Consider the following 56,113-nt stretch of genomic DNA (forward strand, 5'->3'; position numbering starts at 1 on the left):
CGATCTCGGCCTGGAGTTCTGGGACGACCTGGAAGAGGTCGCCGACGAGGCCGTAATCGGCCACCTGGAAGATCGGCGCGTCCTCGTCCTTGTTGATGGCGACGATCACCTTCGAGTCCTTCATGCCCGCCAGATGCTGGATCGCGCCCGAGATGCCCACCGCCACGTACAGGTCCGGCGCCACCACCTTGCCGGTCTGCCCCACCTGCCAGTCGTTCGGCGCGTACCCGGCGTCCACCGCCGCCCGCGAGGCGCCCACCGCCGCGCCCAGCGTGTCGGCCAGCGGCTCGATCAGCGCGTGGAACTGGTCCGACGAGCCGAGCGAGCGCCCGCCCGACACGATGATCCGCGCCGAGGCCAGCTCCGGACGATCCGACTTGGCGATCTCCTCGCCCTTGAAGCGCGAGCCGCCCGCCTCCGGCGCGGCCGCCGCGACCGGCTCGATCGGCGCGCTCGCCCCGCCCTCGGCCGCCGCCTTGAACGCCGCCGTGCGCACCGTGATCACCCGCTTGCCCGACGGCACCTGCACGGTCTGGATCGCGTTGCCGGCGTAGATCGGACGCTCGAACGTGTCCGGCGAGACCACCTTGATGATGTCGGACACCTGCGCCACGTCCAAGAGCGCGGCCACCCGCGGCAGCACGTTCTTGCCCGTGGTCGAGGCCGAGGCGATGATCGTGTCGTAGGGCTCGGCGATCGCCGCCAGCAGCGCGCCGACCGGCTCGGCGAGGTCGTGGTCGTAGGCGCCGTCCTCGGCGTGCAGGACCTTCTCGACCCCCTCCAGCTTGGCCGCCGCCGCGGCCGCCGGCCCGGAGCCGGCGCCCAGCACCAGGGCGTGGACCGGCGCGCCGATCTCCCGGGCCGCGGAGAGCGCCTTGAGGGTGCCGTCCTTGATCTGGCCGTGGCCGTGCTCGACGAAGAGGAGTGTCGTCATGGTCGTGTGTGTCCTCGAAGGGGGGCGCGGGGCTCGACCGGGGCGGGAGCCGCGCGGAGCGGATCAGATGACGCCGGCCTCGACCTTGAGCTTCTGCACGAGCTCGGCGGCCGAGCCGACCTTGACGCCCGCCGAGCGGCCCGGCGGCTCGGCGGTCTTGAGCACGGTCAGCCGCGGCGTCACGTCGACGCCCAGCGCGTCCGGCGCCAGCTCGTCGAGCGGCTTCTTCTTGGCCTTCATGATGTTGGGCAGGCTCGCGTAGCGCGGCTCGTTGAGGCGCAGGTCGGTGGTGACGATCGCCGGCAGCGTCAGGCTGACCGTCTGCAGGCCGCCGTCGACCTCGCGGGTGACGTCGAGGCTGCCTTCGCCGGCCTCGACCTTGTAGGCGAAGGTGCCCTGCGGCCAGCCGAGCAGCGCGCCGAGCATCTGGCCGGTCTGGTTCGCGTCGTCGTCGATGGCCTGCTTGCCCAGGATGACCAGCTGCGGGCTCTCCTTCTCCACCACGGCCTTCAGCAGCTTGGCCACCGCCAGCGGCTCGCAAGGGACGTCGGTCTTGACCAGGATGGCGCGGTCGGCGCCCATGGCCAGCGCCGTGCGCAGCGTCTCCTGCGCCTGCTGCGGGCCGATCGACACCGCCACGATCTCGCTGACCGTGCCCTTCTCCTTCAGCCGGATCGCCTCCTCGACGGCGATCTCGTCGAACGGGTTCATCGACATCTTCACGTTGGCGAGCTCGACCCCGGAGCCGTCGGCCTTCACGCGGATCTTCACGTTGTAGTCCACCACCCGCTTCACGGGCACCAGAACCTTCATGGCGGCTTCGATCCTTCCCCGGAGGATTCTTGTCGTCGTGCACGCCACTTCCAAGGCCACCGGGACCGGGGCAGGCACGCAAGCTGCGCGGACCGTAGCGGCCACATTTCCGCCTTGTCAACGCGGCGCGGTGGAGGGTGCCTGAAAAGGCTGAGCCCGGATCAGCGGTTGGCGCCGGGTACCCAGAGGACGTCGTCGGCCCCGTCCGCATTCGCCGCGCGACTTGCGACGAAAAGGAAGTCCGACAGGCGGTTGAGATACTGGATGGCCTCGGGGGAGACGCTCTCGTCCTCGCGGGCAGCCAGACTGACTGCAAGCCGCTCGGCCCGTCGGCAGACGGTCCGGGCGAGGTGCAAAGCCGCGGAGGCCGGCGAGCCTCCAGGCAGGACGAAGGATTTCAGCGGCGGGATCGCCGCATTCAGGGAGTCGATGTCCCGCTCCAGCCGCTCGACCTGGCTCGCCACGATCCGCAACGGCTCATAGGGCAGCGGCTCCGGGGTGGGCGGCGTCGCGAGATCCGCGCCGAGGTCGAAGAGGTCGTTCTGGATCGCCCCGAGCATCCCGTCGAGGCGGCCCTGCGTGTGCAGGCGCGCCATACCGATGCAGGCGTTGGTCTCGTCGACTGTCCCGTAGGTCTCGACCCGCAGGTCCGCCTTTGAGCGGCGCTGCCCGTCCGCCAGCGCGGTCGTGCCGTTGTCGCCCGTGCGTGTGTAAATGCGGTTGAGCTTGACCACGGGGACAAGTGCCTCAGAAGGTGTAGCCGATCTTGCCGCCGTAATTGGTCAGGCCGCGGTTGTTCGCGCAGAGGCCGGCATTCGACATGTGCTCGATGGTGGCCATGATGCTCCAGTGCTCGGTGATGCGATAGCCCAGGGCGGCGGCCTCGCGGAACATGGGGGAGCAACCGAGTGTGTTGAAACCGTAGGGCGTGTCCGCCTTCGGGCCGGTATAGCCGTTGTGGGCCACGCCGCCGAAGAAACCGTCGAGGAAGATCCGTCGGTTGAAGGTCTCGGGGAAGACTTCGAGGGTCCAGGTGGCGCCGAGATACGCGTAGCTGGTCCGGCCGCCGGTATTGTAGCTGCCGCCGACCGTCGGCCGCGGAACGAAGGCCTGCCAGAACGGGTCGGCGCTGATCCGCGGCTTGGCGAAGAGGATCTCGCCGTTGATGTTGGCCTTGCTGAAGCCGGGGAGCTTGCCCTCGGCACTGCCCGGATCCTGAACCGATCCACCGATTCGGATTTCGGAGACGATGCTCAGCGGCTGAGCTGGCGCCGCGTAGGCGACCGGAAGCGGCGGCGCGTCGGCTGCAGAGACGGGCATGATCGCCACACCGGTGATGAGGCCGATGAAGCAGGTACGGAGGGGGGCAGTCATGCGGTCTCGGCCGTGGAGGCGTAGCAGTTCGTCACTACCGAGCGTAGCACGACGTCCGCGGCCGAATGCGGGCAATTCATCCGCCGCCGCGGCGAAAGGCATTCGGTGCGGCGGCGCAGTCACACTCGTCGGTGAACGCGCTCAGGCTGAGCGCCACCAGACGACGCCCATAATGATCAGGATCGCCACGAACTGCAGCAGGACGCGAAGGCGCATCAATTTCTGCGAGAGGTTCGCGCTCCCGCCCCGCATCATGTTGGCTAGGCCGAAGAACAGGACCGCGGCGACGGCCAGGCAGGCGAGAAGGACCAGGGTGTTGGACGACATGGCGGCGTGGATCCGGGCCGGACGGGCACCCTATTGCAGGCGCCGCGTCGCGTCTTGGGGTTGTCGGGGTTTCAGTTGCGGCGGAGGAGGCGCTCGAAATAGTCGAGTTCCTCGCGGGGCCGGGTCGGGTCACCCAGCTTGCGCCGCAACTCCTCCATGATGCGGCGGGCGCGCTGGACCGCCGACTCGTCGGCGGTGGGAACGCGCACCCGTCCGTCGCTCATATCGCGGCCGCGCGTGGGGCGGCCGAGCGGATCGTCGTCGCGGGCCCCGGCCTGACCCTGCTGCCCGGGCTGCTGGCCGCCGTCCTGCTGACCCTCGCCCTGGCCCTCGGCCATTTCCTGCATCTGCTGCGCCATGCCTTCGGCACCGCGCTTCAGGCCGTCGAGCGCCCGCCCCTGGGCATCCACTGCCTCGCCGGAATCACCCTGCTTGAGGGCGTTCTCGGCCTCGCGCATCGCATCCTCGGCATCGGAGAGACCCTGTTCGCCGCGCATGCCGTTCTCCTTCATGCGCTGCTCCAGTTCCTCAAGACGCTGTCGCAGCCCCTGCTGGCGCTCTCCGACGTTGCCCTGCTGTCCCTGGCCCTGCTGCCCTTGCTGTCCCTGCTGCCGCTGCCCTTGCTGGCCCTGGCTGCCCTGCTGTCCGCGCTGTCCCTGCTGCTGCTGCCCGCGGTTCTGCGGCCTCTGGCCGCCGCGCTGCTCCTGGCCGTCCTTGAAGGTCTCGTCGCGCAGCCCCTGCTGCTCCTTCGCCATGTTATCGAGGTCGCGCATCTGCTTCTGCATCTCGCGGGCCGCCTGATCCGAGCGGCTGCCGCGTTCGGCTGTTTGAAGGTTCTCCAGAATGTTGCGCAGCTGTTCCATGAGGCGCTGCGCCTCGGCGGTGTCGCCCCGCTTCATCGCCTCCGCCATGTCCTGGATCATCTTGTCGAGATCCTGCGGCGTGACGGTCTTCGATTGCTGATTGCCCTGGCTGCGCTCGCTCTCGTCCCGGGGGTCGCGGCCCTGCTTCTGGGCCATCTCGGACAGGAACTTGTCGAGGGCCTGCTTGAGATCCTGGGTCAGCCGCTTGATCTCGTCGTCGGGGGCGTTGCGCTCGATCGCCTCCTTGAGTCGGTCCTGCGCCTGACGCAGCTGCTTCTCGGCGTCCGAGAGGTCGCCGTCCTCGATCTTCAGGGCCATCGCCCAGAGGAGATCGGCGACTTCGACGAGTTCGGGATCGGTCTTGGCGCTGCGCAGCCGCTCCGTGGCCGTCCTGAGACCGAGGAAGATGGCGGGCTGGGGCGTGAAGGTGTCGGGCGCGACGAGGAGCGCGTCCAGCGCGCCTTGCACCCAGCGGCGATCGGTGTCTGGGGCGGTGACGAGGCGGCGGCGGTCCTCGGCGAGCGCCCGCGCAAGCGGCTCCCGGAATGGGCGCGCCGGCAGCGTGATCTCGGTGTCGGGCGTGCGGCCCTCCTGGCCAGCCTCGTCCTTGACGACGATGTGGTAGCGCACCCGCGCGCCGGACCACGGGCTCTCGGTCAGGTCTACGAGGGTCTTGGTGTCGCCCTCTCCAGAAGCGTCGGGCGGCAGGGCGAGGGCAATGCGCGGCACGGGAACGAGGGATCGGCCCGCCTTGAGTGGTTCGATCACGCCCTCGGCTGTGCTGATCCCATAATCGTCCTTTGCCCGGTAGGTCAGGTTGAAGGTGCCCCGTCCGTTCACCTCGGGCCCACCCACGGCAGTCACCTCCGGCGGACGGTCCGGAATCGCGTCCACGGTGAGGCGCTGCCGGCCCGCCGGCGTGACGATGACCAGCTCGGCCCCTCCGATGATGCGGTATCGTTCCTCGCGCAGATCCGGGCGCGCGTCCTGGCCGGGCACTGGGACCAGTCCCGCGTTGGGGGTCAGCATCGTGTCCGCTGCGGCCTTGCCTTGACCGGCAATGCGCACAATGAGCTGCGCGTTGACCGGTGCGCGCAGATGTTGGTCGCTCCCGTCCATAGCGATGAGCAGCGGCGGCAGGCGGGTGTAGAGGGGTGGGTCGATCCAGCCGTCCACGCGGAAGTTCGGGCCCGGCGCCGCGGGCTCCCGCCAGTCGAACGCCGCGCCGATACGCTCGCGCCACTCCGGACCCGCCGCGAACAGGCTGGCAGCGGCGGCGACGACGAGACCGGCACGCAGAGCATAGGGATCGCGGCGGGTCATGCCCGGGCGAGGCAGGCCGACGCGAAGGGCTGCAACGGCCTGAGCGGCGCGGCGCTGGTGGAGCTCCCAGAGCGTCCGGCTCCCCGCATCCGCCGCACCGACCGCCAAGCTATCCTGAGCCGCGGAGGCGGGACCGTGGCGCAGGGAGCTGTTGCGCGAAGCCGCCTCCCGGTCGATCCGGGCGAGCGCCGCGCGCCGATCCGGCCGGGCGATGTGAATGAGGGGCAGGACCGCGACGACCAGCGAGACCGCCAGAAAGGCCAACCCGATCTGGCGTCCGACGGGCGGCAGGTCGAGCCACAGCCCGGACCAAGACAGCGCGAGGAACAGCAGCCCGACGCCCAAGCCGCGCCACAGCACCGGCCACGCCTGTTCCCAGAGCGCAGCGGCGCGCGCCTGAGCCACCAAGCGATCGAGGTGCGCGGCCGCCGCGGATCGGGCCGGTTCCGAGCCGGTTTTGCTGCTGTCGCTGCCGAAGCCGTCCCTGCCGATCACGCCGCGCGTTCCGCCCCATGCCTGCGAGGTCCGGCACGATCCGGGCCCCATTCGAGTAGGCTATCATGGTGGGCTGTGGCAGTCGGCGGGTCAAATCGGCGCGACGTGAGGGGCTCGTCTGCCGCTCAGTTGTGCGACTGGATGAAATTGCGCACCTGCGGGTAGATCTGCTGCTCCCAGCGCCGGCCGGCGAAGACGCCGTAGTGACCGACCCCAGCCTGCAGATGGTGGGTTCGCATGTAAGGTGCGAGGCCCGTGCAGAGGTCGTGAGCTGCCATCGTCTGTCCGACGGCGCAGATGTCGTCCCGCTCGCCTTCGACTGTCATCAGGGCCGTCCGGCGGATCGCGCGAAGGTCGATCGGATCACCGCGGTAGCTGACCGCGTTCCGCGCCAGAGTGTGATCCTGGAACACAGTCTTGACCGTCCCCAGATAGAACTCAGCCGCCAGATCCAGTACGGCGAAATACTCGTCGTAGAAGGCCCCGATGGCTTCGGCCTTGGCGTGCTCGCCGTTCGCCATGTGCCAGAACAGGTCGGCGTGACCCTGGATGTGCCGCTTGGCGTTCATTGCCATGAAGGCGGAGACCTGGACGAAGCCCGGATAGACCCTGCGGCCCGCGCCCCTGTGACGGGTCGGCACGGTAGCGATGAGGTTCTGCTCGAACCACTCGATTGGCTTCGAAGTCGCGAGTTCGTTCACCCCCGTCGGATTGATTCGGCAATCCACCGGACCGGCCATCAGGGTCATGCTGCGCGGCGCGGCTGGGTCCTTCGTCTGCGCCATCACGGCGGCCGCCACCAGCGCCTGCACAGCCGGCTGGCAAACCGCCACCATATGAGCACCATCACCCATTGCCTGCAGAAAGTGAACGAGATGACCGACGTAATCGTCGAAGCCGAATTGTCCGTCCGCCAGCGGCACGTCGCGGGCGTTGTGCCAGTCGGTTATGTAGACGTCGTGGTCTGGCAGCATCGTGCGGACGGTGGCGCGCAGGAGCGTTGCGAAATGCCCAGACATCGGAGCCACCATCAGCACCTTCGGCTGGTCGGTATGAATGTCCTTCCTGAAATGCAGGAGAGTGCCGAAGGGCGTGACTTCGACGGGCTCCTCGACAACCGGAACAGTGCGGTTGCCGACCATCACAGCCTCGATCCCGTAGGCAGGGCGGGCGAAGGTCAGTCCGGCGCGCATCATCATTCGCGCCCCCGCGGACATCCAGGTGATCGGCTCACCCAGCCTCAGCCAGGGCGACCAGACATCGTTCAGGAGCTGCCCCCAAGCCCGGGTCTGGGCGGCGATGTCAGTCTGCAGGTCGAACGTGTCGTACATCATCGGGGCAGGAACTCGCAGGAACCATGCCCAGCACGGGGCCATCGGAGCGTCACCGTCGGCGGATGCAGGGGCCGGAGCCGCATCAGCGTGGCCGTGCAGGATGGGTTCGAGGGTTGTGACCCGCAACTGTCCTTTAGGCTCATCCCATTGGGAATGGTGCCGACGTGGCTTTGATGCACCATCCGGTCTCAACGCGCCGAATCAGGACAGGACGGCCGGATGGAAAACGCGTCGCGTTGGCGCCGCGGTCTCGTGCAGGACGTGGCAGGACGGGTCAGCCCGCAATCAGGACGCGCGGCGCACGATGGCGGCGGGCTCACCCGCTCCGCGGCGGTGCTCGCAGGCGATTTTCAGATATCGGTCGCTGCCGCCGGGAAGGCCGGCCTGCGCGGCCATGGCCTGAGCGTGCATCAAGCACTCCATGGGCGTGTGCGCCGGGGAGACGATGACGTCGAGGGCGGTGTCGCGGGAGCAATCCTGCGCGAGCAAAGTCCCGGCGCAGACCAAGGCAACAGAGAGCAATTCCGACATGACCGACCTCATCTTCGAGTGATGGAAAGGTCCGCGGGGTGCTCCGGCGTGCGAGCCACCGCGTTGTCGTTGCCTGGGTGCTTCCTCCGGTCTTCGAACGGTTGTGCACGTCACGTGCCAAGAGGCCGGCACGGGTGAAGGGGTGATGCAGCAGCTCAGTCGCGGGCGGCCAGCCAATGCGTTTCCGGCTCACTGACCGGGAGGAGTGCTGCGACGGCGTCGAGATCGACCACGTATTGATCCGTGAGCTTCTGCCACATCTCGACCGGCGAACTCACCTTCGGCTTCAAGCCGTCTAGGGCGCGGGCCAGCAGAGCGGCATTGATGAGCTTGGGGCGCGGCAGCAGCGGATCAGCGTTCAGCATCGGGCTTGACCTCTCGCGACCGCGGTACTGTCCGCTGCGTTTGGTTAATGATCAGTTACAGCCGGCCGCAACGTCGGAGGCGGGCAGCATCGAATACTCGAACATGCCTGCGCGTCGTCACCGGGAGCTTGCGAAATCGGCGCAGCTGCGGTCCCGGACGTGTCGTGCGGTCCACGGTGTCTTCGATGGATTCAAGCGAAGGTTCGGCGCCCCTCGTCCGCGCGCTTCCGGATCGCCTTCGGTTCACAACCCCGACCCATTCCCTTATCAGGCAGGCGGATTGAGGCTGTCCTGGCCGATGACGGCGTTCCTGAGCAGGAGTCCGCGCCGCTCCGGGCCGCCCGTGCGAATGGAACACCATGGACGCCACACCTGAAGCAGTCGGGCCGACGGAGAGGCCGAAGACCCGCCTCGTTCTGGCCTCCGCCTCGCCCCGCCGGCTCGCCCTCCTGCAGCAGATCGGGATCGAGCCGGATGCGCTGCTCCCTGCCGAAGTCGATGAAACGCCGCGCAAGGCCGAGCCTCCGCGCGAACTCGCCCGGCGGCTCGCCCGCACCAAGCTGGCGACCGCGGAAGCCGCGCTCCATCTGGACGACAGGGCGACGCCGACGTGGCTGGTCTCGGCCGACACAGTCGTCGCAGTCGGCCGCCGCGTGCTCCCGAAGGCCGAGGTACCGGATGAGGCGGCGGATTGCCTGCGTCTGCTGTCCGGGCGGCAGCACCGGGTATTCACAGCCGTCTGCGTGCTGTCGCCGCGCGGTCGCAGGGAGCGGGTCGTCGAGACTCGGGTGCGTTTCAAGCGGCTCTCGGGCCGTGACATCCAGGGTTATGTCGCCTCGGGCGAGTGGCGCGGAAAGGCTGGCGGCTACGCGATCCAGGGGCTTGCGGGCGCATTCGTGGTTAAACTCGTGGGTTCCTACAGCGCTGTGGTCGGCTTGCCGCTGTACGAGACCATGAGCCTCCTCGACGGCGAGGGATATCCGATCCGGTCCGGCTGGGGCGCCCTCGCATGAAACGGGATTTGCGCCCGGCTTGCCCAATCTGCCGAAGGCCGGCCGCACCGGAGTACCGGCCGTTCTGCTCCCAGCGCTGCGCCGACGTCGATCTCGGACGCTGGCTGAACGAGCGCTACGCCCTGCCGGAGGAGATCGACTCCGACGAGCCACCCCGCGATGAGGATTCCCAGCGCTGATTTTTTCCGGCAGTTCCGCATCATCGGCGGCTTGGCAGGCTGGACAGGCCGCGAAGCACTGACTATACCCCGCGGCGTCCGAGGCCGACACCGGCGCGGACGACGCCCAGGTAGCTCAGTTGGTAGAGCATGCGACTGAAAATCGCAGTGTCGGTGGTTCGATTCCGCCCCTGGGCACCATCAGTCTCCTAAGCATTTCGCTGACTGAGAGCGTCCGGTTTATCCGGATTGGCCGAAATAAGCACGAAAGATCCACGGGCCAATTATCCGGTCGATAAATCGGCGCACGATATGGGCCGAATCCACGAAGCAGCGATGCTTTACCGTGTCGAAAGTCTCGCTTTCGTGAGCGCGTGATAACGCTACATTGCGGGCGCCTGTCTTTGTGTCCGGCGATCGGCTAAGGGCCACGCTTCGCGATCTGACAGCAACTCAACACGCTCCCTGGCTTCGCAAGCGGCAAATGCCACAAGATTTGTCACCTGCGATTACCTCGGACGAATTGAGCTTAAAAAAATAATACTTATCATTGCTGCTTCCAGAATGTATTGATCAAGACGACAATATAATTTGCCATAATGAAGGATATGCATTAAAACAGGCTGTCGACGACACTCTGCCATGGGAGAACGCAGCGCGCGGATAGTCGTCAATCGCGTCCTGAGGAAACAGCCGCGCTGCACCGTCGCTCGTCGCAGTCCCTCGCGGCGACACGCGGACATGTCGCCCTATCGAACGTGAGAGAGCTACTCCGTCGAGCCCCTTGCGGGCGAACGGGTCCTCCGCGCCATCAAGCGACCGCTCGCCAAGCGCATCTCAGAAAGAGAATGCAATTGTGATGTCAGTCCTCAACGAGTTGATGGAGCTGCAGGACCGCGCAGCGGCACCCGTCTTCATGATCGATCAGTCCAACAATGTAACTGACCCGCTCGAGAGCCTGATCCGCACGCCCGGAAAAATCCGCCGCGCCTACGCCCAGGCCCTGCTGATCGCCCCGCCGCCCTCGCGGCCTATCAGCACGACATCGACGCTTTGATGGCGTCGGCGACGCTGAAGGCAGCGTTCCGCACGGATGTCGTGCTGATCCTGGCCAGGGCCCCCTGGAGGCCTGGGGCGCCGTCGGTCCCATCTCATCAACCGGGACAGCGGCTACCACGCGAATGTCGCGGCCAAGAGGTCGCCCGCGCGAACAACCGGCATCGCATGACAGGCCGGCGATGCACGCTCTGCTCCAGGAAGAGCGCAAGCAGGTCGGTGTTCCCGAGGTTGAAGCGCCTTTAAATCGGCATCCGTCGCTAATGGATCGTCAACCGTATCCCTGGCCGGGTCACCCCTCGTCCAATGATTGATCGTGACAGGCGGTCGCCCTGACTGACGCACCGGGCTCCGCTAGGTTTCGGATCGTGCGGCGAGCGGAGTCGCGTACGACAGGGCGGCATTGTGGAGACGCAACAGGTTGTCGCGATTTTGGGAGCCGGCATGGCCGGCGCCGTCGTTGCGCGGCGTCTCGCCGATGCCGGGCAGCCGGTTCGGGTCTTTGACAAAGGTCGCGGCATTGGCGGCCGGATGGCGCTGCGCCGCGTCGATGCGCTGCAGTTCGATCACGGTGCGCAGTTCATGCGGGCTCATGGTCCGGCTTTCGCATCCCGCCTGAAGAATTGGGAGCGGCGGGGCATCGTCGCGCCCTGGGCCGGTTCCAGGCGATGGGTCGGCGTTCCAGACATGACAGCGCCGGTGCGCGATCTCCTCCGCAACCTTTCCGTCGCGACCGCCACCACGATCAGGCGCATTCATCGGAACGCGGCCACTTGGCATCTGGAGGACGATAGGGGTGCAGTCCACGGTCCTTTCGCGGCCGTCGCGATCACCTTCCCGGCACCGCAGGTCGCGGCGCTGCTCGATGCCTCCGGCCTGGCGCTGCCGGGGGTCGAGCGCGCGATCTATGCGCCCTGCTGGTCGCTGATGATTGCGACCGAGATCGGCGTAGCGGCGAACCTGATAGAGCCTCGACGGGCGCCAATCAGCCTTATCGCCTGCGACTCTTCAAAGCCGGGCCGGCCGGGTGGCACCCGGCTCACCGTTCATACGACGCCGGCATGGTCCCGCCTCCATCTCGAGGAACCGCGCGAAGCGATCGTCTCCGCCCTCGTCCAAGCCACGGAGGAAGAACTTGGCGCCGATCTGAGGCCGGCCTATGCCGGGGCGCATCGTTGGCGCTACGCTGCGGTCGAAACCGCGCTCGGCCGTCCCTGTCTGTACGACGGCACCATGCGCCTCGGCGCCGCCGGCGATTGGTGCCTCGGCCCCCGTATCGAGGCCGCCCATGATAGTGGCTTGGCACTCGCCGAGGCGATACTGACCGATCGGGTCTTGGCAGCGTGATCCCGCCGATCGCCTTCCATCCGGCCTACGAGGCACCGCTTCCGTCCGGCCAACGGTTTCCGATGCGGAAATACGGTCTCCTCGCCGAGACCCTGATCGCCAGAGGGCTCGCACCGCTCGGCTTCGTGATGCCGGAGCCGGCCAGCGCGGACGTCCTCGTGCGCGCCCACGACGCGGCCTACGTCGCTGCAGTTCTCGACGGCGCCGTATCGATTGACATCGAAAAGGCGATCGGCCTGCCCGTCGATGACGCTTTGGTCCGACGCTCCCGTGCCTCGGTGGGCGGGACCCTTCTGGCCGCGCGACTCGCGCTCGCGGAAGGGCTGGCCGGCAGCGCCGCGGGAGGCAGCCACCATGCCCGGCGCCGGCAGGGCGCAGGGTTCTGTGTGCTGAACGACGTGGCGGTGGCCGCGCGCACATTGCAGGCCGAGCGGCTGATCCAGCGCGCCCTCGTGGTCGATCTCGACGTTCACCAGGGGGACGGTACGGCGGACTGCCTCGCCCTGTCGCCGGATCTGTTCACCCTCTCCGTTCATTGCGAGAACAACTACCCCGCTCAGAAAATCGCCGGCGATCTCGATATCGGGCTGCCGGATCGTCTGGAGGACAGCGGCTATCTCGAGGTTCTCCGCGCACGCTTGCCGGCCCTCCTCGACGCCCTCGCTCCGGACATCGTGTTCTACAATGCCGGGGTTGATCCCCACCGCGACGACCGCCTCGGCCGGCTCTGCCTCACCGATGGGGGGCTGTTGGCGCGGGACCGCTTGGTGGTGGCCCAGGCCCGTGCGCGCGGCATCCCGCTCGTGGCGGTGATCGGCGGCGGCTACACGACGGACGTGGACGCGTTGGCGCAACGACACGCGCTGGTCTTCGAGGCGCTGGCGGCCGAAGCGTCAATCGAACCGTCGGCCGTGTGAGGCGCGAATGCATCAGGTCCCGACGGACATCAATGTAGATGCCGGCGGGAAAGGTTTTGGGAAGGGCTGCCGCCGAGGATGACCGAACCGCTGAGCGTGGCAGATCCGCCGCTCGCGCTCCGTAAATCGGTGAGGCTCGGCCATGTTCGCGCGGCTCTGGAATGTGGTGAAGGCGACGCTGGCCGTCTCGGCCCTGATCGCCGCCGCGCTCGTCTCCGCCGACAAGGTCGACCGGCAGCGAGCGCAGCCGTCGATCGGCGCGGCCTTGACCGATCCGGTCGCCACGGGTGCCATCGCCCCGGTGACGCGTCCCTGAACCGTGCGCACCCTCGCAGCATCCCGGAGTATGCCCGCGGCAAATCACGCCTGCGAGCCGCGGAAATAATGGGCGTCGACGGCGTTCTCGCCCGGTGCCCAGACTTGGCCGCTCCATTCACTCGCATCTGTTTACGGGGGAACGCTTCGATGAAACCCGCCCTCTTTGCCCTGCTCACCATCGTTGGCGCGGCACCGGCCCTCGCCGAGACGCCGGATGAGCGCTCGGCCTGCACCCCGGATGTCCTGCGCCTCTGCGCGGCGCAGATTCCCAACGCCGGGGCGATCACGGCCTGTCTGCGCGAGCGGCGCGTTAGCCTGAGCACGGCCTGCCGCGTCGTCATGGACCAGAAGGGCGGGTCCGTCCGAAGCGTCGCCACCCGTCGATAAGACCGAAGGCCGCGCGTCACCATCCGTTGATGCGCGGCCAGATTTCGCCCTTGTGCCGGCCTCCGGCGACGACATGGTAGCGATCGTGCTGCGCCCCGGTGGCGCAGGCGTGGTTCGGCAGGATGCGCAGGCGCGTGCCGATCGGAAGATCCGGTAGCGCGGCCGACGCACCAGCCCGCAGGGCAAGGATGCCGTGTTCCTGATTGGCGTCCCGGACGATCAGATCCTCAAGGGGACGCCCGGCACGATCGCAGACGATGCCATACCCCTGATCGATCGCCTGTCTGGCCGTGCCCCGGTCGCGTGACAGGGCCATCCAGCCGGCATCCGTGATGATCCAACCTTTCTGGTTCTGATGGCCGATGACCGTTGTCAGCACGGTGAGCGCGATCTCCTCCACCGCACAGGAGCCGACCCCGGCTTGGAAAAGATCGCCGATCATGAACACCCCAGCCCGCACCTCGGTGATGCCTTCGAGGTGGGCGGCGTAGCGCGCGGTCGGGGTCGAGCCGATGCTCACCATGGGGCAGGGCAGGCCCGCGTCCCGGAGGATCGAGGCCGCCGCGACCGCGGCCGACCGCTCGGCCTCCGCGGCCGCGCGCAGCGCAACCGGGTCGCTGAGCCCGTAACTGTCGCCGGCATGGAGCAGGACGCCGCGCAGCTCGGCCCCTTCCGCGAGCGCATCGCCGATCGCCCGCAACTGCTCCGCATCCCGCGGGTCGACGCCCGACCGGTGACCATCGGCATCAACCTCGATCAGCACCGGGAGCGCATCGCCTGCGCGGCGGCTCCAGAGCGCGACCGCTTCGGCCTGCGCGCGTGAATCGAGGACGATTGCCAGATCGGCTGCCCAGCGCCTGCGGATGGCCCCGACCCGATCGAGCTTCTGGGGCGCGATGCCCACCGCGTAGATCATGTCCCGGACGCCGCCTTCGGCGAAATATTCGGCCTCGCGCAAGGTCGAGACCGTAGCGGGACCGTCCGGCCGCGACATGGCCATTCGCGCCACGGGAAGTGATTTCGCAGTCTTCAAATGAGGTCGTAACGCGACTCCCAACTTGTCGAGGCGCCGGCGCATCCCGTCGACATTGGCCTTGAGACGGTCCGCATCGAGGATCAGGCACGGCGTTTCGAGCCCGTCGAGACCGTCGTCCCCGGACGCCTGCGCGCGCTCATCGACCATGCCTCTGCTCCCGCCGCCCGAAACGATCCGGCCTGATAGGCCCGTGCGATCGCCGGTCCAACACCTGCGGCTGAAGATCGGTCGCAGATGCAACCGGGCCTCGAAGCTGTGCCTGATCGTGTCGCGATCGGGCACGGCTCCCGAGTCATGCTGAAATGCGTTCTCTTGCGCCGGAGCGGCATCCTCTTCAGGGGAAAGCGCCCTAGGCGGATCGCCGGAGGGCGGCGACGAATTCGGTTGCGTCCCGGGCGACTTCCGTCGCCGACTTCCCGGGGCGGTAAAGGTTCGAACCCAGTCCGAAGCCGTCGGCTCCGGCCTGACGCCAGGTCGCGATGCCGTCCGGCGTGACGCCGCCGACGGCGAGCACGCGGCTTCCCGCAGGGAGGACGGCACGGTGCGCCTTGAGGGCGGCGGGCGAGGCGACATCGGCGGGAAAAAGCTTCAGCGCGGTCGCGCCGGCCGCCAGCGCCGCGAAGGCTTCAGTCGGCGTCTGGTAGCCGGGCAGCGAGACCAGACCGGCCCCGACGCTGGCCCGGATCACGGCGGCATCGGTGTTGGGTGAAACCACGAGCGTCCCGCCGGCGGCGGCGACCGCCTCGACCTGAGCGGTCGTCAGCACCGTGCCGGCTCCCACCAGGGCGCGCCCGGCCAGACGTTCGGCGAGGATCGCGACGCTGCGCAGCGGATTGGGCGAGTTGAACGGAACCTCGATCAGGGTGAACCCGGCCTGAACCAGGGCCTCGCCCACCTCCGGCGCTTCCTCCGGCGTCAGACCGCGCAGGATCGCCACGAGGGGGCAGGCGGCGAAGGCCGCCTCGAATCGATCCAGGATGGTCATGCGCGGTGGCTCCAGATGGCGTGGATCCCGGCCGTGGTGAACCCGTCCGGCACGACGATCGGCGTGCCGCCTGCCTCGGCAATCGCGACGGCGTAGAGGGTGGCCAGCGGACCGCCGCCCAGCAGATGCACCGGCCGGCTGGCGAGATCCTCGCGGGTGGCCACGTCCGCCCCGATCAGGATGCCGCTGGCGTAGGCGGCGGCATCGGCCGGCGCAAGGCAGTCGAGGAGCACCCCGGCCCTCACCTCGAACAGGGTCGCGGCCAGATTCTGGGACGCGATCCCGCGGCGGAGCCCGCGGCGGAACGCGGCGCCGTCGGCAACCCGGGCGTCGAGCATTCCTGCCAGGACGCCATGAGCGCGGAGCAGCGCGAAAATCTCGCCCGTCATCACGGTCGTGAACGTCGCGATCGCGCCCTCGATGGTCGCGATCCACTTGTTGTGGGTGCCGGGTTGGCAGAACAGCGCGGTCGGGGGCGCCGCGCCGGTGCAGATCGCCCCGAGCACCTGGATCTCCTCGCCCCGCATGACATCGGGCCGCTTGCTGTCCGTCAGCGCGACACCCGGGATGATCCGGAATCCGGGCGCAACCTCCGGGCTGGCCGACGCCAGGTGCTCAAGGGTGGCCGGCGCGGTGACGTAGGGGACCTCTCGCCAGCCTCGGCTGGAGCCGATCATCCCGCTGGCGACGACCTCGTATGCACCGAGGCGCTGGCGCAGGTCTGCCACCGCGGCGGGGTAGTCATCGGGACCCAGAGCCAGGACGCCGCGATCATCCTGCAGGCTGTCCACAACTGCGCCGTCGGCCGCGACCCCGTAGGCGCGCCGGTTGGTCGTGCCCCAGTCGACGGCGAGATAGGCCGCTCGACCACCCATGCGACAGCTCCCGGTGGCAATTTGTCTGAGTTAAGCGCCTGCCCTCGGGCGGTCAAGCGCCGTTGCGGGGCGCCTCCGCGGGGAGGCGGAAGATATCAGTCACCGGGGATTGTCGCATCGCGTCGGGCGTTTGCGATGGACGGATCCCAGGTGGATCGGCGATATGGCCGGCAAGAATGTATGTCCGGGAGGGACGCGCTTGGCACGGGACGTGATCCTGGCGACCGATGGCCTGACGATGGAATTCCGCGGATTCCGGGCCGTCAACGATGTGGCCTTGCAGGTGGAGCGCGGGACGATCCACGCGTTGATCGGACCGAACGGGGCCGGCAAGACCACCTGCTTCAACCTGCTGACCAAGTTCTTGATCCCGACCGCGGGCAAGATCCGCTACAAGGATCGCGACATCACCGGCATGAAGGCGGCCGACGTGGCCCGGCTCGGCCTCGTTCGCTCCTTCCAGATCTCCGCCGTCTTCCCCCACCTCACGGTGATGGAGAACGTCCGCATCGCGCTCCAGCGGCGGCGGCGCGGCGATTCCTTCGATTTCTGGCGGCCCGAGCGCGTCCTGCGGGCGCTCAACGGCGAGGCGCTGGCGCTGGTCGAGGCGGTCGGCCTGTCCGACTTCGCCGACGTTCTCGCGGTCGAACTCTCCTACGGCCGCAAGCGCGCCCTCGAGATCGCCACGACGCTGGCCCTCGATCCCGAGATGCTGCTCCTCGACGAGCCCATGGCCGGCATGGGCCACGAGGACGTCGAGCGCACGGCGCAGCTCATCCGCCGCGTCTCCAAGGACCGCACCATCCTGATGGTGGAGCACAACCTCTCGGTGGTGGCGTCGCTGTCCGACCGCATCACCGTCCTGGCCCGCGGCCAGGTGCTGGCGGAGGGCGATTACGCCACCGTCTCGAAGGACCCGCGCGTGGTCGAAGCTTACATCGGGGCGGGACATGCCTGAGGCGGCGCTGAAGACGGTCACGCCGGCCTCCGCGACCGGTTCCCTCCTCACCGTCCGCGGGCTGGAGGGCTGGTACGGCGAGAGCCACGTCCTCCACGGCATCGACATCGACGTGCGCGCCGGTGAAGTGATCACACTGCTCGGCCGCAACGGCGCCGGCAAGACCACGACGCTCCGGGCGATCATCGGCATCCTCGGCAAGCGGGCCGGCTCGATCGTCTACGACGGCGTCGAGACGATCAGGATGGCCTCGCGCAACATCGCCCGCCTCGGGCTCGGCTACGTACCGGAGGAGCGCGGGATCTTCGCGAGCCTCACGGTCCACGAGAACCTGATGCTGCCGCCCCGGGTGAAGCCGGGCGGGATGTCGGTGGCCGACATCCATCAGCTCTTCCCGAACCTCAAGGAGCGCGCCGGCAGTCAGGGCACCAAGCTCTCCGGCGGCGAGCAGCAGATGCTGGCGATCGGCCGGATCCTGCGGACCGGCGCCAAGCTGATCCTGCTCGACGAGCCGACGGAAGGTCTCGCGCCGGTCATCGTCCAGCAGATCGGCCGGACCATCCAGCAATTGAAGGCTCAGGGCTACACGATCGTGCTGGTTGAGCAGAACTTCCGCTTCGCGCAGACGCTCGCGGACCGGCACTTCGTGATCGAGCAGGGTCGGGTTGTCGACATGATCCCCAATGCCGAGCTTGACGCCAATATCGACAAGCTTCACGCCTATCTCGGCGTCTGAGGTTAGCGCTAAAAGCCGCACACGCGCCAGCAAACGGTGCCCCGATACTTGGCCGGTGCAAATCCACCGTGCCGTTGGAGGATGGAAACGAAGATGTTCGGACGTATCGCCCGGCCCGCGACCCTCGCAGCCCTCGCCGGAGCCCTGATGATGGGCACCGCGGCCGCGCAGACCAACGTGAAGATCGGCATCCTCGGCGACCGCTCGGGCGCCTATTCCGACATCAGCGGCGAGGGCTCGGTGGTGGCCGCGAAGCTCGCGATCGAGGATTTCAAGCCGGAGCAGCACGGCCTGAAGGTCGAGATCGTCTCCGCCGATCACCAGAACAAGCCCGACGTCGGCGCCGCCATCGCCCGGCAATGGTACGACCGCGACGCCGTCGACATGATCACGGACGGCGTGACCTCCTCGGTGGCGCTGGCGATCAGCCAGGTCACCAAGGAGAAGAACAAGGTCTTCATCGACACCGGCGCCGGCACCGCCGACCTCACCGGCCCGCAATGCACGCCGAACACGATTCACTGGGTCTACGACACGGTGGCGCTCGCCAACGGCACCGGCGGCGCCATGGTGAAGCGCGGCGGCAACACGTGGTTCTTCCTCACCGCCGACTACGTGTTCGGCCAAACGCTTCAGCGCGACACCACCGCGGTGATCACCAAGAACGGCGGTAAGGTCGTGGGCTCGGTCAAGACGCCGTTCCCGACCTCGGACTTCTCATCCTTCCTGCTGCAGGCGCAGGGGTCGGGCGCGAAGGTGATCGGCCTCGCCAACGCCGGCACCGACACGATCAACTCGATCAAGCAGGCCGGCGAGTTCGGCATCACCGAGGGCGGGCAGGCGCTCGCCGGCCTCCTGGTCTTCTCCTCGGACGTGCACTCGCTGGGCACCAAGGTCGCGCAGGGTCTGGTCCTCACCGAGCCGTTCTACTGGGACCTGAACGACCAGACGCGCGCCTTCTCGGACCGGTTCGCCAAGCAGATGAAGGGCGGCTCGAAGCCGACCGCCAACCATGCCGGCGTCTACTCGGACGTGCTCCACTATCTGAAGGCGGTGGCCGAGCTGAAGTCGACCGCCGACGGCGCCGCCACGGTCGCCAAGATGAAGGCGATGCCGACCGACGACCCGCTGTTCGGCAAGGGCGTGATCCGCGCCGACGGGCGCAAGATCCACGACATGTACCTGTTCGAGGTCAAGAAGCCCGCGGAATCGAAGGGCGAGTGGGACCTCTACAAGAAGCTCGAGACCATCCCCGGCGATCAGGTCTTCCGCCCGCTCAACGAGGGCAACTGCCCCCTCGTGAAGGGTTGAGCGCCGGTCGCGGCACGGAGGGGAGCCCATGACGACGATCTTCGGTGTGCCGACGCAGGCCCTGTTCGGGCAATTGCTGCTCGGCCTGATCAACGGCTCGTTCTACGCGATCCTGTCGCTGGGGCTCGCCATCATCTTCGGGCTCCTGAACATCATCAACTTCGCCCACGGCGCGCTCTACATGATGGGCGCGTTCGTGGCCTGGATGCTGCTCACCTACGTGGGCCTCGGCTACTGGTGGGCCCTGGGACTGGCGCCCCTCGTGGTCGGTGCCTTCGGCATCCTGCTCGAACGGGTTCTGATCGCCCGGCTCTACAAGCTCGACCACCTCTACGGCCTGCTGCTGACCTTCGGATTGGCCCTGATCATCCAGGGCCTGTTCCGCAACCAGTACGGCGTCTCGGGCCTGCCCTACGCGATCCCGGCCGAGCTGTCCGGCGGCCAGCGCCTGCCGTTCATGTTCCTGCCGAACTACCGGGCCTGGGTGGTGGTAGCCTCGCTCACCGTCTGCATCGCCACCTGGCTCGTGATCGAGAAGACCAAGCTCGGCGCCTATCTCCGGGCGGCCACCGAGAACCCGACGCTCGTCCAGGCCTTCGGGGTGAACGTGCCGCTGTTCCTGACGCTGACCTACGGCTTCGGTGTCGCGCTGGCGGGCTTCGCCGGCGTACTGGCCGCGCCGATCTACTCGGTGAACCCAAACATGGGTGCCGACATCATCATCGTGGTCTTCGCCGTGGTGGTGATCGGCGGCATGGGCTCGATCATCGGCTCGGTGATCACGGGCTTCACCCTCGGCCTCGTCGAGGGTCTGACCAAGGTGTTCTATCCGGAGGCGTCGGCCACCGTGATCTTCGTGATCATGGTGCTGGTGCTGCTCGTCAAACCCGCCGGCCTGTTCGGGCGCACGGCCTGACCGCGAACTGAGGCACACCCCATGGCCGACACCGCCGCCCTCGACGCCGCCCCGATCGCCGCCGCGCTGCCGACGACCCGGGACGACAAGGCGCTCCACCGCCTGATCTTCGTCGGCATCGCCGTCCTGCTGATCGTGGCGCCCCTCGTCCTGTATCCCGTCTACCTGATGAAGGTGCTGTGCTTCGCGCTGTTCGCGCTCGCCTTCAACCTGCTTCTCGGCTACGGCGGCCTGCTCTCCTTCGGCCACGCCGCCTATTTCGGCATGGCGAGCTATCTCTGCGCCTACACGGCGAAAAGCCTCGGCTTCACGCCTGAACTGGCGATCCTCACCGGCACGGTGACGGCGGCCCTGCTGGGGCTCGTCTTCGGCGCGCTGGCGATCCGACGCCAGGGCATCTACTTCTCGATGATCACCCTGGCGCTGGCCCAGATGGTGTTCTTCTTCTCCCTCCAGGCGAAGTTCACCGGCGGCGAGGACGGCATCCAGGCGGTGCCGCGCGGCGCGCTGTTCGGCACGATCAGCCTCGCCGACGACCGGGCCATGTACGCCGTCGTGGCGGTCATCTTCATGGCCGGGATGCTGCTCATCTACCGGATCATCCACTCGCCCTTCGGGCAGGTGCTGAAGGCGATCCGCGACAACGAACCGAGGGCGATCTCGCTGGGCTACCGGGCGAGCCAGTACAAGCTCGCGGTCTTCGTCCTCTCGGCGACGCTCGCGGGGCTCGCCGGCTCGACGAAGGCGATCGTGTTCCAGCTGGCCTCGCTCACCGACGTGCACTGGTCGATGTCGGGCGAGGTGGTGCTGATGACCCTCGTCGGCGGCATGGGCACGGTGTTCGGACCGATCGTCGGCGCGCTGGTGATCGTCACGATGGAGACGTATCTCGCGCAGTTCGGCGCCTGGGTGACGATCATCCAGGGCTGCGTCTTCGTGCTCTGCGTGCTGCTGTTCCGCGAGGGCATCGTCGGCCTGATCGCCCGGCTGATCCGCAAGCCCCTCTGAGGCGGCCTTCTCGGCCGGGCCGCGCGCCCGGTCACCGTTCGTTAACCAAGGCCGTTCAACCTGGGATTTCAGAACGGTCAGGTGCCTCCATGACGAAGGCTCGCGCGCTCAGCATCGACGATCCCGCCCTCGACTGCCCGGTGCCGCCGGAGACGGTGGGCCGGCTGATGCGGTCCGATCCCGACGGCGCCGCCTACCTGCTGGACGGCATCCCGGAGGCGACGCGGGCGCGGCTCGCCGTCTGGCTCTACGGCCGCAGCCACACCCACGAAATCGGGATCCGCGTGGCCGCCACGTGCGAGGGCGCGACCCTGCGCCGGGCCGCAGGTCTCGTCGGCAACGTCCTCTACGACCTGTCGCGCCGCCCCTATGCGTCGCCCAGCCACGGCACCCGCGGCAGCGCGAGCCGGATCTCCCTCGGCGGTTCCGCAAGGCGCGCCTGAGCGCTCAACGGATCACCAGGAATAGAAGCTCCGGTCGAAGCCCGTTCGAGGCGGGGCGGGCTTGTACCGCGTCATTCCGGGACTGCGGAGCAGGGCCCGGAATCTAGACCCGCGCGGCGAACTCGAAACGGCTCGGTCGACGGTTCTGGATTCCGGGCTCGCCTGCGGCGTTCCGGAATGACGGCGCGGTTGTTCGACGCTCCATCCGTACCCGCAGATGGTGCAACACGTTAAACCGGCCTCTCGGCCCTGCCTGAGTCACCCGCAGCGATTGGAACGGCACGCCGCAGCCGCTATCGTCGCGGCCGATGTCCGTTTCCCTGACAGCGCCGCACGTCCGCCGCCTCGATCCCATCCTCGTCGACCGCATCGCGGCCGGGGAGGTCGTGGAGCGGCCCGCCTCGGCGGTGAAGGAACTCGTGGAGAACGCGATCGATGCCGGCGCCCGCACGGTCGAGGTCACCGTGGAGGCCGGCGGCCGCCGCCTGATCCGGGTGGTCGACGACGGTCGCGGCATGGCGCCGGAGGACCTCGAACTCGCGGTCGAGCGTCACGCGACCTCGAAGCTCCCCGGTGGCGACCTCTCGGCGATCGCGACGCTGGGCTTCCGCGGCGAGGCCCTGCCGTCGATCGGGGCCGTGTCGCGCCTTACCCTGGTTACCCGCACACACGACGCCGAGGCCGGTGCCAGCCTGACGGTCGATTCCGGCTCGAAGGGCGCCGTCCGTCCTACCCCGGCCCAGCGCGGCACCCGGATCGAGGTGACCGAGCTGTTCGCCGCGACGCCGGCGCGGCTGAAGTTCCTGAAATCGGACCGGGCCGAGAATGCCGCCATCGCCGAGACCCTGCGCCGCCTCGCCGTGGCGCAGCCTGGCATCCGCTTCACCCTGCGGGCCGATGCCGGCCAGCCCCTGATCCTGCCGGCCGAGACCGGTGCCGACGCCGAGCTGCGCCGCCTGACCGCGGTGCTGGGGCCGGATTTCGCCGCGAACGCCCTGCCGGTCTCCCTCGTCCGCGAGGGCTTCTCGGTGACCGGCCATGTCGGCCTGCCGACGTATCACCGCGGTGCCGCCGGCTACATCCACCTCGTGGTCAACGGCCGGCCGGTCCGCGACCGGCTGCTCCTCGGGGCGGTGCGCGGCGCCTACGCCGACACCCTGGCCTCCGACCGACATCCTGTGCTCGGGCTCGCCATCGCCTGCGATCCGGATCGCGTGGACGTCAACGTGCATCCCGCGAAGACCGAGGTGCGGTTCCGCGAGCCCGGGCTTGTGCGCGCGCTGATCGTGAGCGCGATCCACGACGCCCTGAATCGCGGCGGCGCCCGCTCGGCCACGACTGGCGCGGCGCGGACCCTCGAGGCCCTGCGTCCGGCGGCGCCGGCCCTGGCGACCCATACCGGCGCCGCAATGCCGAGCCTGTTCCGGCCCTCGCGTCCGCCTGCCTTCGCTGCCGGAACGCCCTCCGTGGCGGCGCCGTCGGGATACCGGCAGCCGGACACGTGGCAGCCCGCGGCGGCCCTTGCCGCGGATCCCGCACCGGGTTTCGGCGAGACCGCCCAGGCCCTGTTCGAGCCCCCGCGCGCCGCCCCGGCGCCGATCGCCCCGCCGCAGGCCGACAGCCGCCCGATCCCGGCCTCCGACGAGGCCGTCGACCATGCCCTCGGGGCGGCCCGCGCCCAGATCCACGAGACCTACATCCTGGCCCAGACCCGGGATGGCCTCGTGATCGTGGACCAGCACGCCGCCCACGAACGCCTCGTCTACGAGCGGATGAAGGCCGAACGTTCGGCGGGCGGGATCGCCCGGCAGGGCCTGCTCATCCCCGACGTGGTCGAGATGAGCCCTGAGGAGGCCGACCGCCTGGTCGCCGCCGCGCCGGAGCTCGACCGGCTCGGTCTCGCCATAGAGGCGTTCGGCCCCGGCGCCGTGCTGGTGCGGGAGATACCGGCGGCGCTGATCGGGGCGTCGGTGCGCGACCTCGTCACCGACATCCTCGACGCCCTGGCGGCGAGCGGCGACGAGGAGGGGGGGGCCGCCGCGACGGAGGGCGGTCCCCTGGGCCGGCGCCTCGACGCGGTCCTGTCGCGGATGAGCTGTCACGGCTCGATCCGCGCCGGACGCCGCCTGAGGCCCGAGGAGATGAATGCCCTCCTGCGCGAGATGGAGGCGACGCCCAATTCCGGGCAGTGCAATCACGGTCGTCCCACATCGATCGAACTGAAACTCTCCGACATTGAGAGACTGTTCGGCCGTCGATAGACCTCACCGTGCACAGGCACCCGCCAGAGGCCGCGATCCATGGATTTCACCATCTCGCCCCGCGTCGAGGAGTACCGCGCCCGCATCGCGGCCTTCGTGGACGCGCACATCCTGCCGCTGGAGGCGGACCCCTCCGCCTATGACGGCCACGGCAACATCGGCCTGCCCGAACTCGCGCGGCTGCGCGGCCTCGCGCGGGAGGAAGGCCTGTGGTGCCTCCAGCTCAGGCCCGAGACCGGCGGGGCCGGGCTCGACAAGGTCGGCATGGCGGTCTGCTACGAGGCGATGAACCGCTCGATCTTCGGGCCGGTCGTGTTCAACTCCGCCGCGCCGGACGACGGCAACATGATGGTGCTGGAGAAGGTTGCGACCCCCGCCCAGAAGGAGCGCTGGCTCGCGCCGATCGTGGACGGCCGGGTGCGCTCGGCCTTCGCCATGACCGAGCCTCATCCCGGCGGCGGCTCCGACCCCGGCATGATCCAGACCCGGGCCGAGCGGCGCGGCGACACCTACGTGGTCACCGGCCGCAAGTGGTACATCACCGGCGCCGAGGAGGCCGCCCACTTCATCCTGATGGCGCGGACCTCCGACGACGCCCGCAAGGGGCTGACCGCCTTCCTGTTCCACAGGGACCAGCCCGGCTGGGAGATCCTCCGCCGAATCCCGATCATGGGGCCGGAGGAGCACGGCGGCCATTGCGAGCTGCTGTTCGACGGCCTGGAGATCCCGGCCGAGAACGTCCTGATGAACGAGGGCGACGGGCTCAAGCTGACGCAGATCCGCCTCGGCCCGGCCCGTCTGACCCATTGCATGCGCTGGCTCGGCCTGTCGAAGCGCTGCGTCGAGATCGCCCGCGCCTACGCGGCGGAGCGGCACGGCTTCGGGATCCGGCTGGCCGACCGCGAGAGCATCCAGCTCATGCTGGGCGACCTCGCCATGCGGATCGAGATCGGCCGCCTGCTGGTGATGAAGGCCGCCTGGGCGCTGGATCAGGGCAGCTTCGCCCGCAAGGAGGTCTCGATGGCGAAGGTGCACGTGGCCAACCTCCTGCACGCTGCGGCCGACGTGGCGATCCAGATCAACGGCGCCCGCGGCTACTCCACCGACACGCCGCTGGAATGGATCTACCGGTACGCCCGGCAGGCCCGGCTGGTGGACGGGGCCGACGAGGTCCACAAGATGGTGCTCAACCGCAACCTGGAGGCCGAAGGCGACGCCTTCTGGTCGTGGCCGGTGGGCGCGTGAGCGAGGAGTTCCGAGCATGACCGATGTCGTCATCACCGGCGCGGTGCGGACCGCGATCGGCACTTTCGGCGGCGCGCTGGCGGCGATCCCGCCCTCGGAGCTGGCGGCCAGGTGCGTGGCGGAGGCTCTGCGCCGTGCCGGAACGGCTCCGGAGGCGATCGGCCACGTGGTCCTCGGCAGCGTGATCCCCACCGAGCCTCGGGACGCCTACATCGCCCGCGTCGCCGCCATGGAGGGCGGCATCCCCAAGGAGGTGCCGGCCATGACGGTCAACCGCCTCTGCGGCAGCGGCCTGCAGGCCATCGTCTCGGCCGCCCAGTCGATCCTGCTCGGCGATGCCGAGACGGCCGTCGCCGGGGGCGCCGAGAGCATGAGCCGCGCGCCGCACCTCCTGAAGGTCGGGCGCAACGGGCAGCGCATGGGCGATGCCGTGCTGGTCGACTACATGCTCGGCGCGCTGAGCGACCCGTTCGGCAACGGCCACATGGGCGTCACCGCGGAGAACGTGGCGGAGCGCTATGGCATCTCCCGCGACCAGCAGGATGCCTTCGCCGCCGAGAGCCAGGCGCGGGCCGCCCGGGCCATCCGCGAGGGCCGGTTCCGCGACCAGATCCTGCCGATCGACGTGCAACGCAAGCGCGAGACGGTGGCGTTCGACACCGACGAGCACCCGAAGGCCACGAGCGCCGAGGACCTCGGCAAGCTGCGCCCGGCCTTCTCCAAGACCGGCAGCGTGACGGCCGGCAACGCCTCGGGCCTCAACGACGGCGCCGCCGCCCTCGTGCTGTCAAGCGCGAGCCGGGCCGAGCGCGACGGCCGCACGCCGCTCGCCCGGATCGTCGGCTACGCCCATGCGGGCGTGGATCCCTCCGAGATGGGGATGGGCCCGGTCCCGGCGGTGCAGCGCCTTCTGGCGCGGACGGGCCTGCGGGCGGCGGATTTCGACGTCATCGAGTCCAACGAGGCCTTCGCGGCGCAGGCCTGCGCGGTGTCGCGCGAACTGGACCTCGATCCCGACAGGGTCAACCCCAATGGCGGCGCCATCGCGCTCGGCCACCCGATCGGCGCCACCGGCGCGATCATCACCGTCAAGGCGCTCTACGAACTGGCCCGGACCGGCGGCCGCTACGGGCTGGTGACCATGTGCATCGGCGGCGGCCAGGGTATCGCCATGGCGGTCGAGCGGCTGCACTGAGATGGCCGATCTCTTCGACCTTTCCGGCCGGCACGTTCTGGTCACCGGCGCCTCCAGCGGCCTCGGCCGCCACTTCGCCGGAACCTTGGCCCGGGCGGGGGCGCGCCTGTCCCTCTGCGCGCGCCGGGCGGACGCCCTCGCCGAGACCGTCGCCCGCGTCGCCGAGGCAGGCGGGCAGGCCCACGCGGTGGTCATGGACGTGACCGATGCGGCCAGCATCGAGCGGGCGCTCGACGCCGCCGAGACGCGCTTCGGTCCCGTCCAGGTGCTCGTCAACAATGCCGGCGTCACCGCCACCAAGCCCGCCCTCGACCTCACGGAGGCGGACTGGGACGGGGTACTCGACACGAATCTGAAGGGCGTCTGGCTGGTCGCGCAGGCCGCGGGACAGCGCATGGTCCGGCACGGGACCGGCGGCAGCATCGTCAACATCGCGTCGATCCTGGGGCTGCGCGTCACCGGGGGGCTCGCGCCCTACGCGGCCTCGAAGGCGGGTGTCGTGCAGCTCACCAAGAGCCTGGCGCTGGAATGGGCCCGCCACAGGATCCGGGTGAACGCCCTGGCGCCCGGCTACATCAAGACCGAGCTCAACGACGCCTTCTTCGAATCCGAGGCCGGGAAGGCCCTGATCAAGCGCGTGCCGCAGCGGCGACTCGGCGAGGCGGCGGAACTCGACGGCCCGCTGCTGCTGCTCGCCTCCGATGCCGGGGCGTACATGACCGGCAGCGTCGTCGCGGTCGATGGCGGCCACTTGGTGTCGGGCCTGTAGCGGATGGATCAGGAACGGCTGCGCGCGTGGCTGGCCAGTCATCTCGACTGTCCGGACCTCTCCATCGCGGAGGTTCGCCCGCTCGGGGGCGGTTCGATCCAGGAAAACCGGCTGGTCCGCTGCCGTCTCGGAAACGAGGTGCGCGCTTTCGTCCTGCGCATGGACGCCGCCGCCACCATCGCGTCGAGCCGTTCGCGGGCGGAGGAGTTCCGAATCCTCGAAGCGGTCTGGCGCGCGGGTGTGCGGGTGCCCGAACCGGTCGGCTTCTGCGCGGATCCGGCGGTCGCCGGCGCGCCCTTCGCGCTGATGGGTCTGGTCGAGGGCGTGGGCCTCGGGCCGCGCATCGCCAAGGACCTCGGCCTCGGCGGCGACCGGGAGCTCCTGACGGCGGACCTGGGACGCGAGCTCGCGCGAATCCACCGGACTCTCGACGTTCAGGAGCCGGTGCCCGCCGCCCTGGCCTTTCTCGGCGCGCCCGAACCGGATCCTGCCCGCGCCGAGATCGCCCGGCTGCGCGCGTGCCTCGACGGGATCGGGGCGCGGCGACCGGCGATCGAATGGGGCCTGCGCTGGGGCGAGGTTCGCGCCCCCGACTGCCCGGTTCCGACCCTCGTCCATCGGGATTTCCGCACCGGGAACTACATGGTCGACGGCACCGGCCTCACCGCGGTGCTCGATTGGGAATTCGCCGGCTGGGGTGACCCCGCGCAGGATCTCGGCTGGTTCTGCGCCGCCTGCTGGCGGTTCGGCCGAACCGAACTGGAGGCCGGCGGCATCGGGTCCCGCGCCGCCTTCTACCGCGGCTACACCGAGGCCGGCGGGCGCGCCGTCGATCCGGAGCGCGTCGCCTACTGGGAGGTGATGGCGCATGTCCGCTGGGCGGTGATCGCCCTGGAGCAGGGCGCCCGCCACGTCTCCGGCCGCGAGTTCTCGCTGGAGCTGGCGCTGACCGGCCGGATGGTGCCCGATCTGGAACGGACCATCCTGCGGGCGACCGCCCCCGGAGCCTGGAGCTGAGCATGCGGGACGAGCCATCCGGCGCCGACCTCCTCGACGCGGCCCGCCGGGCGCTGACCGAGGAGGTGGTTCCCGGCCTCACTGGCCGCCCGCGCTACGTCGCGCTGATGGTGGCCAACGCGATCGGGATCGCGACCCGCGAGACCGCCGAGGGCGATCGACAGCGCGGGACGACCGAGCGCGTCCTCGCCGGCCAGTCCGCCGCGGATCTCGTGGAAGCGATCCGCTCCGGCGCACGGGACGCCGATCCCGACCTGCACGCCGCCCTGAGCGCGGCCGCAGACGTCGCTGCGCAGATCTGGAAGCTGGCCGCGCCCTCCGCCGCAGCTCAGGACGATGGCAGATCCCGCGCCTGATCGCGCAGCACGAACTTCTGGATCTTGCCCGTCGAGGTCTTCGGCAGGGGGCCGAACACGACCATCTTCGGCACCTTGAACCGGGCCATGTGCGCGCGGCAGAAGGCGATCACGTCCTGATCGCTCGGCGCGTCGGCCCCGGGCTTGATCTCCAGGAAGGCGCACGGACTCTCACCCCAGGTCGAGTCCGGCCGCGCCACCACGGCGGCCAGCATCACGGCGGGGTGGCGCATCAGCACCTCCTCCACCTCCAGGCTGGAGATATTCTCGCCGCCCGAGATGATGATGTCTTTCAAGCGATCCTTGATCTCGACGGAGCCGTCCGGGTGCCAGACTGCGAGGTCGCCGGTCCGGTACCAGCCGCCGGAGAGCGCCCGGTCGGTGGCATCGGGATTGCCCAGGTAGCCTTTCATCACCGTGTTGCCGCGCAGGAGAATCTCGCCGACCGCCGTGCCATCCCGGGCCACAGGCGCGTCAGTCGCCGGATCGACCACCGACACCGCTTCGAGGGTCGCCAGCGGCACGCCTTGCCGGGCCATGCGGGCGTAGCGGTCCGCATCGGTCAGCGCAGCCCAGTCCGGCTGCGCCAGGCAGACCGTCGCCGGGCCGTAGCTCTCGGTGGCACCGTAGAGATGCGTCACCTGAAAGCCCAGCTCCTCCATGGTGCGGATGATCGTCGAGGACGGCGCCGCCCCGCCGACCGCGCAGCGCACCCGCTGCGGGAAGGCGACCCGATCGGCGGCGGGCGCGTGGGCGATCATCGAGAGCACGATCGGGGCGCCGCAGAGATGCGTCACGCCGTGCGCGGCGATCAGCCGGAAGATCGCGGCCGGCTCGATCTTGCGCAGGCAGACCTGGGTCGCGCAGGCCGCGACGCTCGCCCAGGGATAGGACCAGCCGCTGCAATGGAACATCGGCAGCGTCCAGAGATACACGCTCTCGGCCGTCAGCCCGAAGGTCACCGCGTTGCCGAGTGCCTGGAGATAGGCGCCGCGATGGCTGTAGACCGCGCCCTTGGGATCGCCGGTCGTGCCGGAGGTGTAGAGCAGGCAGAGCGACTGCCACTCGTCCGCCGGGCCGGTCCAGGCATAGTCCGGGTCGCCGGAATCGAGCAGGGCCTCGTAGGAAACCGCGCCGGGGATGCCGGTCTCGCCGATCGCCACCACCAGGATCGGCTGCGCAAGGTCGGCGAGGGCCTGCGCCGCCAGCGGCGCGCAATCGGCCTCGACGATCAGCACCCGGGCGCCGCCATGGGCCAGCGAGAAGGCGATGGTCGCCGGATCGAGGCGGGTGTTCAACGGATTGAGCACGGCGCCCAGCATCGGCACGCCGAAATGCGCCTCGATCATCTCGGGCACGTTCGGGGCGAGGATGGCGACCGTGTCGAGGGTTTCGATCCCGCGGGCCGCCAGCGCCGAGGCGAGGCGGCGACACCTTGCGTAAAGGTCCGCGTAGGTGAGATGCCGGTCGCCGTCGATCACCGCGACCCGCGCGCCGACCGCGGCGGCGGCCCGGGCCAACAGGCTCGCCGGCGTCAGGGGCACGTAATTGGCGAGCCTCCGGTCGAGTCCGGCCTCGAATCGATGCCGGGCGGTCCCGTCCGGACGATCGGGCGTCTGAAGGGTCTCCGTCATCGTGCAGCCTTCTGAGCGGGCGGCGGGCGTGGCGTTCGCTCCGCGGGACAGAGATTTCGCCGCGGCCCCGGCTGTCAATCGCCGCCGCTGCCGGGCGCCTCACCGGGACCGGTTTCTGTCACGACGCAGAGTTGACGGCAGGATCGCCCTGGCGGAAGGCCATCTGTGGACCACGGCGCCGGGCGAGGCGCCGCGACGGACGAGATGCGGGGGACGACAGTGGGAAACGACAACCTGCCGGCGGTCTCGACCCAGGCCGGGCGTGCCGCGGCGGAAAGCGGCGTGGCCCGGGCACGGGATGCCTACGAGCGCTTCGCCGAGGCCGGCGAGATGGCGCTCAACGCCTTCGAGACCTCGATGGCGCAGACCTTCGAAGGCTGGCGTTCGGTGATGGGCTCCAGCCGCGAGACCGCGCACCAGCTGACCGACAGCAACGTGGCCGGTGCCCGCCGGATGCGCGAGCAGTGGGACGCTGCAGGCGCCCGGCTCTACAACGCCTTCGAGGACAACGCCTCCCACGCCATGGCGGCGATGCGCGAGATCGGCCACCGGGTGCTGATCGCCGCAGACACCAACATCCGCGCCAACCTGGATTTCGCGGAACGTGTCGCGAAGGCGGCCGACGCCCGGGAAGCCGCGACGCTGAACCTTGCCTTCCTTCAGGAGCAGTCGCGCCGGCTCACCGAACAGATGGTCGATCTCCACCAGACCACCAGCCGGCTCGCCCGCGAGGCCGCCGCCCGCACCGAGAAACCGTGAGCGCCCCCTCGGCGGGGCAGGTCGCGGCGGCGGACGCGGCGATGCCGCGGCTCGACGACCTCAGCGAGGCCGACGTGCCGTTCCGGACCGGCCACTTCTGGGCCTACGCCCCGCACGATTTCCACCGCATCGCCTACGTCGAGTGGGGCGACCCGGAGAGCCCGCACGTGGTGGTCTGCGTCCACGGCCTGAGCCGCCAGGGTCGCGATTTCGATGCGCTGGGTTATCGCCTCGCCAAGATGGGATACCGGGTCGTCTGCCCGGACCTGGCCGGGCGCGGCCTGAGCGGCTGGCTCAAGGATCCGGAACTCTACGGTTTGCCCCAATACGCGGCCGACATGGCGGCGCTGATCGCGCACCTGCGCCTCGCCGGCAAGATCGACTGGGTCGGCACATCCCTCGGCGGGCTGACCGGCATGGTTCTGGCCGCCTCGGCGAACACGCCGATCCGTCGCATGGTGATCAACGACATCGGCCCGTTCCTGCCCTGGGCCCCGATCCGCCATATCGGCTCGCGCCTGCGCGACGCACCGCGGCTGCACCACAACCTCGCATCGGGCGAGTCGCGCCTGCGGACCGTGCTGGCCCCGTTCGGGCCCCTCACCGACGAACAGTGGCGTCACATCGCCAAGCACAGCTTCTTCCGCGAGCCGAACGGTGGCTGGCGCCCGCACTACGATCCCGGCATCGGTGACGCCTTCCGACCCGGCCGGGTCTACAGCGTCAGCATGTGGCGGGACTGGGATGCGATCACCTGCCCGGTCCTCCTGCTGCGCGGCGCGCATTCGGACCTGCTCCTGTCCTCGACCGCCGACGAGATGACCCGGCGGGGTCCGCCGACGCGGCGCGTCGAGATCCCCGAATGCGGTCACGCCCCGGCGCTGCTCGACGAAGCCCAGCTCGCCATCGTCACGGACTGGCTGGGACCCGCCGCCTGAGCGACCCGTGCGGGACGCGGTCTGGATCGCGCCCCGGGGCCGGAGAGGCCGGGCCGCCCACCTCGGCGAAGGGCCGCATATTCCGACAGTTAATTCGAGTCCTCGATCGCAGATCTCTAAATTTTGTTTTACATTTTCCTGCTGATTATTTGCTGTTGTACAAGTAAATTCTGGAACGTTCCCCGACGCACAGCGACGCTGTGCTGATGATCGCAAACTTTCGAACGTAACCATTTATTGCGCGCAGTCATCGACTGTGGCATCAACCACGGCGCGCCGAAAGCTTGACTGTGCGTGATCGAGCCCGCGGGTGGCGTTTCGCGGCCGACGCGGCGGCCAGGCTGGGCAACCTACTGAGATGACTGTCGGACGACTTTCCATGGCCAATCCAACCCCCAAGCCGAAGCAGACCACAGCGATCGATCACGGGGTCGGCAGCCGCATCGCGTTCCTGCGTGCCGCCAACGGGCTGAGCCAGTCCGCCCTCGCCAGCGCGCTCGGCGTGAGCTTCCAGCAGGTGCAGAAGTACGAGACCGGCAAGAATCGCGTCGGCGCCGGGCGCCTGCAGGCGATCGCCGAACGGCTTGGGGTGCCGGTCTCCAGCTTCTTCGAACCCGAGCCGGAGACCGGCACGGAGAACGGGCCGGCCCTCCTTCGCCTCACCGGCGCGCTCGAACTTCTGCGCGCCTATAACCAGATCACGGACGATCAGATGCGCCGCGACGTCCTGGCCCTGGTGAAGTCCGCATCGCGGCTGGCGCAGGCGCGCGCGTCGGGGGCAGCGTCCGTGGACGCCTGAAGGTCGCGCCCGACAGGAGGCCGCCATCGATCCGACGAATCTCGTAAACCTGTTCAAGGACGTACCGGTCGATTCGCCGGATGAGGTCGTCACGGTGCTCGTCGCGGTGCCGGGCCTGCGCGTCGAGCGCATCGTCTCGTGCGGACAAGCGAGTCCGCGGGGGTTTCATTACGATCAGCCGCACGCAGAATGGGTCGCGGTCCTTGCCGGCTCGGCGGACCTGCGCTTCGTCGATGAGCCGGTGCCGCGGCGGTTGAGTGCAGGCGATTCCGTCTTGATCGAACCGCATCGCCGCCATCGTGTCGAGCGAACGGATACGCCGACGGTGTGGCTCGCGATCCATTTCGGCCCGCAGGTGCAGATCCCGCAGGCGGTCTAGGCGCCGATCAGCCGGCGAAACGGGCGAGTGCCACGGCCGTGTCGCCGTAGACGCGGCGCTCCAGCTCGGTGAAGCCCGCCGGCCACGCCAGTCGCACGACCTCGGATTCCTCGACGATCACGAGGGCACCCGCGGCGAGCCAATCGCCCGCGGCCGCACTCGCCAGAGCCCGCGGCGCCAGATCGCGCTGGTACGGCGGATCGCAGAACACGAGGGAGAACCGGCCGGCGGTCCCGGCTGGCCCGAGGCGCGTCGCGTCGCGGCGGAACAGCCGCGTCATCCCCTCGGCACTGAGCATCTCGATGTTCGAACGAATCACCGCGCGGGCTTCGGCTCCCTCATCGACCAGCAGCGCGTAGGCGGCGCCCCGCGACAGCGCTTCGAACCCCAGGGCTCCGGTGCCGGCGAAAAGGTCCAGCACCCGGGCGTTGGCTACGGCTCCCTCGTAGGCATGCGTCAGCACATTAAAGAGCGATTCGCGGAGGCGGTCCGAGGTCGGCCGGATCGCATCGGTACGCGGCGTCGCGAGCTTGCGACCGCGCCACGCACCGCCGACGATCCTCATCGCGCTCCGCGCGGCGGCCGCCCGCCCCCGGGCTTGGATCCGCCACCCGGCCGTGCTCCGCCCCGGGGCGCTGATCCCGGTCGACCGCCGGGCCTGCCACCCGCACCACCGCCCGCGCCCTTGCCGAACCCGTTTCCGGACCCCTTCCCGGCGAAGCCGCCGGGTCTGGAGCCGCCAGGTCTGGAGCCGCCGGGCTTGGACGCCCCGGGTTTCGAAAATCCGGGTTTGGCGCCGCGGGGCTTCCCGCGATCGAAGGCCGGGTCGTCCCTGCCGGCCTCTGCGCGTGGAGCCCGGAAGCCGCCCTTGCCGCGCGATGCGCCGTCCGATGGGCCGCCCTCGAAGGAGCGTTCGCGACGGCCGCCCGGCCTGGGACCGCGATCCTCATCGCGCCGGGACTGCGCGCGCGGACCCGCGCCGGCGCGCGCCGCCTCGCTCTGCGGCCGCTCCCTGGCCCCGCGCTCGCCCCCGGAAACCGTCTCGCGCTCGGGTCGGGCACCCGTGCGGCGCGCGGGACGCTCGGAGGCGCTGTCCTCGGCGTACCGGCGCCGCGCCTTCACGGGCGGCGGTGCCTCGACGGGCGTGGCCGACAGGCGCTCCACGACGACGCGACGGTCGCCGGCCCGGATCGACCCGACCCGCTCGCGGCCACGCTCCGCGGCGGCGGCCTGCGCGGCCCGCGGATCCGCCCCTCGGCGCGGGATGCGCGTTCCCCGCGGCTTCACCGCCTCCTCGTCGCGCCACGCCGCGTTGCGCGGTCCGGACCCGGAGCCGCCCGTCGAGACGCGCGGCGTCGGCGCCGGCCGCGCGGCATTACGGCGGCTGGCGGGCGCCTGGGCCGTCCGCGCGTCTCGCTCAACTTTCTTGCCCGATCCGAACGGCGTGATCGGTTCGCGCACCGGACTCTCGAAATCGACGCCCGCCTGCTCGGCGAGGCTCTTGCCTAGCTGATCCTTGAGGACGCGCGTCCGCACCTCCTCGACGAGGCCGACTTCGAGGTCGCCGAGCTGGAAGGGCCCGAAGGAGAGCCGGATCAGGCGGTTCACCGAGAGGCCAAGATGCTCGAGGATCCGCTTGACCTCGCGGTTCTTCCCCTCGCGCAGGCCGAGCGTCAGCCAGACGTTGTCGCCCTGAACCCGGTCCAGGGTGGCCTCCACGGGACCGTACTCCATCCCGTCGATCGTCACGCCCTTGGCGAGCTTATCGAGTTGCGCCTGATCCGTATCGCCGTGGGCGCGGACGCGGTAGCGGCGCAGCCAGCCCGTGTCGGGATGGGCGATCACCTTTGCCAGGCCGCCATCGTTGGTGAGGAGCAGCAGGCCCTCGGTGTTGATGTCGAGGCGTCCCACGGCCACCACCCTGGGGAGCTCGTCCGGCAGGATCTCGAAGACGGTCTGCCGGCCCTCGGGATCCTTCGCCGTCGTGACCACGCCGCGCGGCTTGTGGAAGATCCACAGTCGGCTGCGCTCCCGAAGCGGCAGCGGTGCTCCGTCAATGAGGATACGGTCGTCCTCGGTGACGTTTCGGGCGGGTGAGGTCAGGGTCTCGCCGTTCACGCTGACCCGGCCGGCGAGGACCATCGCCTCCGCATCCCGGCGCGAAGCGACACCGGCCCGCGCCATCGCCTTGGCGATCCGCTCCCCCGGCGGCGTCGCCACCGGTTCGTCTCCGGCCGATTCGGCCTCGGCGACGGGCTGCGGCGCCGGCGGCTCACCCTTGCGTTTACCGGCGCCGCCCTTGACCGGGCGTCCGGCTGGTTCGGCGGCGAGGCCCGCATCGGTGCTTGGCGCCCAGCTTTCCGGCCGCGTCGTCTCGGGTTCCGGCTGGGCGGGGCCCTCCGGCAGGTCGTGGTTCGGCGTATCGCTCATGTGGGCGCCTTACCAGAGCCGCCAACGACAGGCGAGACGTGCTCTTCGCCGGGATCCGACGTGGTCCACGGCGTGCCGAGGCACGGAGCATCGCCGTCCCGACCTCGCGCTCGAAGGCCGATCCAGGCTGGCAGCCGCCACAACTGAGAAGGGGGCGGCCCATTGGACCACCCCCCGAAGACGTGTGACCTGTCGGCCGTCTTCACAGCCTGGGAGAGCGTCCCCGCATCACGCCGAACACTGCAGAGATGAGGAACAGCGCGATGGCCACGAAGAAAACGATCTTGGCCGCCTCCATGGCGGTGCCGGCGATGCCGCCGAAACCGAGAAGTGCCGCGATCAGCGCGACGACGAGAAACGTTACAGCCCAACCGATCATGGCACCCTCGCGTTATTCAAGCCGGTTCATGATTGGAACCCGCTCGCGCGGGTCCCGTTCCGATCTCTCGTCGGCGCTCAGATCTTGTCGGTCGCGGACTTCACGGCGCTCTTGGCGTCGCCGACAGTACCCTGGGCCTTGCCCTTCAGCTCCTGAGCGGCACCGTCAGCCTTCATCTTGTCGTTGCCGGTCACGTCGCCGATGCCCTGCTTGGCCTTGCCGACGGCCTCGTTGGCGACGCCCTTAATCTTGTCGGTGGTGCTGCTCATGGCGATGTCCTTCTGAAGGTTTCTGCGGCGGCGCCGCGATCGGTCAAGAAACGGTAACGGTCGCTCGAATGTTCCAGGGCTTAACATTGCCTTGTGTTAAACGGCGCGCCGTTCCCTGATCGCCAGCTCCGGCGATGGAGTGAGAACACCTTGGCAGCAGATCCGATCCCGGGCGCCGCGTTCACAACCGCGAGCGAAACCACGGCCTTCGACCGGGCATTCGCGGCGGCCCGCGCTGCGGCAGCTCTGGGCGAGGTGCCGGTGGGCGCCGTGGTGGTGCGGGACGGGTCGGTCCTGGCCGTCGCCCACAACCAGCCACGGCTCCTGCGGGACCCGACCGCGCACGCGGAGATCCTGGCCATCCGGGCCGCCTGCGCGGCCCTTGGCGACGAACGCCTCGTCGGCTGCGATCTCTACGTGACCCTGGAACCCTGTCCGATGTGCGCGGGCGCAATCTCCTTCGCGCGGATCCGCCGGCTCTATTACGCGGCGTCCGATCCGAAGGGGGGCGGCGTCGAGCATGGGCCGCGCGTCTTCAACCAGGCGACCTGCCATCACGCGCCGGACGTCTACGGCGGCTTCCGCGAGCAGGAGGCGGCGACGCTCCTGCGGGATTTCTTCGCGCAGCGCCGGCCTTGAGCGCCGGAGCCGGGCCACCGGATCCGCGTTCTGTCTGACGTGACGGAGGATCGCACGATGATTCCGACTTATTCCCGCGCCTTGATCGTCGGAGCGGGTCCGGGCCTGAGCGCGTCGCTCGCCCGGCTGCTGGCCGGCGATGGGTTCAAGATCGGTCTCGCCGCGCGGAACGTCGACAAGCTCACGGAGCTGGCCGCCGAAACGGGCGCTGCGGTCCATGCCTGCGACGCGAGCCGGCCGGGCGAGGTCGAAGCGCTGTTCGCACGCCTGGAGCCCGCTCTCGGCGGCGCGCCCGACGTGGTCGTCTACAATGCCAGCGGGCGGCTGCGCGGTCCCGTCGTCGGCCTGGATCCGGAGGCTGTCGCGCAGGCCCTGATGGTCTCGGCCTACGGTGCCTTCCTCGTGGCGCAGGCTGCGGCGCGCCGCATGCTGCCGCACCGCCACGGCGCCATCCTGCTCACGGGCGCGTCGGCGAGCGTCAAGGGGTTCGCGAACTCGGCGCCGTTCGCGATGGGCAAATTCGCCTTGCGGGGTTTGGCGCAGAGCCTCGCTCGCGAATTGCAACCGCAGGGGATCCACGTGGCGCACGTCGTGATCGACGGTGCGATCCGCAATTCGCTGCGCGGCGGCGAGCCGGCGGACTCCCCCGACAGCCAACTCGATCCGGACGCCATCGCCCGCGCCTACCGCGACCTGCTGCGCCAAGACCGCAGCGCCTGGACATCCGAGCTGGAGCTGCGCCCCTGGGTGGAGCGGTTCTGATCGGGCTACGGATTTACCCGCACGCCGAGAAGGAACGTGTTCTCGCTAAAGCTCGACCCGGCCACCGTGCTGTCGATCTGCTGGAAGATGTAGGTGCCGCGTAGGGTCAGCCACCGGTTCAGGTGGTAGTCGAGGCGCGCGGTCGCCGAGAAGCCGTTCTCCCGGATCGTGCTGCCCTGGTAGGCGTTCCGGAGGAACGAGCCGCCGACGACGAGCGAGACGTTGCGCAGGAGGTCGTGCTGGACCTCAAGGGTCGCGACATCGGTGAGGATACCGCTGGACCCGGGGATCGTGGTCTCCGTCACGCCCGTCGCCGCGGTAAGCCGCACCGTGGTGAGCGGGCTCGCGGACCAGACCAGGGCGGCGTTGACCAGAGGGGCGTTGATGTCCCGCAGGGTGGCATCGGTGTAGGTACGGTGCTGGATGCCGGCCGAGATCTCGCCCGTCAGCGTCCGGGCGAGGCCGAAGCTCGCTCCCAGGGCGACGGCGATCCCGTCCGAATCGCGCTGTACGCCATTGATGTCCCGGCGCAGGTCGTAGACGCGGGTGTCGCCCAGAAGGTCGATGAATGGGCTGAAGTCCGGACTGACCTCGTAGGCTGTGCGAAGCTGCAGGCTGTACTGGTTCAGGTTCCGATCGGCCTGGTTGATGATGGTCCCGTCCGAGAGGCGGGCATTGTCGAATTCCGAGCGGTCGACCGAGCCACGCAGCGTGACGGAGAGCCGATTGAAGGTCTGCGTGGCGCCGAGGGAGGCGCCGTAGACGGCCAGCAGCGGGCGGCTCGTGGCCGTGGCGACCTGGAGATTGCCGGCGGCGGCCTGGAGGTTGGGGCTCGACGTGCGCTGCGTGTCGACGAGGAAGCGACCCTCGGCGTCGATGTGCAGGTCCCGGGTCGCGTCGATGCGCAGGCGTACCGTTCCGTCCGCGGCGGGGCGGCTGGCGGCCTCGTTCTGCGGCGTCTCCAGGTAGGCCCCGCGCAGCGAGCCCTGCAGGGCGCTGGACGACCAGTTGCTCTGAAAATCGACCGCGGCCTCAGTGCGGAGCGCTACCGACCCCCGTTCGAACTGCCGCGACGTCTGGTCGGGATTCGAATCGTAGCCGATGCTCTGCGCGAAACTCGGCAGCACCGTGAAGGTGCCGATCTGGTAGCCGATCGGCGCGTAGGCCGGATCCGTGGGAATGGGGCGTGCGAGGTCCGTGCCGAGGATGAAGCCCGGGGTCAGCAGGCCGAGGGCTGGGGAGAGCGCGAAGAGTGGCAGAATCGGCCGCAGAGCCGTCGCGGCTTGGGGGAGCGGGACGCCGACCACGGGCTGCTGGACGATTGGGGTGAGCCGCAGCGCCGGGCTTGGGATCTGGGTTATCTGCTGCGTCACCCGGCGGGTGGCCGAGCCGAGCCGGCGGGGCGGCGCCGCGCGAGTCCGCAGCAGCGAGGACGGCGCGAGGTTCCTCGGGGCCGTGGTGCTTCCGCCGGTGCGCTGGCCGCCCGAGGTGACCCGGGTATCGAGCTGCGAGAGGCCTGGTTGGGCCTGCGTGGGTATCGCCTGAGAGAGGGGTGACCGCAGGCTGTCTCCGCCAGTCCGATCGCCGCTGGTCGCGTCGCCACCGGGAGAGCCGCGCCCGTCGTCGCGCGACAGTCCGTCCGGGATACGCTGCCTCAGCGCCGGGAGGCCGTTCGGTGCCGTATTTTGGCCGGTTCCGGGGTTGTCGGGCTGCCCTGTGACCGGGCTCGTCGCGTCGAAACGCTGGGCTGCAGCGGGAACGGTCGCGAGCGCGAAGGCCAGCGCCGCGACGCCGAGCCGCATCTGTTGCCGTTCCAGCCGGTCAACCCCCGCCGTCCGCACCTGATCTCGGTCTCCGCCTTGATCCCGAGCACCGGATGCCGGGTTTCACTGGCCTCGCCGCAGCCAAACTGGTCATCGGCATGGTTAATGAAGGCTAGCGCCGGCATAGTTAATTCCCCGTCAACGACGCTGTTCGGCGGCATTTGCAATCAGCGCTCAGAGCTTCGCTCTACGGAGGCAGTCCGATTGAGAAATGCTTTTGAATCGGTTATCATCTAGCAGACTTCGATCGCATCCGTGAGGGATTGATCGGTACGTATAATGACGATGACGGGGGTTGGCCGTGAGCGAGAGCGTTGTGAGCGAGAATGCCGAGCACATAGAGCTTGCGGTCGATATCGTCGCGGCCTACGTGTCGAATAATTCGGTACCGCCTGCCGATCTTCCCGGGCTAATCAACGGCGTTCATTCCGCGCTAGCCCAACTTTCCACCGTGGGCCGCTCAGCAAATACACAGGCTGAGAAGTTAAGCCCGGCGCAGATCCGAAAATCCATCACCCACGACCATCTCGTAAGTTTCGAGGACGGTAAGCCGTACAAGACGCTGCGCCGGCATCTCACGCTCCGCGGGCTCACACCCGAGGCGTATCGCGAGAAATGGGGCCTGCCCCGCGATTACCCCATGACGGCAGCAAGTTACTCGGCGCAGCGTTCAGAGCTTGCGCGGGCCCTGGGCCTCGGTCAGCAGCGACGCAAGGATCGAGGCGGACAGCAGCCCGAACCGCAGCAGACGGCCGCGCCCAAGCCTCGCAGCCGCAAGAAGGCTCCAGCCGAGTAGAGGAACGTGCTCGGCACAACGCGGCGCCATCCGGGAACGACGGCCGTCGAGGCCGCCTGATCCCGCACAGCGAAGTCGACCGACCGCGAGGGCCGAACCCGTAACCATCGCCGGCCATGGCGCTACCGCGACGGCCGACGGCACACGTGCGTGACCGACACAGGATTCGTGTGGGACCACCATCCCTTGCGCGTCGCGCAAGGGTGCGCCGCGTCATGTGAGCTATCCAGACGGTCGCCGGCTGCCATCCTGCGCATGCTGCTCTGCACCATCGAGCCATGCCCCGCGCCGGAGAGCCTCGCCGTGCCGCCTTTGCCGATCCTTGCCCTGGCCATCGCTTCCTTCGGAATCGGGACCACGGAATTCGTCATCATGGGGCTCCTGCCGGAGGTGGCGCAGAGCTTCGGCGTCACGATCCCGCAAGCCGGCTATCTGGTCTCCGGCTACGCCCTGGGCGTGGTGATCGGCGCGCCGCTCGTGGCGATCGCGACGGCGCGGCTGCCGAGGAAGACGGCTCTTCTTGCCCTCATGGGCGTGTTCCTGGTCGGCAATGTCTCCTGCGCGCTGGCTCCAAGCTACGGCCTGCTCATGGCGGCGCGGATCCTGACCGCCTTCGCGCACGGTGCGTTCTTCGGCATCGGGGCGGTGGTGGCGCGCGATCTGGTGCCGCGCGAGAAGCGGACGCAGGCCGTCTCCCTCATGTTCGCCGGCCTGACCCTGGCCAACGTCCTGGGCGTGCCCTTCGGGACCGCCTTCGGTCAGGTCGCGGGCTGGCGCGCGACCTTCTGGGCGGTCGTGCTGATCGGCCTCGCCGCGGCGCTGGCGATCCAGCTCTGCGTCCCGGTCGGCCTGCCCGGAACGCGCGGGCGGCTCGTCAGCGAGTTCCGCGCCCTCGGACGCTGGTTGGTGCTGCGGCCGATGCTGATCTCCACCCTGTCGTCGGTGAGCTTCTTCACGGTCTTCACCTACATCACGCCGTTCCTGACCGGCGTGACCGGCCTCTCTCCACACGGCGTCACCGGCGCGCTCTTCGCCGCTGGGACCGGCCTCACGATCGGCAACCTCGCGGGCGGCCGCTTCGCCGATCGCGGTATGATGGCGACGATCATCGGGAGCTTCCTGGGTATCGTCGCGGCGCTGGTTGTGCTGGCGGCCGTCGCGCGCCAGCCCGGCATGACGCTGGCGGTGCTGATCCTATGGTCGGCCCTGGTCTTCGCCCTGGTCTCGCCACTGCAGATCTGGGTGGTGGAGGCCGCCAGCGACGCCCCGAATCTCGCCTCAACCCTCAACCAGGGCGCGTTCAACCTGGGCAACGCCACCGGTGCCTGCCTCGGCGGCTCGGCGCTGACCCTCGGCGCCGGCTACGGCCAGCTGCCGCTGCTTGCCGCCATGGTGTCCCTCGTCGGGCTCGGGCTGGTCCTGACGGCGGTGAACCGCAGCGGGCGCGGGATCGTGTCGACGTCCGCATCCGGCATCTGAGGGGTTAGCCGCCCCGAACCAGATCCCCGAGCAGGCTCGACGCCACGGTCGCCTTGGACACGGTAAGCCCGGAGGCGCTGATCGCGTCCACCGCCTCGCGGATTCGGGCGAGCGGGGCGCCTCTGGCCCGGGCCCACGCCTCCACCGCCTGCGGCCCGGCACCGAGATCAGCCACGACCTCGGCGGTGAGCTTGCGATGGGCCGCGGCGATGCCGGCGACGGCACGCTCCAGCGCGACGCGGTCGAACGTGTCGGCCACCGGGACGGTCCGCGCCGCCGCGGCGAGGTCGTCCAGCCGGAACGCGTGCTCCAGGGCGAAATGGGTCGCCGCCACCTCCTCGACCGGCCGGCCGCTGGCCTCGGCGACTCGGACGATGTCGGGGGCGGAGACCAGGGCGGTGAGGGAGGCGAGCCGCCGGGCCTGGATGGGCGCCATGCCGAAATCGGTCAGCTCCGCGGCGCGGGCGCCGAGCGTTGCCAGCGCCTCCGCGCCGAGCACGTTCGGGAGCGCAGCCTCGACGGCAGCGATGCCGTCCCGGTAGCGGGCGACCACCGGGGCAAGGCCGCCGCTCAGGTCGAGGTTGCGGATGAACCAGACGATCCGATTGCTCAGGAGATCCTGCACCTCCGCGTAGAGGCCGAGCTGCCCCTGGCCGGATATCCGGCCCGCGACGCCGTCGATGGCGAGGTTCAGCTCCATCAGGCCGAACGCGTCGCGCGTCACCGCGTAGGCCTTGGCGATGGTCGCGGCGTCGGCGCCGGTGCCGTCGATGAGGCGGGTCACCAGCGATGGCCCGCCGCGGTTGACGATGATGTTGGCGAGCGCCGTCGCGATGATCTCGCGGCGCAGGCGGTGGCCCTTCACGGCATCCGGGAACTGCTCGCGCAGGGCCTTCGGGAAATAGCGCTGCAACTCCCGGTCGAAATACGGGTCGTTCGGCACGGCGCTGTCCAGGATGGCGTCGTGCAGCGACAGCTTCGCGTAGGCGAGCACCACCGCGTATTCCGGCCGGGTCAGACCTTCGTTGCGGCGCATGCGCTCCTGCAGCGCCGCGTCGTCCGGCAGGAACTCCACCGCGCGGTCGAGGCGCCCCTCGGCCTCCAGAGCCTGCATGGTCCGCATGGCGAAGCCGGTCTCGCCGAGGCCGCCGCGCTGGGCGAGCGAGAGGGAGAGCGTCTGCAGTTCGTTGTTGCGCAGGACCAGGCGCCCGACCTCGTCGGTCATGGCGGCGAGGAGGGCGTTGCGCGCCTCGTAGCTCAGCCGGCCGTCCCGCTCGGGCGTCATCAGGGCGATCTTGATGTTGACCTCGACATCCGACGTGTTCACGCCTGCGGAATTGTCGATGGCGTCGGTGTTGAGCCGGACGCCGGCGCGGGCCGCCTCGATGCGCCCGCGCTGGGTGAGGCCGAGATTGGCGCCCTCGCCGACAACCTTGGCGCGCAGCTCAGGCCCGGTGATCCGCACGGAGTCGTTGGCGCGGTCGCCCGCATCCTCATCGGTCTCGGTGGTGGCGCGGACATAGGTGCCGATGCCGCCGAACCACAACAAGTCCGCGGGCGCCTTCAGGATCGCCTGCATCAGCTCGGTCGGCGTCGCCTCGGCGCGATCGAAACCGAGGGCGGCGCGGACGGAACCGGAGAGTGGCACGGTCTTAAGGCTGCGGGAGAAGACGCCGCCGCCCTCCGAGAGCAGCGCGCGGTCGTAGTCAGCCCAGGAGGAGCGCCCGAGGTCGAAGAGGCGCCGCCGCTCCGCGAAGCTCTTCGCCGCGTCCGGGTTCGGATCGAGGAAGATGTCCCGGTGGTCGAAGGCGGCGATCAGCCTGATGCTCTGCGAGAGCAGCATGCCGTTGCCGAAGACGTCGCCCGACATGTCGCCGACGCCGACCGTGGTGATCGGGTCGCTCTGCACGTCGACGTCGAGTTCGAGGAAGTGGCGGCGCACCGCCTCCCAGGCGCCGCGGGCGGTGATACCCATGCCCTTGTGGTCGTATCCCTGGCTGCCGCCCGACGCGAAGGCGTCCCCGAGCCAGTGTCCCTTCTCCAGGGAGAGGGCGTTGGCGATGTCCGAGAAGGTTGCGGTGCCCTTGTCGGCGGCGACCACCAGATAGGCGTCGTCCGGGTCGTGACGCACCGTGTCGGGTGGCGGCACGATGGCGTTGTCGACGATGTTGTCGGTGAGTTCCAACAGGGTGCGGATGAAGATCCGGTAGCTCTCCGTCCCCTCCTGCATCCAGGCGGCCCTGTCGGAGGCCGGCGGCAGGCGCTTGGGGAAGAAGCCGCCCTTGGCGCCAACCGGCACGATCACGGCGTTCTTCACCTGCTGGGCCTTCACGAGGCCGAGGATCTCGGTGCGGAAATCCTCCGGCCGGTCGGACCAGCGCAGGCCGCCGCGGGCAACGTAGCCGAAGCGCAGATGCACGCCTTCGACCCGGGGGGAATATACGAAGATCTCGAAGAAGGGCCGCGGCAGCGGCATCGCCGCCACCTTCGCGCAGGCGAACTTGAAGCTGATCGTCTCCCGCGGGTTCCCGTCGGCACCGGTCTGGAAGAAGTTCGTCCGCACCGCCGCCTCGACCAAGTTGACGAAGCGGCGCAGGATCCGGTCGTCGTCGAGGCTGGTGACCTCGGCGAGTGCTCCCTCGATGCCGGCGCGGATCTCCGCCTCGGCGGCGGCCCGGTCGCCGGCCTGGGCCGGGTCGAACCGCGCGCGGAACAGCGCGACGATCGCCTGGGCGATGCCGGCGTGCCGGCTCAGGGTGCCGGCGAGGTAGTCCTGCCCGTAGCGGATGCGAAGCTGGCGCAGGTAGCGGCCGAGCGCCCGGAGGAGCGCCGCCTCCCGCCAGGGGAGGGCAGCCTCCAGAACGAGGCGGTTGTAGCCGTCCGACTCGGCGGCACCATCCGCGATGGCGAGCATCGCGGCTTCCAGGGGCCGCTCCAGCCGGTCCAACTCGATCGCGCCGCCAGTGGCGCGCTCGATCAGCATGTCGTGCAGCCAGACCCGGGCGGTCTCGTCCGCGCCCGCCGGCGCGATGCGGTAGGTGCGCTCATTGAGCACTCGGAAGCCGAGGTTCTCGAGTCCGGGCACCCGGTCCGACAGGGCGAGCGCGGTGCCCCGCGAAAACACCTTCAGGCGCACCTGCGCGGGCGGATCGCTCGCTCGGCGCCCGAGATGCACGGCGCGCGGCTGGGCCTCGCCAAGGCCTTCGAGGATCGCCACGTCGTCGACGGCGACCTCGGGCTGGAAGTTATCGCGGTAGGCGACCGAGAAGGCGTCGGCGTAGCGGGAGGCCAGAAGGCGGGCCCGGTCGCCGCCTTGAGTCTCGGCGAGAGCCGCCCGCAGCGCGTCGCCCCAGGTCCGGACCAGGGACGCGATCCCGGCCTCCAGGGAGGCCGGATCCTGCTCCCGGCTACCCTCGTCCGGCAGGCCTATGATGTAGTGGATGCGGGCGAGGGGCCCTTCCGGGTAGTCGGGGTAGGCGGCGCTGAGCCGGCCGCCGTAGCGCTCCGCGAGATAGGCGCCGATCCGGCCTCGCATCGCGGAATCGTAGCGGTCCTTCGGGACGTAGACGAGAAGCGAGACGAAGCGGCCGAACCGATCCGGCCGCGAGAGCACGCGCACCCGCGGCCGGTCGGCCAGCGCGGCGATCGCCAGGGTGAAGCGGTAGAGCCGCTCGCCGTCGATCTGGAAAAGCTCGTCGCGCGGGTAGCCCTCCAGCACGGCCAGGAGACTCCGCCCGGCGTGGCTCGTCGGATCGAGGCCGGCGCGCTGGACCACGGCCTCCACCTTCCGGCGCAGGACGGGCACCTCGCGGGCGGGGCTCGTGTAGGCCGAGGCGGTGAAGAGGCCGACGATTCGCACCTCGCCGGACAGCTTGCCGAGGCCGGAGAACAGCTTGACGCCGACGTAATCGAGATAGGCCGAGCGGTGGACGCGGGACTTCACGCTCGCTTTGGTGATGATGAGCGGCTGCGGCTCTTCCAGGAAGGCGAGGATCTCCGGCGTGTAGTCCACCGGGGTCCGGCCCCGGCGCAGGGGCGTCGCGCCGGGATCGCGCAAGACGCCGAGGCTCGAGCCCTCGATCAGGGGGTGCGCCTCTCCGTCGATCCCGTGCTGCTGCATCCCGAGGAGCAGGAACTGGCCGTCCTTGAGCCATTCGAGGAAGGCGCGCGCCTCTTCGGTCTCGCCCTCAGGCATCGGGGTGGGTGACCGGCCGAGGTTCGCCGCCAGATCGGTGAGGCGCGCCAGCATGGCGTCGTGGTCGTCGCTGGCGAGAGCGACATCCCGATAGACCGCCGTGAGGGCGTCGAGCAGACGCTCGCCGGCCTCCGGCGACAGGCGGTCGAGATGGATGTGGATGAAGCTCTCGCGCGCGAGGCTGCCGTGGGCATCGGCGGTGGTCTCCCCGACCACGCGGCTGAGGGCGCCCGCGCCATCCCGCTCGACCCCGAGGATCGGGTGGGCGACGAGGTGCGGGGACAGACCCTGCTCGGTCAGCTCCGCCAGCGTGGAGTCGAGGAGAAACGGCCGGTTGTCGTTGATGACTTCGAGGATGGTCAACTCGCGCGGCCGGCCGTCGCGCAACAGCGCGCCCTCGCTCAGGCGCATACGGGCAGGATCGCCCGGCCGGCGCGGCTCGGACAGGAACGCCCGCGCCCGTGCGGCGAGATCGGCCAGAGACCCGGCCTCATAGGCGGCGAGATCCTCCGGCGTGACGCGTCCGAAGAGATCCCGCACGAAGCCGCCCGGGCCACCCTGTCCGGTGACGATGTCGGCCGCCGCCTCGATCAGCCCTGTGCGGGCCGTCTTCTGCTCCGAGGAGGAGAGGGCCGTGGCGGTCTCGAGTGTCATCGCGCGTCTCCCGAACCGGGTCACTCGCCCAAGCGATAGCAGCGTGGTCCGCCATGTCGATGACACTCCCCGCCAGTTTGACGGCCCGCGAGTGTCGATCGGCGCGAACCGTCAGGTCCGGCGCGGCGACAGCTTGTCGGGACCCGGAAACGTGCATATACACGCTTCGTGTCCGACGATCCCACCTCCGAAGCTCCGCCGGAGCCCTGCACCTGCTCCGCCCTGCGGCGGGCCACCCGTGCGGTGACCACGGCGTACGACACGGCACTGCGACCGGTCGGCTTGCGGGTGACGCAATTCGCGATCCTGCGCCTGCTGGAGCGGCTGGGTCCGACACCGGTGACACGCTTGGCGGCTGAGGCCGCTCTCGAGCGCACCACGATGGGGCGCAACCTCGATCCGCTGGAACGACGCGGCCTCGTGCGGATCGGCGCCGGTCCCGCGGATGCCCGCGAGCGCGTCGTCGTCCTGACCGACGCAGGCCGCGAGGCCATCGCGGCGGCGATGCCTTACTGGCGAGACGCCCAGGCCCGCATCAACGCGCGGGTGGCGCCGGGGGCCGTCAGGGCCTTGGCAGACGCCCTGACGGCCGTCTCCTGACCGCGTCGCCGCCCGATCGATCCGTCCCTCTCCGGAGCCCGTCCATGTCCGCCATCCCCGAGACGCGCGCCCAACCGCGCTTGCACTATGCCTGGATCGTCGCCGCGGTGACCTTCCTGGTGCTGCTCGTGGGCGCCGGCGTCCGCGCCACGCCGAGCGTGCTCATCGTGCCGTGGGAGCGGGAGTTCGGCTGGACAGCCGCCATGATCGGGGTCGGGATCGCCCTCAACATCTTCCTGTACGGGATGATCGGGCCCTTCGCGGTGGCGATCATCGAGCGGTTCGGCCTGCGGCGCTCGGTTTGCGCGGCGCTCCTGATCCTGGCGATCGGCACCGCCGCCACGAGCCTCATGACCGCGCCGTGGCAGATGGTGCTGCTCTGGGGCATCGTGGTCGGATCCGGCTCCGGCATGGTCGCCAACGTCCTCGGCGCCACGGTCGCGGGACGCTGGTTCGCCAAGCGCCGCGGCCTCGTGCTCGGCATGCTGACGGCGAGCAGCGCCACCGGCCAGCTCGTCTTCCTGCCGATGCTGGCCTCGCTGGCGGTCGGTCAGGGCTGGCGATTGGTCTCCCTGGTGGTCGCGGCCGCGACCCTGGCGCTGATCCCGCTCGTCGCCCTGCTGCTTCGCGACCGGCCGGCCGATCTGGGCCTGCCCCGCTACGGCGAGGACGTCGTCACGCCCACCCCGGTCCTCACGGAGAACCCGGCCGTGCGGGCGCTGCGCGGCCTGCGCACGGGCCTGCGCTCCCGGGATTTCTGGCTGCTCGCCGGCACGTTCTTCATCTGCGGCGCGTCCACCAACGGCCTGATCGGGACGCACCTGATCCCGGCCTGCATCGACCACGGCATCGCCGAAGTGACGGCCGCCGGCCTGCTGGCGCTGATGGGGATCTGCGACCTGATCGGCACGACGGCCTCGGGCTGGCTGACCGACCGGTTCGACTCGCGCAAGCTGCTCGCCTGGTACTACGGCCTGCGCGGCCTCTCGCTGATCTTCCTGCCCTATTCCTTCGACTACAGCTTCTACGGCCTGTCGCTGTTCGCGGTGTTCTACGGGCTGGACTGGATCGCCACCGTTCCGCCGACTGTCCAGCTCGCCGGCAAATCCTTCGGCGAGGAGAACGCCGCGCTGATGTTCGGCTGGATCGCGGCCGCCCACCAGATCGGTGCGGCATCCGCGGCGTGGCTCGCCGGCATGGTCCGCACCGACACCGGCACCTACCTTGGGGCCTTCGTGTCGGCCGGTCTGCTGTGCCTCGTCGCGGCGCTCATGGCGGCCTTCGTCGGGCGCAAGCCCGCGGAGCCGGCCCTGCGCCCGCTGCCGGCCTGAACTGCGCGGACCGGGCGCGGTTGGCCACACGAGTGCCGCGAAGGACGAGCCCTGATCGGCCCGTCCCCGCGCAGCCCGAGAGGCCGTCTTGACCATCGCGATCCGGCCCGTGCCGCCGGTCCAGCAGGACCGTCACGAGAGCCGCCACGAGAGCCGGCCGCCGCGCCCCTGGTCGGGGCCGGGCTTCGCCGAGTTCGTCGCCATCATCGCCCTGATGATGGCGGTGACGGCGATCTCCATCGACAACCTGCTGCCGGCCTTCCCGGCGATCGAGGCGCGCTTCTCCGTGCCGGATCCGAACCGGCTGCAGCTCCTCGTCTATGTCTACATGATCGGCTTCGGCTTCGCGCAGATCGTGTACGGGCCCATCTCCGACGCGCTGGGCCGGCGGCCGGTCCTGCTCGCGAGTCTCGCGATCTACGTGGTCGGCTGCGGGCTCGCCATGGTGGCGCCGAGCTTCGGCTGGCTGCTGGCGGCGCGGATCATCCAGGGCGTGGGCGCGGCCGGTGGGCGGGTCCTCTCGGTGGCGATCGTGCGCGACCGCTTCGCCGGACGCGAGATGGCGAGCGTGATGTCGCTCACCATGATGGTGTTCCTGATCGTCCCGATGATCGCCCCGGCGATCGGCGGGATGATGCTGGCGCTCGGCTCCTGGGTCTACGTCTTCGTCTCGATGCTGGTCCTGGCCTTCTGGCTGACCCTCTGGTTCTCCCTGCGCATGCCGGAGACGCTGCACCCGGAATACCGCCGGCCGCTCTCGCCCGCCGCGACATGGGAGGCGATCCGCCAGACGCTGAAGACACGCGTCGCCGTCGGCTACGCCACTGCGCTGGGCCTGATGACCGGCTGCATCATGGGCTACGTGGGCTCGGCCCAGCAGGTCTTCGACACCGGCCTGTATCACCTCGGTCCGCTCTTCCCCCTGGCCTTCGGGCTGGTGGCGGGTGCCATGGGGGCGGCGACGCTGATCAATGCCCGCATCGTCCGGCGGTTCGGGATGCGGACCCTGTCGCAGAGCGGCGTCGCCGCGTTCACCGTGGTCGGGCTCGTGCAGGTCGGCGTCGGGCTCGCCTATCACGGGCATCCGCCGCTGGCGCTGTTCCTGTCGATCCTGGCGGCGAACCAGTTCCTGATCAGCTTCGCGATGCCGAACTTCAACGCCCTGGCGCTGGAGCCCCTCGGTGCCATCGCGGGGACCGCCTCGTCGTTCCTCGGCTTCTACACGACGATCGTCGGCGCGTGTTGCGGCTTCCTGATCGGCCAGTCCTTCGACGGCACCGTGCTGCCCGTCGGCATCGGCTACGCGACCCTCGGCGGGCTGGCGCTGCTCGTCGTCGCCTGGACCGAGCGCGGGCGGCTGTTCCGCGGCGGCGTCGGGGGCTGAACGGGCCGGCTTAACGCGGTCTTCAGCGAGAACCGCCAAGCTCCGGACGTCATTCCTGCCGACCGGACCTGCCCATGATCGCCCGCGCCCAGGACGGAACTCTCCTCGCCGCGCGCCTGCTGCTCGCCGCCGCGCTCCTGCCGACAGGGATCGCCCGCGCGCTCAACGTCTCGGGCTTCGCCCTCACCCTTGCGGGCAACGGCATGCCGTTCCCCAACGGCGTCGCCACCGCGGCGGTCGTCGTGCAGGTCTTCGGACCGCTGGCCCTGATCCTGGGCGTGCTGCCGCGGCTGACCGGTCTGGCGCTCGCGGTCTTCGCCACGATCACGGCCTTCGTGATCCATCCGTTCTGGCACTATGTCGGCCCGGCGGCGGTCGCCGAGCGCACGCTGATGCTGGCCGATCTTGGATTGGCGGGCGGCTTCCTGATCTATGGCCTCTCGGGTCCCGGCGCGTGGAGCTGGCAGGGCTGGCGCGCCGGAGCCCTGGCGCCCGCGCCGAGCGCCAAGCCCGCCGCCGCGAAGCCGTCCGGCAAAAATGCCGCGGCGAAGGGCGGCACCAAGCGGCCCGCCGGGCGGGCACCCGCCCGCGCGGCTGCCTGATCAGCCGTGCCGCGGCCGCATCTCGACGGCCGGCGGCGGCGCAGCGGCCGTCTTGCGGCCGGAGACCTCCGAACCGGCATCCGGCGACAGCTTGCGGAAACCCAGCACGGAAGCGGCCGAGATCAGCGCCACCGCGAAGAAGGCCGGCCCGAAATCGGCGGCCTCGATCTGCGTCCGCCCGTGCCACGCGGCCGTCCCCTCCAGCGCCAGCGCGCCCAGCGTGACACCGAGGCTCAGCGACAGCTGCTGGCAGACGCTGGCGAAGCTCGTGGCCGCGCTCATCTCGCGGGATTCGAGGTCGGCATACGCGATGGCGTTGACGCAGGTGAACTGGATCGAGCGCGAGCAGCCGCCGATGAACAGCAGGGTCACCATGATCCAGTGCGGCGTCTGCGCGGTGTAGGCACCGTTGACCGCCAGGAAGGCCGAGGCGAGCACCGCGTTCCACACCATCAGCGTCCGGAAGCCGGTACGGCGCAGGATCTTCGGTGCCAGGGTCTTCACGAACATCGCGCCGGCCGCCGCCGCGAAGGTGATCAGGCCGGAATGCAGGGCGTCGAGGCCGAAGCCGACCTGCAGCATCAGCGGCAGGAGGAACGGGATCGCCCCGGTGCCGATCCGGAACAGGCTTCCGCCGATGACCGCCACCCGGAAGGTCGGCCGCTGCATCAGGTCGAGCCGCACGATCGGGTGAGCCACCCGGCGGGCATACGCCCAGTACAGCGGAAGCAGGATCACGCCGGCCGCGAGGCAGCCCCACGACACGGCCGCCGGCAGCAGGTGGCGGCCCGCGGAGGCCAGCCCGAGCATCAGAGCGGCGAGCCCGGTGCCGAGCAGCACGAATCCGAACAGGTCGAGCGGCGGCCGCTCGGTCTCGCGGATGTCCTCGAAGTACAGGCTCGCCAGCACGATGCCGGCGCAGCCGATCGGCAGGTTGATGAAGAAGATCCACCGCCAGTCGAACCATGTGGTGATCAAGCCCCCCACCGGCGGCCCGAGGACCGGGCCGACCAGGGCCGGGAACGTCAGGTAGGCCAGTGCCGTGACGAGCTGCGACTTCGGCACGCTGCGCAGCACCACGAGGCGCCCCACCGGCACCATCATGGCGCCGCCCATGCCCTGCAGGAACCGTGCGGCCACGAACCACGCGAGCCCGTTCGCGGCCGCGCAGGCCAGCGACCCGGCCATGAACACCACAAGGGCGGCGCGGAAGACGGTCCGGGAACCGTATCGGTCCGCCATCCAGCCGCTCACCGGGATGAAGATCGCGAGGCTGACCAGATAGGAGGTCAGGGCGAGCTTCAGGGCGATCGGATCCTCGCCCAGGCTCGCCGCGATGCTGGGCAGCGCCGTGGCGATCACCGTCGAGTCGGTGTTCTCCATGAACAGCGCGGTGGCGACCGTCAGCGGGACGATCCAGAGCGGTTTCGGCGTGGTCGCGGGCATCAGTGTGCAGACGCATGTCGCGCCGCGGCGGTTGCACGGCGACGGGGCCACGTCGCACCCTCATGTTTCGCCATTGTATCCGACCTGCAACACCCGCCCAGTGCTTGAACAGGCCCACCTTCCTTGCGGATGCTCCAATAGCTACGTTTCAATCACGCGGCTGTGAGGCCGCCGGAGCCGGCCCTCGCGGCCGGGCGATGAGGAACCCGATGCCGTCCAGCTTCAGCCAGATCCGCTCCCTTCCGCGGATCGCCGTCGGCGTCGCCCTCGTCTCGATGGTGGCGGCCTGCGGCACCGTCCTGCTCAACGACCGCGGCTCCCTGACGCGCTACGACCGGCTGAAGGCCAGCGATCAAGTCGCCTCGGCCTCGCGGATCTACGTGGACCAGCCGGCGCTCGCCAGGGCGCGGACGGTCCGCATCATCCCGACCGCGTTCCACGCGAACGTGGAGGGCGCCGCACCGCTGACCCCGGCCGAGCGGCGGCTCATCGCCAACGCCGCCGACCGGGCGCTCTGCTACGACCTGTCGCTGAAGTACGACATCGTGACGAGCCGCGACGCCGACCTCACCGTGCGGGCGCAGGTGACCCGGGTCGAGCCCACCAACCTTATCGGCGCCGGTGCAACGATCGCGGGCTCGGCCGGTGTGACGGTTGCCTCGCAGCTGGGCGTCGGCTTCGCGGAGGGCATCGGGCGCATCCCGATCCCCCGGATCCCGATCGGACTCGGCAGCCTCACGGTGGAGGCTGAGGCGCTGGACCGCCGCCGCGAGCAGCGCGCCGCGATGGTCTGGGGCGGGGCGGCGAACTCCTTCACCAGCCAGCCGCGCTTCTCCCATGCCAGCGACGCCTACGATCTCGCGGGCGAGTTCGGCCAGGATTTCGGCTACATGCTGGCGACCGGCGAGGACCCCTTCACGGCGCCGAACACGCTTCCGACCTGGGACCGCATCCGGATCACCACGCTGGGCGAGGCCCCTCTGGATCCCGACTGCGAGGCCTTCGGGCGCGCCCCCGGGATCGACGGCATCCTGGGCGACTATATCGGCCTGCCGCCTGAATACACCGACAAGGGACCTGCGGCGCCGGCGATGCGGTAGAGGGTGCCGGGCGATCGTGTCGGCATGACCGTCGCGGCCAGTAAAGCGTAGAACAAGCCAGGGCGTCGCGACGCTGACGAGCCCAGCGCAGCCCACGGTCACCGGGCTCCGCACGTGATGGCGGGGAGCGGAAACCCCGCTTCTCCACCGGTCGTGGAAAAGCCGCGAGCCATGCGCGTTTTCGCGCTGCGCCGCATCAACCGCGCATTGGCGCCGTCGCGGAGCCCGTGATACTGGCACTTGCCAACCCGATCCCCCGGCGTGACCCCCGCGCGCCGCCGTCCGAGGAAAGTTGGCACATGGCCCGAGTAGAATCCGCATCGATCATCGAGGGACTGACCTTCGACGACGTGCTCCTGCGGCCTGCCGCCTCCTCGGTCATGCCGACCGAGGTGAGCGTTGCCTCCCGGCTTACCCGCTCGATCCCGCTGAACCTGCCGATCCTCGCCTCCGCGATGGACACCGTGACGGAGGCCCCGATGGCCATCGCCATGGCGGCCAATGGCGGCATGGGCGTGATCCACCGCAACCTGGAGCCGCCGGAGCAGGCCGAGCAGGTCCGCCTCGTCAAGAAGTATGAGTCCGGCATGGTGATGAACCCGATCACCATCCACCCGGACGAGACGCTGGCGGATGCGTTCGAGGTGATGAAGCTGAACCGGATCTCCGGGATCCCGGTGGTCGAGCGGGGCCCGAACGGGTCGCGCGGCAAGCTCGTCGGCATCCTGACCAACCGCGACGTCCGCTTTGCCACGAACGCGGCCCAGCCGGTCGCCGAACTGATGACCCGGGACCGCCTGATCACGGTCCGCGAGGGCGTGACGCAGGACGAGGCCAAGCGCCTGCTCCACCAGTTCCGCATCGAGAAGCTGCTGGTCGTCGACGACCATTACCGCTGCATCGGCCTCATCACCGTCAAGGACATCGAGAAGCGCGTCGCCTACCCGAACGCCGTAAAGGACGAGCAGGGCCGCCTCCGGGTCGCGGCCGCCACCACCACGGGCGACAGCGGGTTCGAGCGGGCCGAGCGCCTCATTGATGCAGGCTGCGACGTGATCGTGGTCGACACCGCCCACGGCCACTCGATCAAGGTGCTGGACGCCGTGGCCCGGGTAAAGCAGCTCTCGAACGCCGTGCAGGTCATCGCCGGCAACGTCGCGACGCGGGACGGCGCCCGAGCGCTGATCGATGCCGGTGCCGACGCCATCAAGGTCGGCATCGGGCCGGGCTCGATCTGCACGACGCGCATCGTCGCCGGCGTCGGCGTACCCCAGCTCACGGCGCTGATGGAGGCCGTCGAGGCGGCCGGCGAGGCCGACATCCCGGTCATCGCCGACGGCGGCATCAAGTATTCCGGCGACCTCGCCAAGGCGATCGCGGCCGGCGCCTCGGTGGCGATGCTCGGCTCCCTGCTCGCCGGAACCGACGAGGCCCCGGGCGAGGTGTTCCTCTACCAGGGCCGCTCGTACAAGTCGTACCGCGGGATGGGCTCGGTGGGCGCGATGGCCCGCGGCTCGGCCGACCGCTACTTCCAGGCTGAGGTCGCCGACACCCACAAGCTCGTGCCCGAGGGCATCGAGGGGCAGGTGCCCTACAAGGGCCCGGTGGGCAACGTCCTGCACCAGCTCGCCGGCGGCCTGCGGGCCGCGATGGGTTATGTCGGCGGCGCCACCATCCCGGAATTCCAGCAGCGGGCGCAGTTCATCCGCATCACCAACGCCGGCCTGCGCGAGAGCCACGTCCACGACGTGACGATCACCCGCGAGAGCCCGAACTATCCGTCCCGGACCTGAGGATCGTCGATGCGCACGCTGATTGTCGGGGCCGGCGCGACCGGCGGCTATTACGGCGCGCGCCTCGCGGAGTCGGGCGCCGACGTGACCTTCCTGGTCCGGCCGGCCCGGGCCGCGAAGCTCGCCGCGGACGGCCTCAACGTCCGCAGCCCGCTCGGTGACCTGCACCTGCCGAACCCGCCGACCGTGACGGCCGACCGGCTGGCCCAGGCCGGGGCCTTCAGCCTGATCCTCCTGTCCTGCAAGGCTTACGACCTCGACAGCGCGCTCGAGGATCTCGCCCCCGCGGTGGGGGAGGGCACCGCGATCCTTCCGGTGCTCAACGGCATGTCCCACCTCGACGCGCTCGACGCGCGCTTCGGGCCGGAGCGGGTCCTCGGCGGCGCCTGCGCCATCGCGGCGACGCTCGCGGCGGACGGTACGATCCGCCACATGAGCGAACTCTGCAGCATCACCTACGGCGAGCGGAACGGCGCCCGCTCGGCGCGGATCGAGGCCGTCGATGCCCTGATGCGGGGCCTCAAGTTCCAGCCGCGGCTGAGCGAGGTGATCCTGCAGGAGATGTGGGAGAAGTGGGTCTTCCTCGCGACCCTCGCGGGGGCGACCACGCTGATGCGTGCCGCCGTCGGCGACATCGTGGCGGCGCCCGGCGGGTCGGCCTTGATCGCGGCGCTCCACGCGGAGTGCACGGCAGTGGCCGCCGCGAGCGGCTTCGAGCCGCGGGCGGTCGTGGCCGAGCGGGCGCGGGCGCAGCTGACGGCGGCCGGCTCGACCTTCACGGCGTCGATGCTGCGCGACATTGAGGGCAAGGGACGGATCGAGGCGGACCACGTGATCGGCGACCTGATCGCCCGCGGTCAGCGGCTCGCGCCCGAGGCGGCCTTCCCGATCCTGACGACGGTCTATGCCGGCCTCAAGGCCTACGAGGCCCGGCGGGCGCGGGAGGCGGCCTGAGCCGCGCCCCGCGCGGCGTTCTCAGTATCGGCCGGGCGGCGGCGGGGGCGGGTTGCCGTATTCGAGCTGCGTCTTGGCATCCACGGGCCGGCGCGGCGGCGGCGAGAAATCCGGCTGGGCAGCGGGGGCGCTGGCGCAGGCGGCGAGCGAGGCGGCGATGAGCGCCGCGAGGGCGACGCGAACGGCGGACGTCATGGGCTGAAGCACTCCGAGGGCTCGCCGGGACGAGGGACCGCTCTGGCCCGCGACCGGCCGATGCCATACGACACGCGACGGCCCGCACGACGGGCCGCCTGCAGGAC

At 69.8% G+C, this 56,113-nt stretch carries 55 protein-coding genes, 1 tRNA gene and 1 pseudogene; 36 read left to right on the plus strand and 21 right to left on the minus strand.

Features of this window, described 5'->3' with window-relative positions; all coding sequences use genetic code 11:
• The 9 genes from ACLBX9_RS24085 to ACLBX9_RS24125 all read right to left on the minus strand — a co-directional run.
• A partial coding sequence (locus ACLBX9_RS24085) for an electron transfer flavoprotein subunit alpha/FixB family protein (RefSeq protein WP_447718962.1) occupies positions 1–934 on the minus strand: 934 nt, incomplete at its 3' end.
• Positions 935–997: 63 nt separating this feature from the next.
• A complete protein-coding gene (locus ACLBX9_RS24090; RefSeq protein ID WP_010683582.1) occupies positions 998–1,747 on the minus strand; it encodes an electron transfer flavoprotein subunit beta/FixA family protein in 750 nt (249 codons plus the stop codon).
• Positions 1,748–1,908: 161 nt separating this feature from the next.
• A complete protein-coding gene (locus ACLBX9_RS24095; protein ID WP_447720711.1) occupies positions 1,909–2,481 on the minus strand; it encodes a cob(I)yrinic acid a,c-diamide adenosyltransferase in 573 nt (190 codons plus the stop codon).
• Positions 2,482–2,494: 13 nt separating this feature from the next.
• A complete protein-coding gene (locus ACLBX9_RS24100; protein ID WP_010683580.1) occupies positions 2,495–3,121 on the minus strand; it encodes an acyloxyacyl hydrolase in 627 nt (208 codons plus the stop codon).
• 141 nt (positions 3,122–3,262) lie between these two features.
• The gene (locus ACLBX9_RS24105) at positions 3,263–3,448 is read right to left on the minus strand and encodes a twin transmembrane helix small protein (protein WP_010683579.1); all 186 of its coding nucleotides are present in this window, start codon (positions 3,446–3,448) and stop codon (positions 3,263–3,265) included.
• Between the two features lie 71 nt (positions 3,449–3,519).
• Positions 3,520–6,129 (minus strand): TIGR02302 family protein, encoded by a 2,610-nt coding sequence (locus ACLBX9_RS24110; protein WP_447720712.1) that lies wholly within the window; start codon positions 6,127–6,129, stop codon positions 3,520–3,522.
• A 125-nt stretch (positions 6,130–6,254) separates the two neighbouring features.
• Positions 6,255–7,463, minus strand: a complete 1,209-nt coding sequence (locus ACLBX9_RS24115; RefSeq protein WP_447720810.1) for a polyhydroxyalkanoate depolymerase — start codon at positions 7,461–7,463, stop codon at positions 6,255–6,257.
• A gap of 285 nt (positions 7,464–7,748) precedes the next feature.
• Positions 7,749–7,994: a hypothetical protein gene (locus tag ACLBX9_RS24120; RefSeq protein WP_010683576.1), complete on the minus strand. Its 246-nt coding sequence runs from the start codon at positions 7,992–7,994 to the stop codon at positions 7,749–7,751.
• 155 nt (positions 7,995–8,149) lie between these two features.
• Positions 8,150–8,359 (minus strand): hypothetical protein, encoded by a 210-nt coding sequence (locus ACLBX9_RS24125; protein WP_010683575.1) that lies wholly within the window; start codon positions 8,357–8,359, stop codon positions 8,150–8,152.
• 359 nt (positions 8,360–8,718) lie between these two features.
• On the opposite strand from ACLBX9_RS24125, the gene ACLBX9_RS24130 reads away from it, so the two are divergent.
• The 9 genes and pseudogenes from ACLBX9_RS24130 (at position 8,719) to ACLBX9_RS24170 (ending at position 13,555) form a co-directional block, all read left to right on the plus strand.
• A complete protein-coding gene (locus ACLBX9_RS24130; RefSeq protein WP_447720713.1) occupies positions 8,719–9,372 on the plus strand; it encodes a Maf-like protein in 654 nt (217 codons plus the stop codon).
• Complete coding sequence (locus tag ACLBX9_RS24135) at positions 9,369–9,551, plus strand: DNA gyrase inhibitor YacG (protein WP_447720714.1); 183 nt, start codon at positions 9,369–9,371, stop codon at positions 9,549–9,551. The genes ACLBX9_RS24130 and ACLBX9_RS24135 overlap by 4 nt, the downstream gene beginning before the upstream one ends.
• Before the next feature lie 104 nt (positions 9,552–9,655).
• Positions 9,656–9,731, plus strand: a tRNA-Phe gene (locus tag ACLBX9_RS24140).
• Positions 9,732–10,389: 658 nt separating this feature from the next.
• Positions 10,390–10,587, plus strand: a complete 198-nt coding sequence (locus tag ACLBX9_RS24145) for a hypothetical protein (protein ID WP_447720715.1) — start codon at positions 10,390–10,392, stop codon at positions 10,585–10,587.
• Positions 10,588–11,030: 443 nt separating this feature from the next.
• Positions 11,031–11,135 (plus strand): annotated as a pseudogene (locus tag ACLBX9_RS24150) (NAD(P)-binding protein); the annotation flags it as partial.
• Positions 11,136–11,285: 150 nt separating this feature from the next.
• Positions 11,286–11,933: an NAD(P)/FAD-dependent oxidoreductase gene (locus ACLBX9_RS24155; RefSeq protein ID WP_447720817.1), complete on the plus strand. Its 648-nt coding sequence runs from the start codon at positions 11,286–11,288 to the stop codon at positions 11,931–11,933.
• Positions 11,930–12,850, plus strand: a complete 921-nt coding sequence (locus ACLBX9_RS24160) for a histone deacetylase family protein (protein ID WP_447720716.1) — start codon at positions 11,930–11,932, stop codon at positions 12,848–12,850. Before ACLBX9_RS24155 ends, ACLBX9_RS24160 begins: the two co-directional genes overlap by 4 nt.
• A 142-nt stretch (positions 12,851–12,992) precedes the next feature.
• Positions 12,993–13,166 carry a hypothetical protein gene (locus tag ACLBX9_RS24165; RefSeq protein WP_010683571.1) on the plus strand — a complete coding sequence of 58 codons (174 nt, stop codon included), beginning with the start codon at positions 12,993–12,995 and terminating at the stop codon, positions 13,164–13,166.
• Between the two features lie 149 nt (positions 13,167–13,315).
• The gene (locus tag ACLBX9_RS24170; protein WP_447720717.1) at positions 13,316–13,555 is read left to right on the plus strand and encodes a hypothetical protein; all 240 of its coding nucleotides are present in this window, start codon (positions 13,316–13,318) and stop codon (positions 13,553–13,555) included.
• 16 nt (positions 13,556–13,571) lie between these two features.
• On the opposite strand, the gene ACLBX9_RS24175 is transcribed toward ACLBX9_RS24170, so the two are convergent.
• From ACLBX9_RS24175 to ACLBX9_RS24185, 3 genes are all read right to left on the minus strand, one after another.
• Complete coding sequence (locus tag ACLBX9_RS24175; RefSeq protein ID WP_447720811.1) at positions 13,572–14,738, minus strand: alanine racemase; 1,167 nt, start codon at positions 14,736–14,738, stop codon at positions 13,572–13,574.
• 202 nt (positions 14,739–14,940) lie between these two features.
• A complete protein-coding gene (locus ACLBX9_RS24180; protein ID WP_447720718.1) occupies positions 14,941–15,576 on the minus strand; it encodes a 2-dehydro-3-deoxy-6-phosphogalactonate aldolase in 636 nt (211 codons plus the stop codon).
• Positions 15,573–16,451, minus strand: a complete 879-nt coding sequence (locus ACLBX9_RS24185) for a 2-dehydro-3-deoxygalactonokinase (RefSeq protein ID WP_447720719.1) — start codon at positions 16,449–16,451, stop codon at positions 15,573–15,575. Before ACLBX9_RS24185 ends, ACLBX9_RS24180 begins: the two co-directional genes overlap by 4 nt.
• Positions 16,452–16,650: 199 nt before the next feature.
• On the opposite strand from ACLBX9_RS24185, the gene ACLBX9_RS24190 reads away from it, so the two are divergent.
• The 12 genes from ACLBX9_RS24190 to ACLBX9_RS24245 all read left to right on the plus strand — a co-directional run bounded on the left by ACLBX9_RS24190 (position 16,651) and on the right by ACLBX9_RS24245 (position 28,666).
• Entirely contained in the window at positions 16,651–17,409 is a 759-nt protein-coding gene (locus ACLBX9_RS24190) for an ABC transporter ATP-binding protein (protein WP_010683566.1), read from the plus strand.
• Entirely contained in the window at positions 17,402–18,145 is a 744-nt protein-coding gene (locus tag ACLBX9_RS24195; protein ID WP_010683565.1) for an ABC transporter ATP-binding protein, read from the plus strand. Before ACLBX9_RS24190 ends, ACLBX9_RS24195 begins: the two co-directional genes overlap by 8 nt.
• A gap of 93 nt (positions 18,146–18,238) precedes the next feature.
• Entirely contained in the window at positions 18,239–19,456 is a 1,218-nt protein-coding gene (locus ACLBX9_RS24200; protein WP_447720720.1) for an ABC transporter substrate-binding protein, read from the plus strand.
• A gap of 28 nt (positions 19,457–19,484) precedes the next feature.
• Positions 19,485–20,372, plus strand: a complete 888-nt coding sequence (locus ACLBX9_RS24205) for a branched-chain amino acid ABC transporter permease (RefSeq protein ID WP_010683563.1) — start codon at positions 19,485–19,487, stop codon at positions 20,370–20,372.
• A gap of 21 nt (positions 20,373–20,393) precedes the next feature.
• Entirely contained in the window at positions 20,394–21,380 is a 987-nt protein-coding gene (locus tag ACLBX9_RS24210; RefSeq protein WP_010683562.1) for a branched-chain amino acid ABC transporter permease, read from the plus strand.
• Between the two features lie 89 nt (positions 21,381–21,469).
• Positions 21,470–21,823, plus strand: a complete 354-nt coding sequence (locus ACLBX9_RS24215; protein ID WP_010683561.1) for a hypothetical protein — start codon at positions 21,470–21,472, stop codon at positions 21,821–21,823.
• 308 nt (positions 21,824–22,131) lie between these two features.
• On the plus strand, positions 22,132–24,084 hold the full coding sequence (gene mutL, locus ACLBX9_RS24220; RefSeq protein WP_447720721.1) for a DNA mismatch repair endonuclease MutL: 1,953 nt from the start codon (positions 22,132–22,134) through the stop codon (positions 24,082–24,084).
• 39 nt (positions 24,085–24,123) lie between these two features.
• A complete protein-coding gene (locus tag ACLBX9_RS24225) occupies positions 24,124–25,329 on the plus strand; it encodes an acyl-CoA dehydrogenase family protein (protein ID WP_010683559.1) in 1,206 nt (401 codons plus the stop codon).
• 16 nt (positions 25,330–25,345) lie between these two features.
• Positions 25,346–26,524, plus strand: a complete 1,179-nt coding sequence (locus tag ACLBX9_RS24230) for an acetyl-CoA C-acyltransferase family protein (RefSeq protein WP_447720722.1) — start codon at positions 25,346–25,348, stop codon at positions 26,522–26,524.
• 1 nt (position 26,525) lies between these two features.
• Positions 26,526–27,293, plus strand: a complete 768-nt coding sequence (locus ACLBX9_RS24235) for an SDR family NAD(P)-dependent oxidoreductase (protein WP_447720723.1) — start codon at positions 26,526–26,528, stop codon at positions 27,291–27,293.
• 3 nt (positions 27,294–27,296) lie between these two features.
• Positions 27,297–28,310, plus strand: a complete 1,014-nt coding sequence (locus tag ACLBX9_RS24240) for a phosphotransferase family protein (RefSeq protein ID WP_447720724.1) — start codon at positions 27,297–27,299, stop codon at positions 28,308–28,310.
• A 2-nt stretch (positions 28,311–28,312) separates the two neighbouring features.
• Positions 28,313–28,666: a DUF6285 domain-containing protein gene (locus tag ACLBX9_RS24245; protein ID WP_447720725.1), complete on the plus strand. Its 354-nt coding sequence runs from the start codon at positions 28,313–28,315 to the stop codon at positions 28,664–28,666.
• Here ACLBX9_RS24245 and ACLBX9_RS24250 read toward each other — a convergent pair.
• Positions 28,639–30,300: an AMP-binding protein gene (locus ACLBX9_RS24250; protein WP_447720726.1), complete on the minus strand. Its 1,662-nt coding sequence runs from the start codon at positions 30,298–30,300 to the stop codon at positions 28,639–28,641. The two genes, ACLBX9_RS24245 and ACLBX9_RS24250, sit on opposite strands and share 28 nt — an antisense overlap.
• Before the next feature lie 204 nt (positions 30,301–30,504).
• On the opposite strand from ACLBX9_RS24250, the gene ACLBX9_RS24255 reads away from it, so the two are divergent.
• The 4 genes from ACLBX9_RS24255 (at position 30,505) to ACLBX9_RS24270 (ending at position 33,175) form a co-directional block, all read left to right on the plus strand.
• Positions 30,505–31,059 (plus strand): phasin family protein, encoded by a 555-nt coding sequence (locus ACLBX9_RS24255; RefSeq protein ID WP_447720727.1) that lies wholly within the window; start codon positions 30,505–30,507, stop codon positions 31,057–31,059.
• Complete coding sequence (locus ACLBX9_RS24260; RefSeq protein ID WP_039892907.1) at positions 31,056–31,997, plus strand: alpha/beta fold hydrolase; 942 nt, start codon at positions 31,056–31,058, stop codon at positions 31,995–31,997. The genes ACLBX9_RS24255 and ACLBX9_RS24260 overlap by 4 nt, the downstream gene beginning before the upstream one ends.
• Before the next feature lie 379 nt (positions 31,998–32,376).
• On the plus strand, positions 32,377–32,796 hold the full coding sequence (locus ACLBX9_RS24265) for a helix-turn-helix domain-containing protein (protein WP_010683551.1): 420 nt from the start codon (positions 32,377–32,379) through the stop codon (positions 32,794–32,796).
• A gap of 49 nt (positions 32,797–32,845) precedes the next feature.
• A complete protein-coding gene (locus tag ACLBX9_RS24270; RefSeq protein ID WP_244625680.1) occupies positions 32,846–33,175 on the plus strand; it encodes a cupin domain-containing protein in 330 nt (109 codons plus the stop codon).
• Between the two features lie 7 nt (positions 33,176–33,182).
• On the opposite strand, the gene rsmD is transcribed toward ACLBX9_RS24270, so the two are convergent.
• The 4 genes from rsmD to ACLBX9_RS24290 form a co-directional block, all read right to left on the minus strand.
• The gene (gene rsmD, locus ACLBX9_RS24275) at positions 33,183–33,740 is read right to left on the minus strand and encodes a 16S rRNA (guanine(966)-N(2))-methyltransferase RsmD (RefSeq protein WP_447720728.1); all 558 of its coding nucleotides are present in this window, start codon (positions 33,738–33,740) and stop codon (positions 33,183–33,185) included.
• On the minus strand, positions 33,737–35,605 hold the full coding sequence (locus tag ACLBX9_RS24280) for a pseudouridine synthase (RefSeq protein ID WP_447720729.1): 1,869 nt from the start codon (positions 35,603–35,605) through the stop codon (positions 33,737–33,739). The genes rsmD and ACLBX9_RS24280 overlap by 4 nt, the downstream gene beginning before the upstream one ends.
• A 202-nt stretch (positions 35,606–35,807) precedes the next feature.
• Positions 35,808–35,984 (minus strand): DUF1328 domain-containing protein, encoded by a 177-nt coding sequence (locus ACLBX9_RS24285; protein ID WP_010683547.1) that lies wholly within the window; start codon positions 35,982–35,984, stop codon positions 35,808–35,810.
• A gap of 77 nt (positions 35,985–36,061) precedes the next feature.
• The gene (locus tag ACLBX9_RS24290) at positions 36,062–36,253 is read right to left on the minus strand and encodes a CsbD family protein (RefSeq protein WP_010683546.1); all 192 of its coding nucleotides are present in this window, start codon (positions 36,251–36,253) and stop codon (positions 36,062–36,064) included.
• Positions 36,254–36,403: 150 nt separating this feature from the next.
• Here ACLBX9_RS24290 and ACLBX9_RS24295 point away from each other — a divergent pair, with 150 nt between their 5' ends.
• On the plus strand, positions 36,404–36,892 hold the full coding sequence (locus tag ACLBX9_RS24295; protein ID WP_447720730.1) for a nucleoside deaminase: 489 nt from the start codon (positions 36,404–36,406) through the stop codon (positions 36,890–36,892).
• Positions 36,893–36,949: 57 nt separating this feature from the next.
• Positions 36,950–37,654: an SDR family oxidoreductase gene (locus tag ACLBX9_RS24300; protein WP_447720731.1), complete on the plus strand. Its 705-nt coding sequence runs from the start codon at positions 36,950–36,952 to the stop codon at positions 37,652–37,654.
• Between the two features lie 5 nt (positions 37,655–37,659).
• Here ACLBX9_RS24300 and ACLBX9_RS24305 read toward each other — a convergent pair whose 3' ends face one another.
• Positions 37,660–39,456, minus strand: coding sequence for an outer membrane beta-barrel protein (locus ACLBX9_RS24305; protein ID WP_447720732.1), 1,797 nt, complete (start codon positions 39,454–39,456; stop codon positions 37,660–37,662).
• A 322-nt stretch (positions 39,457–39,778) separates the two neighbouring features.
• Here ACLBX9_RS24305 and ACLBX9_RS24310 point away from each other — a divergent pair, with 322 nt between their 5' ends.
• Both ACLBX9_RS24310 and ACLBX9_RS24315 read left to right on the plus strand, forming a co-directional pair.
• A complete protein-coding gene (locus ACLBX9_RS24310; RefSeq protein WP_447720733.1) occupies positions 39,779–40,273 on the plus strand; it encodes a MucR family transcriptional regulator in 495 nt (164 codons plus the stop codon).
• Positions 40,274–40,576: 303 nt separating this feature from the next.
• Positions 40,577–41,752 carry an MFS transporter gene (locus ACLBX9_RS24315; RefSeq protein ID WP_447720812.1) on the plus strand — a complete coding sequence of 392 codons (1,176 nt, stop codon included), beginning with the start codon at positions 40,577–40,579 and terminating at the stop codon, positions 41,750–41,752.
• Positions 41,753–41,756: 4 nt separating this feature from the next.
• Here the strand turns inward: ACLBX9_RS24315 and ACLBX9_RS24320 are convergent, their stop codons facing one another.
• Positions 41,757–46,601 carry an NAD-glutamate dehydrogenase gene (locus ACLBX9_RS24320; RefSeq protein WP_447720734.1) on the minus strand — a complete coding sequence of 1,615 codons (4,845 nt, stop codon included), beginning with the start codon at positions 46,599–46,601 and terminating at the stop codon, positions 41,757–41,759.
• Positions 46,602–46,769: 168 nt separating this feature from the next.
• Here ACLBX9_RS24320 and ACLBX9_RS24325 point away from each other — a divergent pair, with 168 nt between their 5' ends.
• The 4 genes from ACLBX9_RS24325 (at position 46,770) to ACLBX9_RS24340 (ending at position 50,518) form a co-directional block, all read left to right on the plus strand.
• The gene (locus ACLBX9_RS24325; RefSeq protein ID WP_447720735.1) at positions 46,770–47,201 is read left to right on the plus strand and encodes a MarR family winged helix-turn-helix transcriptional regulator; all 432 of its coding nucleotides are present in this window, start codon (positions 46,770–46,772) and stop codon (positions 47,199–47,201) included.
• A gap of 44 nt (positions 47,202–47,245) precedes the next feature.
• Positions 47,246–48,532, plus strand: a complete 1,287-nt coding sequence (locus ACLBX9_RS24330; protein ID WP_447720736.1) for an MFS transporter — start codon at positions 47,246–47,248, stop codon at positions 48,530–48,532.
• A gap of 88 nt (positions 48,533–48,620) precedes the next feature.
• A complete protein-coding gene (locus ACLBX9_RS24335) occupies positions 48,621–49,916 on the plus strand; it encodes a multidrug effflux MFS transporter (protein ID WP_447720737.1) in 1,296 nt (431 codons plus the stop codon).
• Positions 49,917–49,990: 74 nt separating this feature from the next.
• The gene (locus tag ACLBX9_RS24340; protein WP_010683536.1) at positions 49,991–50,518 is read left to right on the plus strand and encodes a DoxX family protein; all 528 of its coding nucleotides are present in this window, start codon (positions 49,991–49,993) and stop codon (positions 50,516–50,518) included.
• On the opposite strand, the gene ACLBX9_RS24345 is transcribed toward ACLBX9_RS24340, so the two are convergent.
• Positions 50,519–51,964, minus strand: coding sequence for an MFS transporter (locus ACLBX9_RS24345; protein WP_010683535.1), 1,446 nt, complete (start codon positions 51,962–51,964; stop codon positions 50,519–50,521).
• Positions 51,965–52,173: 209 nt separating this feature from the next.
• Here ACLBX9_RS24345 and ACLBX9_RS24350 point away from each other — a divergent pair, with 209 nt between their 5' ends.
• The 3 genes from ACLBX9_RS24350 (at position 52,174) to panE (ending at position 55,811) form a co-directional block, all read left to right on the plus strand.
• Positions 52,174–53,064 (plus strand): DUF3313 domain-containing protein, encoded by an 891-nt coding sequence (locus ACLBX9_RS24350; protein WP_010683534.1) that lies wholly within the window; start codon positions 52,174–52,176, stop codon positions 53,062–53,064.
• A gap of 299 nt (positions 53,065–53,363) precedes the next feature.
• A complete protein-coding gene (guaB, locus tag ACLBX9_RS24355; protein ID WP_447720738.1) occupies positions 53,364–54,857 on the plus strand; it encodes an IMP dehydrogenase in 1,494 nt (497 codons plus the stop codon).
• A 9-nt stretch (positions 54,858–54,866) separates the two neighbouring features.
• The gene (gene panE / locus ACLBX9_RS24360; protein WP_447720739.1) at positions 54,867–55,811 is read left to right on the plus strand and encodes a 2-dehydropantoate 2-reductase; all 945 of its coding nucleotides are present in this window, start codon (positions 54,867–54,869) and stop codon (positions 55,809–55,811) included.
• A 21-nt stretch (positions 55,812–55,832) separates the two neighbouring features.
• On the opposite strand, the gene ACLBX9_RS24365 is transcribed toward panE, so the two are convergent.
• The gene (locus ACLBX9_RS24365) at positions 55,833–56,006 is read right to left on the minus strand and encodes a hypothetical protein (protein WP_010683531.1); all 174 of its coding nucleotides are present in this window, start codon (positions 56,004–56,006) and stop codon (positions 55,833–55,835) included.
• Positions 56,007–56,113 lie beyond the last annotated feature (107 nt).

Source organism: Methylobacterium sp. A49B (assembly GCF_053346215.1).

Bases quoted from the DNA above. Each gene is read 5' to 3' on its own strand.
- ACLBX9_RS24280 (WP_447720729.1), bottom strand. From the start codon at position 35,605: ATGAGCGATACGCCGAACCACGACCTGCCGGAGGGCCCCGCCCAGCCG.
- ACLBX9_RS24290 (WP_010683546.1), bottom strand. From the start codon at position 36,253: ATGAGCAGCACCACCGACAAGATTAAGGGCGTCGCCAACGAGGCCGTC.
- ACLBX9_RS24175 (WP_447720811.1), bottom strand. From the start codon at position 14,738: ATGGTCGATGAGCGCGCGCAGGCGTCCGGGGACGACGGTCTCGACGGG.
- ACLBX9_RS24135 (WP_447720714.1), top strand. From the start codon at position 9,369: ATGAAACGGGATTTGCGCCCGGCTTGCCCAATCTGCCGAAGGCCGGCC.
- ACLBX9_RS24285 (WP_010683547.1), bottom strand. From the start codon at position 35,984: ATGATCGGTTGGGCTGTAACGTTTCTCGTCGTCGCGCTGATCGCGGCA.
- ACLBX9_RS24300 (WP_447720731.1), top strand. From the start codon at position 36,950: ATGATTCCGACTTATTCCCGCGCCTTGATCGTCGGAGCGGGTCCGGGC.
- ACLBX9_RS24345 (WP_010683535.1), bottom strand. From the start codon at position 51,964: ATGCCCGCGACCACGCCGAAACCGCTCTGGATCGTCCCGCTGACGGTC.
- ACLBX9_RS24165 (WP_010683571.1), top strand. From the start codon at position 12,993: ATGTTCGCGCGGCTCTGGAATGTGGTGAAGGCGACGCTGGCCGTCTCG.
- ACLBX9_RS24255 (WP_447720727.1), top strand. From the start codon at position 30,505: ATGCGGGGGACGACAGTGGGAAACGACAACCTGCCGGCGGTCTCGACC.
- ACLBX9_RS24250 (WP_447720726.1), bottom strand. From the start codon at position 30,300: ATGACGGAGACCCTTCAGACGCCCGATCGTCCGGACGGGACCGCCCGG.
- ACLBX9_RS24100 (WP_010683580.1), bottom strand. From the start codon at position 3,121: ATGACTGCCCCCCTCCGTACCTGCTTCATCGGCCTCATCACCGGTGTG.
- panE (WP_447720739.1), top strand. From the start codon at position 54,867: ATGCGCACGCTGATTGTCGGGGCCGGCGCGACCGGCGGCTATTACGGC.
- ACLBX9_RS24265 (WP_010683551.1), top strand. From the start codon at position 32,377: ATGGCCAATCCAACCCCCAAGCCGAAGCAGACCACAGCGATCGATCAC.
- ACLBX9_RS24235 (WP_447720723.1), top strand. From the start codon at position 26,526: ATGGCCGATCTCTTCGACCTTTCCGGCCGGCACGTTCTGGTCACCGGC.
- ACLBX9_RS24240 (WP_447720724.1), top strand. From the start codon at position 27,297: ATGGATCAGGAACGGCTGCGCGCGTGGCTGGCCAGTCATCTCGACTGT.
- ACLBX9_RS24130 (WP_447720713.1), top strand. From the start codon at position 8,719: ATGGACGCCACACCTGAAGCAGTCGGGCCGACGGAGAGGCCGAAGACC.
- ACLBX9_RS24320 (WP_447720734.1), bottom strand. From the start codon at position 46,601: ATGACACTCGAGACCGCCACGGCCCTCTCCTCCTCGGAGCAGAAGACG.
- ACLBX9_RS24185 (WP_447720719.1), bottom strand. From the start codon at position 16,451: ATGGGTGGTCGAGCGGCCTATCTCGCCGTCGACTGGGGCACGACCAAC.
- ACLBX9_RS24145 (WP_447720715.1), top strand. From the start codon at position 10,390: ATGTCAGTCCTCAACGAGTTGATGGAGCTGCAGGACCGCGCAGCGGCA.
- ACLBX9_RS24225 (WP_010683559.1), top strand. From the start codon at position 24,124: ATGGATTTCACCATCTCGCCCCGCGTCGAGGAGTACCGCGCCCGCATC.
- ACLBX9_RS24305 (WP_447720732.1), bottom strand. From the start codon at position 39,456: ATGCGGCTCGGCGTCGCGGCGCTGGCCTTCGCGCTCGCGACCGTTCCC.
- ACLBX9_RS24170 (WP_447720717.1), top strand. From the start codon at position 13,316: ATGAAACCCGCCCTCTTTGCCCTGCTCACCATCGTTGGCGCGGCACCG.
- ACLBX9_RS24230 (WP_447720722.1), top strand. From the start codon at position 25,346: ATGACCGATGTCGTCATCACCGGCGCGGTGCGGACCGCGATCGGCACT.
- ACLBX9_RS24125 (WP_010683575.1), bottom strand. From the start codon at position 8,359: ATGCTGAACGCTGATCCGCTGCTGCCGCGCCCCAAGCTCATCAATGCC.
- ACLBX9_RS24205 (WP_010683563.1), top strand. From the start codon at position 19,485: ATGACGACGATCTTCGGTGTGCCGACGCAGGCCCTGTTCGGGCAATTG.
- ACLBX9_RS24105 (WP_010683579.1), bottom strand. From the start codon at position 3,448: ATGTCGTCCAACACCCTGGTCCTTCTCGCCTGCCTGGCCGTCGCCGCG.
- mutL (WP_447720721.1), top strand. From the start codon at position 22,132: ATGTCCGTTTCCCTGACAGCGCCGCACGTCCGCCGCCTCGATCCCATC.
- ACLBX9_RS24350 (WP_010683534.1), top strand. From the start codon at position 52,174: ATGCCGTCCAGCTTCAGCCAGATCCGCTCCCTTCCGCGGATCGCCGTC.
- ACLBX9_RS24180 (WP_447720718.1), bottom strand. From the start codon at position 15,576: ATGACCATCCTGGATCGATTCGAGGCGGCCTTCGCCGCCTGCCCCCTC.
- ACLBX9_RS24330 (WP_447720736.1), top strand. From the start codon at position 47,246: ATGTCCGCCATCCCCGAGACGCGCGCCCAACCGCGCTTGCACTATGCC.
- ACLBX9_RS24200 (WP_447720720.1), top strand. From the start codon at position 18,239: ATGTTCGGACGTATCGCCCGGCCCGCGACCCTCGCAGCCCTCGCCGGA.
- ACLBX9_RS24215 (WP_010683561.1), top strand. From the start codon at position 21,470: ATGACGAAGGCTCGCGCGCTCAGCATCGACGATCCCGCCCTCGACTGC.
- ACLBX9_RS24245 (WP_447720725.1), top strand. From the start codon at position 28,313: ATGCGGGACGAGCCATCCGGCGCCGACCTCCTCGACGCGGCCCGCCGG.
- ACLBX9_RS24120 (WP_010683576.1), bottom strand. From the start codon at position 7,994: ATGTCGGAATTGCTCTCTGTTGCCTTGGTCTGCGCCGGGACTTTGCTC.
- ACLBX9_RS24365 (WP_010683531.1), bottom strand. From the start codon at position 56,006: ATGACGTCCGCCGTTCGCGTCGCCCTCGCGGCGCTCATCGCCGCCTCG.
- ACLBX9_RS24210 (WP_010683562.1), top strand. From the start codon at position 20,394: ATGGCCGACACCGCCGCCCTCGACGCCGCCCCGATCGCCGCCGCGCTG.
- rsmD (WP_447720728.1), bottom strand. From the start codon at position 33,740: ATGAGGATCGTCGGCGGTGCGTGGCGCGGTCGCAAGCTCGCGACGCCG.
- guaB (WP_447720738.1), top strand. From the start codon at position 53,364: ATGGCCCGAGTAGAATCCGCATCGATCATCGAGGGACTGACCTTCGAC.
- ACLBX9_RS24340 (WP_010683536.1), top strand. From the start codon at position 49,991: ATGATCGCCCGCGCCCAGGACGGAACTCTCCTCGCCGCGCGCCTGCTG.
- ACLBX9_RS24115 (WP_447720810.1), bottom strand. From the start codon at position 7,463: ATGATGTACGACACGTTCGACCTGCAGACTGACATCGCCGCCCAGACC.
- ACLBX9_RS24195 (WP_010683565.1), top strand. From the start codon at position 17,402: ATGCCTGAGGCGGCGCTGAAGACGGTCACGCCGGCCTCCGCGACCGGT.
- ACLBX9_RS24090 (WP_010683582.1), bottom strand. From the start codon at position 1,747: ATGAAGGTTCTGGTGCCCGTGAAGCGGGTGGTGGACTACAACGTGAAG.